58 protein-coding genes (2 of these 58 only partly in view) are annotated in these 55782 nt (G+C 66.5%); 24 read left to right on the top strand and 34 right to left on the bottom strand.

Annotated features, from left to right (window positions below; translation table 11 throughout):
- The 6 genes from eccA to I2456_RS27740 form a co-directional block, all read right to left on the bottom strand.
- A protein-coding gene (eccA, locus tag I2456_RS27765; RefSeq protein ID WP_085075809.1) for a type VII secretion AAA-ATPase EccA crosses the window boundary here: on the bottom strand, positions 1-1045 show its 5' portion. 677 nt of this gene lie to the left of the window's left edge; 1045 of the gene's 1722 nt are visible here — the first part of the coding sequence; the start codon lies at positions 1043-1045; the stop codon falls past the left edge of the window.
- A complete protein-coding gene (locus I2456_RS27760; RefSeq protein ID WP_082952395.1) occupies positions 1042-1590 on the bottom strand; it encodes a DUF2694 domain-containing protein in 549 nt (182 codons plus the stop codon). Before I2456_RS27760 ends, eccA begins: the two co-directional genes overlap by 4 nt.
- 44 nt (positions 1591-1634) lie before the next feature.
- Positions 1635-2480 carry an ESX secretion-associated protein EspG gene (locus tag I2456_RS27755; RefSeq protein ID WP_068034026.1) on the bottom strand — a complete coding sequence of 282 codons (846 nt, stop codon included), beginning with the start codon at positions 2478-2480 and terminating at the stop codon, positions 1635-1637.
- Between the two features lies 1 nt (position 2481).
- Entirely contained in the window at positions 2482-2793 is a 312-nt protein-coding gene (locus tag I2456_RS27750) for an ESX-1 secretion-associated protein (RefSeq protein ID WP_068034028.1), read from the bottom strand.
- A 68-nt stretch (positions 2794-2861) separates the two neighbouring features.
- Positions 2862-4118 carry an EspA/EspE family type VII secretion system effector gene (locus I2456_RS27745; RefSeq protein WP_085075810.1) on the bottom strand — a complete coding sequence of 419 codons (1257 nt, stop codon included), beginning with the start codon at positions 4116-4118 and terminating at the stop codon, positions 2862-2864.
- Positions 4119-4365: 247 nt separating this feature from the next.
- Positions 4366-5334, bottom strand: coding sequence for a helix-turn-helix domain-containing protein (locus tag I2456_RS27740; protein WP_241008035.1), 969 nt, complete (start codon positions 5332-5334; stop codon positions 4366-4368).
- 375 nt (positions 5335-5709) lie between these two features.
- On the opposite strand from I2456_RS27740, the gene I2456_RS27735 reads away from it, so the two are divergent.
- Positions 5710-6000, top strand: a complete 291-nt coding sequence (locus I2456_RS27735; protein ID WP_085075811.1) for a WhiB family transcriptional regulator — start codon at positions 5710-5712, stop codon at positions 5998-6000.
- A 137-nt stretch (positions 6001-6137) separates the two neighbouring features.
- Here I2456_RS27735 and I2456_RS27730 read toward each other — a convergent pair whose 3' ends face one another.
- Positions 6138-6590: a nitroreductase/quinone reductase family protein gene (locus I2456_RS27730; RefSeq protein WP_085075812.1), complete on the bottom strand. Its 453-nt coding sequence runs from the start codon at positions 6588-6590 to the stop codon at positions 6138-6140.
- 9 nt (positions 6591-6599) lie between these two features.
- On the bottom strand, positions 6600-7457 hold the full coding sequence (locus I2456_RS27725; protein WP_085075813.1) for an NAD(P)H-binding protein: 858 nt from the start codon (positions 7455-7457) through the stop codon (positions 6600-6602).
- A gap of 110 nt (positions 7458-7567) precedes the next feature.
- Here I2456_RS27725 and sigI point away from each other — a divergent pair, with 110 nt between their 5' ends.
- Positions 7568-8434, top strand: a complete 867-nt coding sequence (gene sigI, locus I2456_RS27720; protein ID WP_085075814.1) for an RNA polymerase sigma factor SigI — start codon at positions 7568-7570, stop codon at positions 8432-8434.
- Between the two features lie 30 nt (positions 8435-8464).
- Here the strand turns inward: sigI and I2456_RS27715 are convergent, their stop codons facing one another.
- Positions 8465-9412 (bottom strand): MinD/ParA family ATP-binding protein, encoded by a 948-nt coding sequence (locus I2456_RS27715; protein ID WP_085075815.1) that lies wholly within the window; start codon positions 9410-9412, stop codon positions 8465-8467.
- A 17-nt stretch (positions 9413-9429) separates the two neighbouring features.
- Here I2456_RS27715 and I2456_RS29060 point away from each other — a divergent pair, with 17 nt between their 5' ends.
- The 3 genes from I2456_RS29060 (at position 9430) to I2456_RS27705 (ending at position 16656) form a co-directional block, all read left to right on the top strand.
- Positions 9430-9783 (top strand): hypothetical protein, encoded by a 354-nt coding sequence (locus tag I2456_RS29060; protein ID WP_308203643.1) that lies wholly within the window; start codon positions 9430-9432, stop codon positions 9781-9783.
- Positions 9784-10613: 830 nt separating this feature from the next.
- A complete protein-coding gene (gltB, locus tag I2456_RS27710; protein ID WP_085074045.1) occupies positions 10614-15197 on the top strand; it encodes a glutamate synthase large subunit in 4584 nt (1527 codons plus the stop codon).
- Positions 15190-16656, top strand: a complete 1467-nt coding sequence (locus tag I2456_RS27705) for a glutamate synthase subunit beta (protein WP_068034042.1) — start codon at positions 15190-15192, stop codon at positions 16654-16656. Before gltB ends, I2456_RS27705 begins: the two co-directional genes overlap by 8 nt.
- A 341-nt stretch (positions 16657-16997) precedes the next feature.
- On the opposite strand, the gene I2456_RS27700 is transcribed toward I2456_RS27705, so the two are convergent.
- Positions 16998-17849, bottom strand: coding sequence for an LLM class F420-dependent oxidoreductase (locus I2456_RS27700; RefSeq protein ID WP_085074046.1), 852 nt, complete (start codon positions 17847-17849; stop codon positions 16998-17000).
- A 51-nt stretch (positions 17850-17900) separates the two neighbouring features.
- On the opposite strand from I2456_RS27700, the gene I2456_RS27695 reads away from it, so the two are divergent.
- Positions 17901-18332: a hypothetical protein gene (locus tag I2456_RS27695; RefSeq protein WP_085074047.1), complete on the top strand. Its 432-nt coding sequence runs from the start codon at positions 17901-17903 to the stop codon at positions 18330-18332.
- Positions 18332-19336, top strand: a complete 1005-nt coding sequence (locus I2456_RS27690; protein ID WP_085074048.1) for a PHP domain-containing protein — start codon at positions 18332-18334, stop codon at positions 19334-19336. The genes I2456_RS27695 and I2456_RS27690 overlap by 1 nt, the downstream gene beginning before the upstream one ends.
- Here I2456_RS27690 and dinB read toward each other — a convergent pair.
- The 11 genes from dinB to I2456_RS27635 form a co-directional block, all read right to left on the bottom strand.
- Positions 19325-20524: a DNA polymerase IV gene (gene dinB / locus I2456_RS27685; RefSeq protein ID WP_085074049.1), complete on the bottom strand. Its 1200-nt coding sequence runs from the start codon at positions 20522-20524 to the stop codon at positions 19325-19327. The genes I2456_RS27690 and dinB overlap by 12 nt on opposite strands.
- 41 nt (positions 20525-20565) lie before the next feature.
- A complete protein-coding gene (gene rraA / locus I2456_RS27680) occupies positions 20566-21051 on the bottom strand; it encodes a ribonuclease E activity regulator RraA (protein WP_085074050.1) in 486 nt (161 codons plus the stop codon).
- 5 nt (positions 21052-21056) lie between these two features.
- The gene (locus I2456_RS27675) at positions 21057-21515 is read right to left on the bottom strand and encodes an Rv3852 family protein (RefSeq protein ID WP_085074051.1); all 459 of its coding nucleotides are present in this window, start codon (positions 21513-21515) and stop codon (positions 21057-21059) included.
- A gap of 100 nt (positions 21516-21615) precedes the next feature.
- Positions 21616-22128: a copper resistance CopC family protein gene (locus tag I2456_RS27670; RefSeq protein ID WP_371869962.1), complete on the bottom strand. Its 513-nt coding sequence runs from the start codon at positions 22126-22128 to the stop codon at positions 21616-21618.
- Between the two features lie 5 nt (positions 22129-22133).
- The gene (locus I2456_RS27665; RefSeq protein ID WP_241007818.1) at positions 22134-22760 is read right to left on the bottom strand and encodes a YcnI family copper-binding membrane protein; all 627 of its coding nucleotides are present in this window, start codon (positions 22758-22760) and stop codon (positions 22134-22136) included.
- A 29-nt stretch (positions 22761-22789) separates the two neighbouring features.
- A complete protein-coding gene (locus I2456_RS27660; protein ID WP_068034059.1) occupies positions 22790-23446 on the bottom strand; it encodes a DUF6474 family protein in 657 nt (218 codons plus the stop codon).
- A 111-nt stretch (positions 23447-23557) separates the two neighbouring features.
- Positions 23558-23956 carry a secretion protein EspR gene (locus tag I2456_RS27655; RefSeq protein ID WP_068034520.1) on the bottom strand — a complete coding sequence of 133 codons (399 nt, stop codon included), beginning with the start codon at positions 23954-23956 and terminating at the stop codon, positions 23558-23560.
- A gap of 442 nt (positions 23957-24398) precedes the next feature.
- Complete coding sequence (locus I2456_RS27650; RefSeq protein ID WP_068158075.1) at positions 24399-25130, bottom strand: TMEM165/GDT1 family protein; 732 nt, start codon at positions 25128-25130, stop codon at positions 24399-24401.
- A 242-nt stretch (positions 25131-25372) separates the two neighbouring features.
- Positions 25373-25906: a peptidase gene (locus tag I2456_RS27645; RefSeq protein WP_068034063.1), complete on the bottom strand. Its 534-nt coding sequence runs from the start codon at positions 25904-25906 to the stop codon at positions 25373-25375.
- Between the two features lie 208 nt (positions 25907-26114).
- Complete coding sequence (locus I2456_RS27640) at positions 26115-26738, bottom strand: superoxide dismutase (protein ID WP_068034065.1); 624 nt, start codon at positions 26736-26738, stop codon at positions 26115-26117.
- Between the two features lie 159 nt (positions 26739-26897).
- Complete coding sequence (locus tag I2456_RS27635) at positions 26898-27050, bottom strand: hypothetical protein (protein ID WP_165605646.1); 153 nt, start codon at positions 27048-27050, stop codon at positions 26898-26900.
- 657 nt (positions 27051-27707) lie between these two features.
- Between I2456_RS27635 and I2456_RS27630 the strand changes: the two genes are divergently transcribed.
- A complete protein-coding gene (locus tag I2456_RS27630; protein WP_085074054.1) occupies positions 27708-28754 on the top strand; it encodes a DUF4328 domain-containing protein in 1047 nt (348 codons plus the stop codon).
- A 5-nt stretch (positions 28755-28759) separates the two neighbouring features.
- On the top strand, positions 28760-29584 hold the full coding sequence (locus I2456_RS27625; RefSeq protein ID WP_068034522.1) for a glycerophosphodiester phosphodiesterase: 825 nt from the start codon (positions 28760-28762) through the stop codon (positions 29582-29584).
- Positions 29585-29586: 2 nt separating this feature from the next.
- Here I2456_RS27625 and I2456_RS27620 read toward each other — a convergent pair whose 3' ends face one another.
- The 3 genes from I2456_RS27620 to I2456_RS27610 all read right to left on the bottom strand — a co-directional run bounded on the left by I2456_RS27620 (position 29587) and on the right by I2456_RS27610 (position 32304).
- On the bottom strand, positions 29587-30132 hold the full coding sequence (locus I2456_RS27620) for a ferritin (protein ID WP_068034070.1): 546 nt from the start codon (positions 30130-30132) through the stop codon (positions 29587-29589).
- Between the two features lie 126 nt (positions 30133-30258).
- Positions 30259-31458 (bottom strand): LCP family protein, encoded by a 1200-nt coding sequence (locus tag I2456_RS27615; protein ID WP_068158153.1) that lies wholly within the window; start codon positions 31456-31458, stop codon positions 30259-30261.
- A gap of 60 nt (positions 31459-31518) precedes the next feature.
- Positions 31519-32304 carry a DUF2470 domain-containing protein gene (locus I2456_RS27610; protein WP_276052313.1) on the bottom strand — a complete coding sequence of 262 codons (786 nt, stop codon included), beginning with the start codon at positions 32302-32304 and terminating at the stop codon, positions 31519-31521.
- 89 nt (positions 32305-32393) lie between these two features.
- Between I2456_RS27610 and pheA the strand changes: the two genes are divergently transcribed.
- Together pheA and I2456_RS27600 are read left to right on the top strand one after the other, a co-directional pair.
- On the top strand, positions 32394-33350 hold the full coding sequence (gene pheA / locus I2456_RS27605; RefSeq protein WP_085074055.1) for a prephenate dehydratase: 957 nt from the start codon (positions 32394-32396) through the stop codon (positions 33348-33350).
- Positions 33347-34036, top strand: a complete 690-nt coding sequence (locus I2456_RS27600) for a histidine phosphatase family protein (protein WP_068158087.1) — start codon at positions 33347-33349, stop codon at positions 34034-34036. The genes pheA and I2456_RS27600 overlap by 4 nt, the downstream gene beginning before the upstream one ends.
- Here I2456_RS27600 and I2456_RS27595 read toward each other — a convergent pair.
- The 3 genes from I2456_RS27595 to I2456_RS27585 all read right to left on the bottom strand — a co-directional run bounded on the left by I2456_RS27595 (position 34013) and on the right by I2456_RS27585 (position 36002).
- Positions 34013-34225 carry a hypothetical protein gene (locus I2456_RS27595; protein ID WP_068034076.1) on the bottom strand — a complete coding sequence of 71 codons (213 nt, stop codon included), beginning with the start codon at positions 34223-34225 and terminating at the stop codon, positions 34013-34015. The two genes, I2456_RS27600 and I2456_RS27595, sit on opposite strands and share 24 nt — an antisense overlap.
- A gap of 85 nt (positions 34226-34310) precedes the next feature.
- Positions 34311-34661, bottom strand: coding sequence for a metallopeptidase family protein (locus tag I2456_RS27590; protein ID WP_068034078.1), 351 nt, complete (start codon positions 34659-34661; stop codon positions 34311-34313).
- Positions 34662-34664: 3 nt separating this feature from the next.
- Positions 34665-36002 (bottom strand): septum formation family protein, encoded by a 1338-nt coding sequence (locus I2456_RS27585; RefSeq protein WP_139823141.1) that lies wholly within the window; start codon positions 36000-36002, stop codon positions 34665-34667.
- A gap of 118 nt (positions 36003-36120) precedes the next feature.
- Here I2456_RS27585 and serS point away from each other — a divergent pair, with 118 nt between their 5' ends.
- Complete coding sequence (gene serS / locus I2456_RS27580; RefSeq protein WP_085074057.1) at positions 36121-37380, top strand: serine--tRNA ligase; 1260 nt, start codon at positions 36121-36123, stop codon at positions 37378-37380.
- 7 nt (positions 37381-37387) lie between these two features.
- Here serS and I2456_RS27575 read toward each other — a convergent pair whose 3' ends face one another.
- Positions 37388-38131 (bottom strand): AraC family transcriptional regulator, encoded by a 744-nt coding sequence (locus I2456_RS27575; RefSeq protein WP_068034084.1) that lies wholly within the window; start codon positions 38129-38131, stop codon positions 37388-37390.
- A 55-nt stretch (positions 38132-38186) separates the two neighbouring features.
- Here I2456_RS27575 and I2456_RS27570 point away from each other — a divergent pair, with 55 nt between their 5' ends.
- Entirely contained in the window at positions 38187-38762 is a 576-nt protein-coding gene (locus I2456_RS27570; protein WP_068158105.1) for a class I SAM-dependent methyltransferase, read from the top strand.
- Here the strand turns inward: I2456_RS27570 and I2456_RS27565 are convergent.
- Entirely contained in the window at positions 38759-39241 is a 483-nt protein-coding gene (locus I2456_RS27565; RefSeq protein WP_085074058.1) for a DUF2834 domain-containing protein, read from the bottom strand. The genes I2456_RS27570 and I2456_RS27565 overlap by 4 nt on opposite strands.
- Positions 39242-39321: 80 nt before the next feature.
- Here I2456_RS27565 and I2456_RS27560 point away from each other — a divergent pair, with 80 nt between their 5' ends.
- Positions 39322-39948 (top strand): TetR/AcrR family transcriptional regulator, encoded by a 627-nt coding sequence (locus I2456_RS27560; protein ID WP_085074066.1) that lies wholly within the window; start codon positions 39322-39324, stop codon positions 39946-39948.
- A gap of 48 nt (positions 39949-39996) precedes the next feature.
- On the top strand, positions 39997-41553 hold the full coding sequence (locus tag I2456_RS27555; protein ID WP_068158165.1) for a phytoene desaturase family protein: 1557 nt from the start codon (positions 39997-39999) through the stop codon (positions 41551-41553).
- Between the two features lie 3 nt (positions 41554-41556).
- Here I2456_RS27555 and I2456_RS27550 read toward each other — a convergent pair whose 3' ends face one another.
- The 3 genes from I2456_RS27550 to I2456_RS27540 form a co-directional block, all read right to left on the bottom strand.
- Entirely contained in the window at positions 41557-41895 is a 339-nt protein-coding gene (locus I2456_RS27550; protein WP_068034092.1) for a hypothetical protein, read from the bottom strand.
- Positions 41892-43442, bottom strand: a complete 1551-nt coding sequence (locus I2456_RS27545; RefSeq protein WP_085074059.1) for an MBL fold metallo-hydrolase — start codon at positions 43440-43442, stop codon at positions 41892-41894. The genes I2456_RS27550 and I2456_RS27545 overlap by 4 nt, the downstream gene beginning before the upstream one ends.
- A gap of 61 nt (positions 43443-43503) precedes the next feature.
- Positions 43504-44241, bottom strand: coding sequence for a phosphotransferase (locus I2456_RS27540; protein ID WP_085074060.1), 738 nt, complete (start codon positions 44239-44241; stop codon positions 43504-43506).
- Between the two features lie 60 nt (positions 44242-44301).
- On the opposite strand from I2456_RS27540, the gene I2456_RS27535 reads away from it, so the two are divergent.
- The 9 genes from I2456_RS27535 to I2456_RS27495 all read left to right on the top strand — a co-directional run bounded on the left by I2456_RS27535 (position 44302) and on the right by I2456_RS27495 (position 52667).
- Entirely contained in the window at positions 44302-45078 is a 777-nt protein-coding gene (locus tag I2456_RS27535) for a lysophospholipid acyltransferase family protein (protein WP_068034095.1), read from the top strand.
- Between the two features lie 3 nt (positions 45079-45081).
- The gene (locus I2456_RS27530; RefSeq protein ID WP_085074061.1) at positions 45082-45849 is read left to right on the top strand and encodes a lysophospholipid acyltransferase family protein; all 768 of its coding nucleotides are present in this window, start codon (positions 45082-45084) and stop codon (positions 45847-45849) included.
- 4 nt (positions 45850-45853) lie between these two features.
- Positions 45854-46639, top strand: a complete 786-nt coding sequence (locus I2456_RS27525; RefSeq protein ID WP_068034099.1) for a lysophospholipid acyltransferase family protein — start codon at positions 45854-45856, stop codon at positions 46637-46639.
- A gap of 43 nt (positions 46640-46682) precedes the next feature.
- Positions 46683-47519 carry an HAD family hydrolase gene (locus I2456_RS27520; protein WP_139823142.1) on the top strand — a complete coding sequence of 279 codons (837 nt, stop codon included), beginning with the start codon at positions 46683-46685 and terminating at the stop codon, positions 47517-47519.
- Positions 47520-47638: 119 nt separating this feature from the next.
- Entirely contained in the window at positions 47639-48343 is a 705-nt protein-coding gene (locus I2456_RS27515) for a superantigen-like protein SSL4 (RefSeq protein ID WP_085074063.1), read from the top strand.
- Positions 48340-49506, top strand: a complete 1167-nt coding sequence (locus I2456_RS27510) for a glutathionylspermidine synthase family protein (protein WP_085074064.1) — start codon at positions 48340-48342, stop codon at positions 49504-49506. Before I2456_RS27515 ends, I2456_RS27510 begins: the two co-directional genes overlap by 4 nt.
- Before the next feature lie 22 nt (positions 49507-49528).
- The gene (locus tag I2456_RS27505; RefSeq protein ID WP_068034105.1) at positions 49529-49984 is read left to right on the top strand and encodes a DUF350 domain-containing protein; all 456 of its coding nucleotides are present in this window, start codon (positions 49529-49531) and stop codon (positions 49982-49984) included.
- Positions 49985-50024: 40 nt separating this feature from the next.
- Positions 50025-51350, top strand: a complete 1326-nt coding sequence (locus I2456_RS27500) for an HNH endonuclease signature motif containing protein (RefSeq protein WP_205880192.1) — start codon at positions 50025-50027, stop codon at positions 51348-51350.
- A 219-nt stretch (positions 51351-51569) separates the two neighbouring features.
- A complete protein-coding gene (locus I2456_RS27495) occupies positions 51570-52667 on the top strand; it encodes an IS110 family RNA-guided transposase (protein WP_085072901.1) in 1098 nt (365 codons plus the stop codon).
- A 171-nt stretch (positions 52668-52838) separates the two neighbouring features.
- Here the strand turns inward: I2456_RS27495 and I2456_RS27490 are convergent, their stop codons facing one another.
- Together I2456_RS27490 and I2456_RS28840 are read right to left on the bottom strand one after the other, a co-directional pair.
- The gene (locus I2456_RS27490; protein WP_241007817.1) at positions 52839-54401 is read right to left on the bottom strand and encodes a PE family protein; all 1563 of its coding nucleotides are present in this window, start codon (positions 54399-54401) and stop codon (positions 52839-52841) included.
- 85 nt (positions 54402-54486) lie between these two features.
- Positions 54487-55782: the 3' portion of a spermine/spermidine synthase domain-containing protein gene (locus I2456_RS28840; protein WP_241007816.1), read on the bottom strand. It continues 621 nt past the right edge of the window; 1296 of the gene's 1917 nt are visible here — the last part of the coding sequence; its start codon lies off the right edge, out of view — the gene reads right to left on this strand; its stop codon occupies positions 54487-54489.

Here is a 55782-nt window from a genome sequence, read left to right as displayed (position 1 = left end):
TCGCGACCACTCGCGCGATGGTTGTCTTACCGGTGCCAGGTGGCCCGGTGAAGATCATGTGCTTGCTGGGCTGCGCGACCTTCATCCCCTTGGCGGCGCGCACCCGGGCCAATAGCGTTGCCGCCCGGTATCTTTCGATCTGGTTCTTGACCCGGCTCAGCCCGATCTGCCGGTCGAGTTCGGCTTGCGCCTCGGCGAGCAGTTTTTCGCGACCGGAATTGTCCGTCACGACGCTGCCCGGGTCCCATGGATCCGAGCGAGAGGCGATCTGTTCGGCGGTCGTGGTCTTCAGCCGGTAAGACGGATCCTTGAGCGCCGCCGCCACTTCCGGACCGGGATGCGTTGTCTGCAACCACTCCAACAACGCGACCGCGGCGTCCTCGTTGCCTTGGCTGCGCCGGGCCATGGCCAGATACCAGGCGATGGCGCGTGCGCAGGCTTCACCGGCGGGGGAGTCGTTGGCTTCGGTGAGTCGGCGCTCGGCTTCGGTGAACAAGCCGAGGTTGGCCGCGGCCACCCCGTGTGCCACACCCGCGGCGCCGGTCAAGAATTTGTCCGGCCACTTCCCGGCGCCCTTGACTTCGTCGATGACCTCGGTCCACCGTTGCGCCGCCCCGTAGATCACGGCTTTGAGCCAGGACGCCAGATGCTCGGAGCCGCCGAGCGCGCCGGCCTCGATGGCTTCCAGCGCGTCGGCGTAGTTGCCTTGCGCCGCTTCGGAAGCCGCGAAGCCCATGGTGATCGCCAGCGGCGAGGTGACCGGGTAGGTGATGTCGCCGTAGAGGCCGCCGATGGGCACCCGGGCGTTGAGCGTGCTCATCGAGATCTGCACCGAACCGGACAGTTGCCCGAAGTTGCGGCGCGAGTACCAGGCGCGAAACAGCGTCACCCGATCGGTGTCACCGCACCGGATCCGGCCGACCCAGGCGTCACACGCCGACTCGTCGTAATCGGTGATCTCGGTGAACATGTCCAGAGACCGCGCCTCCGACAACGGCAGCATGCCGACGGCACTCTCGAACAGGCCGGCCAGGCGATCAGTCATTGATCACCGTTGTAGCGGGCCGTGTAATCAACGTCGTAACGACTAGCGAACACTTCGGCTTCGGCTGCGGCCGCCTCTTCGGGAGTGGGGAGATTGAGCGTCATACCGACGAACTCACGCAACAGGGCGCTTTCCTCGGTGCCTTCGCCCGCGGCCTCCTGCATGGTCTCGAGCATCAGGGTGTGCTGGGCCGCGCGGGCCTTCTGCCGGGCCAGGTCGGCGATCACGAAGATCTCTTCGGCGAGTCCCGATTCCGACATGGTCGATGCTTTGTCTGTCACGGTGACCTGCTGAATGATGCCGCCCATGAGCGCCGTCACCGATACCGAACCCTGGGGGTTGGTGACGGTGAACAGCTCGAAGTCGGGCTCTTCGTCCTTCTCGGTGAGCCCGTGTAGCGCTTCCAGTTCGGTTCCGGAGTCGTCGGCGCCGACCGGCGCGTACCCATCCAGCGCGTCGAGGGACGACTCCTGGGTGGTGGCCCCGCCGGAGAAATCCAGCGCGCCGAGATCGTCGGTGTCGTAATTGTTCCCGGGCAGGTCCACTATGGCGGTCCTTTCTTCAACTTGGTGCGGCAAGAGTTGCGGGGTCAGCCTCGCGCCGAGGCGTGGTCGAGGGCCGGATCCAACCAGGATCCCGACGGCAGCAGCTCGACCAGACTGTCCAAGGCCCGCTGCAGATTCTGTTGAGTGCCAGGCAAGAAGCTTCCGTAGAGTTCGCCGCCGACCTGGCGGGGCAGCGACACCAACCTGCCGTGTGCTGAGTCGAGAACGCCCGCGGCGGCCTTGGTGTGCGTCGTGGTGCCCCCGGGGTGCCGTTGGCTCGCCACGATCTCCACCCAGCTGCTGGGGTTGCTCACGATGTCGGTGTAAAGGCGCGCCATGGTAGGTGCGATGCCGTACCGGGTCAGTTGACCCGGGGTGGTGCAGTCAGCCAGTTCGCTGGCGACGCCGGTCAGCGGTTCGACGGGTGCCGGATCGGCCGACCCGAGAACCGTCGTCACCATGCCGGCCAGACCGATCTGCGGAGCAACCAGCTGCAGGACCAGCAGGTCGCCGTCGCGCGCGGCCACGACGTGGGTATCACCCTTGCGGCAGACCACGAATCGCACCATGGCACCACCCAGATCGCGGCGCCACCAGCGACCCTCCAACGTCCGGTCGGCCCTGCTGAGCGTGTCGACCATCGACGCCACCGCGGGGTGCGGTTGGCCGTGGTGGTCCAGCACACCTTGCTCGGTGAGGTCGCGCCGCACCTGATCCCACACGATGTCGCGCAGGTCCTCTTGCGGGATGTTGGGCCGAATCCCAAGTGCCACAGGGAAATCGACCAGGTGTAGCCGGTCGGCGATCACCAGCATTCCGTCGATGGTCACCTCGACGCCGACCACATCGTCGACGAGGCCCGCACGAGCAGTACCGAGCGGACCGGTCATGTCAGCCGAAGATCTTGTCGATGATGCCGGCCAGACCTTGGTCGGCGTTCAGGTAGGCGCTGGCGGCCGAGACCAGGTTGTTGGCCAACCCGCCGTTGACTGCCTGTAGTCCGGCAACGGTGCTGGTATGCGTCGTCTCGAACTCTTGCAGGGCTTCGTTGAAGTTCGATGTGAACGAACCGTGGGTGCTGGCGACCCGGGCGCTGACGCCGCCGATTTCACTGGTCACCTTCGGGAACATTCCGGAGACTTCCGTTTGGATGCCCGCCAGCACCTTCAGGAATGACGGTACGACGCCCAGTACTCCTGTCATGGGGTAAAACCCTCCTCTTCGTTTAACGTTTTACTCGCTATGGGCTTTGCTCGCTTGGCTTTCGCTGCTTAAAGGACAGTCCCCTCCGGCCGCCGTTGGCCGCCAGGTGTCCCGGCGTCGATGGGTGCGCGCTCGCCGTCGGTCGATCCGGCGGCGGCGCCCTCGTCGTCTTTCTTCTCATCGCTCACCAACGTGCCCTGCTGGCCGCCTTGCTGAGCTTGCGAGGAGATCATTTGTGCTTGCTGACCTGCCATGCTGCCCATCTGGCCGGGGCCGCCGCCCGCGGCGACGAGCTGCTGCAGCTGGCCCATCGTCGAGGTCAGCGAGCCCACGCTCGGCAGTTGGGCGAAGCCGAGCAACTCTCCGAAGCTCAGGCTGGGCAGACCGGCGAAGCCGCCCAAAAAGTCTGGCAACGCGGCCAATTCGGTCCAGGTGGGCAGCTTGCCCAAGTTGCCGACTCCCGGGATGAACTCACCGAGGCCCGGCAAGCCGGGGAACAGATTCGGGATGCTGGGCATCCCCGGCAGGCTGGGGAACCCGGGGATGACCCCGCCGAGTTCGGGCAGGTTGAGGTTGGGGAAGCCGGGGATGGACGGCCACTCGAAGTCGGGCAGCCCTGGAATCGGCAGCGGGAAGTCCGGGACGCCGACCTCCGGCGGCCACTTGAAGTCAGGCAGGCCGGGAATGTCGGGCAGCCCCGGAATCGGAATGTCAGGCAGCTGCGGCGGCCACAGGCCGGGAATGTCGGGGATGCCCGGCAGGGGAATGTTGGGCAGGCCCGGGAACTTCGGCAAGGTCGTGAACATCTCGAGCACCCTGCCGAACAGGCCCTTGAGGTTGGTGACGTTCATCAGCGTCATGATCGTCAGGTAGAGCAGTGCACCGCCGACGGTCGCCATCGCGATGCCGCACATGACCAGCGCCAATTCCCAGGACCACAGGTCGCCGAGCAGCGGAATCTTCTCGAGCACCTTGCAGGCCTTGTACACCCCGTCGATCATCTTCTTCATCGCGCGCAGCACGTCACGGGTGTTGGAAATGTATCTGGCCTGATTCGAGATCACATTGCCGGTCAGGTTGTCGATGTCACCCATGACCTGCGCGCGCAGTTGCTGAGCGATGTTCTGGTTCAAATAGGCGTCTGCCGCTTGGCCAATCCAATTCGTGCCCGGAATGGCCAGCCCCATCTTGTCGCTGATTTGCTTGAACAACGATGAGCCGGCGGCGAAGACGTCACCGTTGTCCGGGATAAAGCCCTCCCCGAGCAACAGCAACTGACCCCAGATGAAGTTACTCGTCGTCTTGCAGAGATCGCTTCCCGCCATTTACGTGATCCTCACACTCGCTGTTGCGTGCACGGTCTGTTTCGTGTGCACTTTTTGCATCGCACGATGAGCTTAACAGCGCGACGACCGGGGTAGATGCACCAATTTTCGTGCGGGAGAAACAATTTCGGGCACAGGCCGGCGCGGCTCGCACGCAAGAATTCCGGGGCCACCGAGCCGTGGTTCGGCCGTTCCCCGCGATATGGACCCGGGTGCATCCGTTCGAATAACGGCGCCCGGGCCAACCTCAATTGATTTGAATAATGAGCGATTCGATCGCCTCAGCGACCTCGCTGGGCAAAACTTCTTCAGCTTCGGCGCGGACGATCATCTCTTCGGCCACTCCGGCCGCTTGGGCGGTCTCGGCAGTGGAAAGATTCGCCCGTCGCCGTGCGGCATATAGACGTTGCGCCAGCGTGGCGCCCGGCGCCGTTGCGCCGAGCGTCATCAATTCGTCGTGATGGCGGCGCACCGCACTGAGCGCTTTGATCAATTCCGGGGTGATCCGGGAGATGCGCGTCGCTTGCACGGCGATGCCTTCCAGCTGACGCAGATCGGCCAGGATTGGCGCCGCCCGCTCGGTGAATTCCGGATCTTGCGGGGACGGCAGCGCCGCGATGGCCAGGCTGCAGGTGTCGACCGCCGCGGCGACGGCCTGTGCGATCAACGAAGCCGGGCCGTCAGCGGGCGGTGTTGGCGGGGCGGGGGGAGTTGGCGCCGAGGCCGGTGGGGCCGCCACGGATTCACCGTGGCGGATCCGAGCGATGGTGCCCGGTGGCCACTGCAGCACCTCTTCCAGCTTGGCCCGGGTGCGTTCGCGCGGCCAACTGCGCCCCTTCTCGAAAGCGATCAGCGCACCGGCGTTGATGATTCCGTCGGCGGCCAAACTGCGCTGGCTGATGTCGAGTTCGCGACGGCGAGCCGCGGCGGCCGCCCCGGCCCGCACCAACCCGGGGTCCGGCTCGTCCGATTCCTCGGCCGGCAGATTCGACGGACTGACGACTTCGAAGGTCAACGCTTCGCCTCCAGTGGGATCGTCGAACCGGACGATGGATTTGTCCTGCAGGGCGACCGGGCCGGTCACCATGTTCTCGCGCGGGCCGCCGACGAACATACCGCTGGGGCTGCGGTCAACGATCTGCTGCTCAGAGCGAACGGTCACGACACCGCGGGTGGGCACGGCCGGCAACAGGGCGCTCGTCTCGCGTCCCGTCATCGTCACCGTTGCGCCCTTTCCGATGTTGCGCCCTTGCTACGCTTTGCAGCTACGGTAGCCGCCGTCACCAGTCGAACGTCGCTCAACCGAACCTGGCTATCGCTACGGTTAGCTTACCTCGAAGTATCGCGAAGCGGAACGGTTTCTTGGCGCCAATCTGTAGCACCCGCCGCTTTGATCGAGATTCAACCGGCAGCGAGTACTCGTGGCCAGCACATTCGTGCAGGTAACGTGCTATTAGCGCGGACCGTCTAGCTAAGCCGTAGCACTGCAACGCCACAACTTCGCCTCGAACTGTTGCACTGCAACGGTTAGTGCTATACGCTCTGACGGCAGAGGGGACTGAACTGCAACGCTTCCAGGAGGAACGTAGAAATGACTGCAACAGCTTTGTACGAGGTCCCGCTTGGCGTGTGCACCCAGGACCCCGACCGTTGGACGACCACTCCGGACGCCGAGGCCAAGACGCTGTGCCGCGCTTGCCCGCGCCGGTGGATGTGCGCCCGCGACGCCGTCGAGTCTTCGAACGCCGAAGGGCTCTGGGCCGGCGTCGTCATTCCGGACTCGGGCCGGGCCCGGGCGCACGCACTGGGTCAGCTGCGGTCCCTCGCTGAGCGCAACGGTTTCCCGGTGCGCGCCAACCGGGTGTCCGCCAAGTCGGCATAACCTCTGCAACGGGCGAAGCGGCAACTATTTGGTGCGGTTGGTGGGCGCCAACCAGCGGTAAGGTAACTCGCATCTGACGAGGCGTCTGCGGATGCCACACCCAACCGTCGCGTCGAGGGGTCTGCGGTTGGGTGCAGTCAGTCGACCGGGTCGAACCGGAACACCGCGAGTTGACCGGCCAGCGCCTCGAACTCGTCGGGGCTGCCGTGACGGACCATGCCCGAGCGTTTGGCGAATGCCACGCCGACGGGCACCTTGACGGGAAACACCCGCAACACCGGCCTGGCTTGGGCGGCGGTCAACTCCACGATGCGGACCCGCTTCGACCGCCGCCCGCGCGACAGCGTGCCAACCCCGGCGGCCCGCGCGTTCGCCGCCCAATCGGCGCCGGGATACCCGGCGACGACATACAGACCGTCGTCGTAGGTGAACGGTGTCATCGGGGTACTGCGGAGTCGGCCGGACTTGCGGCCCGGCACGGTGAGCACCATCGCCGGACCGGTCGGGATACCCAGCTTCTGCACGGCCATCATCACCTTGTTCATCGGCTTGAGGTAACGCGGCGGCCGGGCTTCGGATACGGCGGACATGTTTGCTCCTCAGGAATTCGGGTTAGTGAAAAGGTCGCGATTTTGGGCGACCCATGATGCGAAGCTCTGTGCCGGTCGATCGAGGATCTTCTCCACGTCGTGAGTGACCAGTGGGGGCTGGTCGAGGGTCGCGGCGAGCATGGCCAGGTATGCGTCCCAGAACCCGGCGGGAAAGCCAGCCGTGACACCCATGCCGGCCAGCCGTTGTCGCGCCACGTCCGCGGGTATTTCTTGGTAGCGCAGCGGGCGACCGAGCACAGCACCGATGACATCGACCAACTCGGCATTGGTGAACACTTGCGGCCCGGTCAGTGGAATCTTCTGACCGACGAAGTCATCGGTCAACAACGTTCGCGCTGCGACCGCCGCGATGTCGCTTTCCACGATGGGCGCCTGCGCCGCGCCGGCGTACGGGCCGACCACCACGTCCCCGCTGCGGATCTGGGCCGACCACATGCCGACGAAGTTCGTGGCGAAGACCGTCGGCCGCAGACTGACCCACTGCAGCCCCGAGTCGATGGCGAGTTGCTCGACCTCTTCGTTGCGGTCGCCGCGAAAGCGCGACGGTTGACGGGCGAAGTCATCATCGGCGTTGATCGCCGACAGCGCAACGAGTTTGGTGACACCGGCGGTCACACATCGAGCTACCACGCCGGGAAGTTGTGGACCCAACGCCCGGGAGTTGAGGAACACTGCCGACGCGTCCTGCACCGCGTCGTCCACCGACTCGACGACTTCGACTCCGTCGGGAAAGTGGGCGGACTGCGGCCGGCGGGTCAGCGCCCGAACCTGCGAACCCGCGGCCGCGAGGAACGTGACCAGGGGGCGCCCGACATTGCCGGTTGCCCCGGTTACCACGACTGTCATGCGGATCTCCTTCCGTGAGAAACGTGCTCTGCTGGAAAGGACGGGCCCGCAGGTGAGAAAGTTACCGTCGCACGATGTAACTTTTCCTTCGCCCAGATCGTCGGAATGGCATGGACTCAGCGGCGTCAACCAGTGACCAGGTGGTGCAGGCCTGGCGCCAGCACCGGCCCTACCTGATCAACCTCGGGTATCAGATCCTCGGCGATGTCGGTAACGCCGAAGACGTTGCGCAGGAGGCGTTTCTGCGGCTGTCACGGGCCGACCTCGCCCAGATCGACGACATCCGCGGGTGGCTCACCGTCGTGACCAGCCGGCTCTGCCTGGATCAGGTGCGCTCCGCGCGGGCCCGCTATGAACAACTCGGCTCGACAGCCGCGGCGCAGCAGTCGGCCGAGTTGGACCCGGCCGAACGGATCACCCTCGACGACGAGGTTCGCACCGCGTTACTCGAGGTGCTACGCAGACTCAGTCCGGGTGAACGGGTGGCCTTCGTGCTGCACGATGTGTTCGGATTTCCGTTCGACAGCATCGCCGAAACGGTCGGTCGCCCGGTCGGCACCTGCCGCCAGTTGGCGCGCCGGGCTCGCTCGAAATTCGTTGCCGCGCAACCGAAGTTGAATGACGTCGCACCCACAGAACATCAGCTGGTCACCGAGATGTTCATCACCGCGTGCGCCAATGGCGACGTCGCCGCACTCGCGGCGGTGTTGGACCCGACGGTGTGGGGAGTGGGAACGGTCATCGCGGACCCCGCCCCGCCCCCGCAGATCAACCACGGACCGCACGAGGTGGCCACCAACCTGCTGCGCTACCTCGGGCCAGGGGTCACGCTGGTGACCGCGCCGGCCGGACAACCGGTTCTGCTGGCCTTCGCCGAACGGCGCCTTTTCGCCGTCATCGTGTTGACCATCCGCGACCGCCGGGTGAGCAAGATCGAGGCGACGGCCGACCCGTCGGCGCGGATGGGATCCGTCTAGGCCGCAGGGACTGCGCTGCCGCCGGTGCCGTCATCCACCTTTGCGGGCGGCATCCGGTTGCGCTCGAGCCGAGAAGTAGCCGACGATCGTCGCCGCGACCTGTAGGAACTTCAGCCGCGTGGCCGGCGCCATCTCCTGCGTTACGTCGATGACACCACCGGGCCGCAGGTGCGGATCGAACGGCACTTCGACCACAGGCTGGCCGTGGTCGACGAATTCGCGAGCCAGTAACGACCGGGTGCGCTTGTCCGCGTGGCCGTCGGAATCGTTGAGCACCACGATGCTGCGTTGCAGCAAGCCGGTCAGCTTGTGGTCGGAGAGCCACTCCATGGTTTTGGCGGCCGCCGAGGCACCGTCGGCCCACGGCGAGGAGACCACGATCAACGCATCGAGGTCCCGCAGCACCTCCTGGGTGACGGCCGCGTCCATCGTGGACCCGCAGTCGATGACCGAGATGGAGAAGTGCCGGTCCAGTCGCAAAGCGGCTTCCCGGTAGATCGCCGAATCGAGCACCCGGCGCGGACCGAATGCCGGCTCGCCGCCCAGCACATACAGGCCGACGGCGTTGCGCCCGACGCGTGAAGTCATGTCGGCGAACGATTGCAGGTTCTTGTCGGCGGTCAGTTCCCAGAACGAACCGGTGGTGCGCGGGTCGATGCGGCTGCTGAGCCGCCCGAACGCGGTATCGGCGTCGATGGCGACGACGCGGTCCTGCTGGCGCAGCTCGGCCAGGATGGAGCCGACGCTGGCGGCGACCGAGGTCTTGCCGACGCCGCCCTTGCCCAGCACGCCGACCTTGTGGGTGCCGTGCAACGGGATCCGGATCGCGGCCTCGAACTCCGCGGCTTCACGTTCGGCGGGTGACGGCCCGAGCTTGACCAGGCCGAGGGTGGCCACCCGCATGAACTTGCGCCATCCGCGCTCGTCGCGTTGCGTCCGCGCACGAGCCTGCAACAGCGCCGGGTCGACCCAGGGCATCTGCGGCTGCTTCGGGGGTGGCAGCCCGGGCCGGTCTGCCTGCGGGTGCGGCGCGGGAGGTGGCGGCCCGGGCGGCTGAGGCGGGGGCGGCGGGTGCGCGGCGCCAGGGGTCTGCGGCCGGGGTGGTGGTGCCTGCCCCGGCGGCGGCGGTGGTGCCTGCGGCTGGGGCGGTGGTGGCGGTGCCTGCGGCGGGCTGGGTGGTGGTGGCGGCGGGGGTGCCGGCACGTGCTGGGTCGGCGCTTCGGTTGCTGGTGCGTCGGGCGCGGACTGCGCCGGCGGTTCTCGGTGCGCCGGGGCCGGGGCAGGCCGCGGCGGCGCCGGGGTCGGTGGCGCTGCTGGCGGACGCGTGGGCGGCGCCGGCGGACGGCTGACCTGTGGTGGCGGCGCGGGCGGTCGCGGTGGAGCCGATCGTGCGTCAGCGGGCCGCGCCGCGGGCGGCGGGACGGCAGGGGCCTCGGGCCGGTCGGGCTGTACCCGGTCGCGCAGGAATTCTTCGCGCTCGTTCATGAGCTCCTCAGCAGACGCGGGCCCATCGGTGATGAACCCCACGGTTATCCGTCAAAGCCGGACGATGACGACATATCCCTCCAGTATTGGGCACCCACCCACCAGGTCGGCAGTGGTGGACGCCAGCGAACCTGGCACTCAGCGTCGCGCAAACTCGTCGCGCACCGTGCCGCGGCCGCCGGACATGGTGCCCGGCCCGGGGCGGAACTGGCCACAAGCAGCGCTGCCACGCTTTCTCTGATTCCTTGGTGCTGATGTGACAAGCCGGGGAAGTCGGGTGGCGGCGTCCGGGCCGCCCCGGACTGGCGCAGAGCAAACTTCGCCAATGGATTGGCGCGGTCGCTGGGTGGTGCCATGTTAACCGTGCAGAACGGGGCAGTCCCGGCGTTGTAGCGCACACCACACGGCCGTCGAAGATCGGTTACAGCGAATTTACGCCCGTGCCAGTAGGCAAGCTACTATTGAAGAAGTTGGCATGTCAGGCGGTATCTGTCATATCGTTTTACGACTTGTCGAAATCAGGTCCAGGGCCACCGTTCAGCGCTGCACGGACGACACCCTGACCGACAAAATCTCCGCTTGCGGACAGCCTATCGACAAGGCGGAAGGGGTCAAGCCCGCAACCTCCGGGTGCAGCCCCAATTCGGATCGGCATATGAGGCCCGCAGGAAATCTGCTGAAGGGTTAGGTGGGAATGACGCCCAAGCGCGTCGGGCTGTACAACCCCGCATTCGAACACGATGCGTGCGGGGTGGCCATGGTCGTGGATATGCACGGCCGGCGAAGCCGCGACATCGTGGACAAGGCGATCACCGCGCTGCTCAACCTGGAACATCGCGGTGCTCAGGGCGCCGAACCGCGCAGCGGTGACGGTGCGGGCATCCTGATTCAGGTCCCCGACCAATTCCTGCGGGAGGTCGTCGATTTCGAGTTGCCCGCCCCGGGCAGCTACGCCACGGGTATCGCCTTCCTGCCGCAGTCGTCCAAGGACGCCGCCGCGGCGTGCGCGGCCGTCGAGAAGATCGCCGAATCCGAAGGGCTGCAGGTACTGGGCTGGCGGCACGTGCCGACCGACGATTCGTCGCTGGGCGCGTTGTCCCGCGACGCCATGCCCACCTTCCGCCAGGTGTTCATGGCGGGCGCCTCCGGCATGAGCCTGGAGCGCCGCGCCTACATCGTGCGCAAGCGCGCCGAACACGAACTCGGCACCAAGGGCCCCGGTCAGGACGGACCCGGCCGCGAGACGGTGTACTTCCCGAGCCTGTCCGGGCAGACCTTCGTCTACAAGGGCATGCTGACCACCCCGCAGCTCAAGGCTTTCTACCTGGACCTGCAAGACGACCGGCTGACCAGCGCGCTGGGCATCGTGCACTCGCGGTTCTCCACCAACACCTTCCCGTCGTGGCCGCTGGCGCATCCGTTCCGGCGCATCGCCCACAACGGCGAGATCAACACCGTCACCGGCAACGAGAACTGGATGCGGGCACGTGAAGCGTTGATCAAGACCGACGTGTTCGGGTCGACGGACGACGTGGAGAAGCTGTTCCCGATCTGCACTCCGGGCGCGTCGGATACCGCGCGGTTCGACGAGGTCGTCGAATTGCTTCACCTCGGTGGCCGCAGCCTGGCCCACGCGGTGCTGATGATGATCCCCGAGGCGTGGGAACGCAATGAATCGATGGACCCCGCCCGGCGCGCGTTCTACCAGTACCACGCTTCTTTGATGGAGCCCTGGGACGGACCGGCGTCGATCACGTTCACCGACGGCACCATCGTCGGCGCTGTGCTGGACCGCAACGGCTTACGGCCGTCGCGGATCTGGGTCACCGAAGACGGCTTGGTGGTGATGGCGTCCGAAGCCGGCGTGCTGGACCTCGACCCGTCCACGGTGGTCAAGCGGATGCGGCTGCAGCCCGGCCGGATGTTTCTGGTGGACACCACCCAGGGCCGCATCGTCGCCGACGAGGAGATCAAGGCGGAACTGGCTGCCGAGCACCCCTACCAGGAGTGGCTCGACAAGGGCTTGGTGCCGATCGAGAAACTGCCCGAAAGCAAGCAAGTCCGGATGTCGCACGACCGACTTGTCATGCGGCAGTTGGCCTTTGGCTACACCTACGAAGAGCTCAACCTGCTGGTTGCGCCGATGGCCCGCACCGGCGCCGAGCCGATCGGCTCGATGGGCACCGACACCCCCGTCGCGGTGCTGTCGCGGCGTCCCCGGATGCTCTTCGACTACTTCCAGCAGTTGTTCGCTCAGGTGACCAACCCGCCGCTGGACGCCATCCGGGAAGAGGTGGTGACCAGCTTGCAGGGCACCACCGGTGGTGAGCGCGACCTGCTCACCCCGACGGAGGAATCCTGTCACCAGATCGTGCTGCAGCAGCCGATCCTGAGTAACTACGAGCTGGCCAAGCTGATCAACCTCGACCCTGACGACGAGGTCAACGGGCGCCCGCATGGCATGTGCTCCAAGGTCATTCACTGTCTCTACCCGGTCGCCGAAGGCGGCACCGGGTTGGCCGAGGCGCTGACCGATATTCGTGCGCAGGCCTCGGCGGCCATTGCCGACGGCGCGCGGCTGATCATCCTGTCCGACCGCGACTCCAACGAGCAACTGGCGCCCATCCCGTCGTTGCTTGCCGTCGCGGCGGTGCACCACCACCTGGTGCGCGACCGGACCCGCACCCATGTCGGGCTGGTGGTCGAATCCGGTGACGCCCGCGAGGTGCACCACATGGCGATGCTGGTCGGCTGCGGAGCCGCCGCGGTCAACCCGTACCTGGCCTTCGAGTCCATCGAGGACATGCTCGACCGGGGCGTCTTCGACGGCGTGGACCGCGAGACCGCGCTGAAGAATTACGTCAAAGCCGCCGGCAAGGGCGTGCTGAAAGTCATGTCCAAGATGGGCATTTCGACGCTGGCCTCCTACACCGGCGCGCAGCTGTTCCAGGCGGTCGGCGTGTCCGAGGAGGTGCTCGACGAGTACTTCACCGGCATGAGCTGCCCGGTCGGCGGCATCACACTGGACGACATCGCCGCCGACGTCGCTACCCGCCACAAGTTGGCCTACCTGGAGCGGCCCGACGAGCGTGCGCACCGCGAACTCGAGGTGGGCGGTGAGTACCAGTGGCGCCGCGAGGGCGAGTACCACTTGTTCAACCCCGAGACGGTGTTCAAGCTGCAGCACTCCACCCGCACCGGGCAGTACAAGATCTTCAAGGACTACACCCGTCTGATCGACGACCAGAGCGAGCGGATGGCCTCGCTGCGCGGATTGCTGAAATTCCGTGCCGGCGTACGCCCCCCGGTTCCGCTGGACGAGGTCGAACCGGCCAGCGAGATCGTCAAGCGCTTCTCGACGGGGGCGATGAGCTACGGCTCGATCTCCGCCGAAGCCCACGAAACACTCGCCATCGCCATGAACCGGCTGGGCGGCCGCTCCAACAGCGGTGAAGGCGGCGAGGACGTCAAACGCTTCGAACGCGACCCCAACGGGGACTGGCGCCGCAGCGCGATCAAGCAGGTGGCCTCGGCCCGGTTCGGCGTCACCTCGCACTACCTGACCAACTGCACCGACATCCAGATCAAGATGGCCCAAGGGGCGAAACCCGGTGAGGGCGGCCAGCTTCCGGGGCACAAGGTGTACCCGTGGGTGGCCGAGGTCCGGCACTCCACGCCCGGGGTGGGGCTGATCTCGCCGCCGCCGCACCACGACATCTACTCCATCGAGGACCTGGCTCAGCTGATCCACGACCTGAAGAACGCCAACCCGTCCGCGCGGGTGCACGTCAAGCTGGTCTCGGAGAACGGCGTCGGCACCGTCGCAGCGGGCGTGTCGAAGGCACACGCCGATGTCGTCCTGATCTCCGGACACGACGGCGGCACCGGCGCGACGCCGCTGACGTCGATGAAGCACGCCGGCGCGCCCTGGGAGCTGGGACTGGCCGAGACGCAGCAGACGTTGCTGCTCAACGGTTTACGCGACCGGATCGTGGTCCAGGTGGACGGCCAGCTCAAGACCGGCCGCGACGTGATGATCGGAGCCTTGCTCGGTGCCGAGGAGTTCGGCTTCTCCACCGCGCCGCTGGTGGTGTCGGGCTGCATCATGATGCGGGTCTGCCACCTCGACACCTGCCCGGTGGGCGTGGCCACCCAGAACCCGGTGCTGCGCGAGCGATTCGCCGGCAAGCCCGAGTTCGTGGAGAACTTCTTCATGTTCATCGCCGAAGAGGTCCGCGAGTACATGGCGCAGTTGGGTTTCCGTACCTTCAACGAAGCCGTCGGGCAGGTCGGTGCACTGGACACCACGCTGGCCCGCGCGCACTGGAAGGCCCACCGGCTGGACCTGACACCGGTTCTGCACGAGCCGGAGTCGGCGTTCATGAACCAGGACCTGTATTGCAGCTCGCGTCAGGACCACGGTCTGGACAAGGCGCTCGACCAGCAGCTGATCGTCATGAGCAGGGAGGCGCTGGATTCGCAGAAACCGGTCCGCTTCTCGACCACCATCAGCAACGTCAACCGCACGGTCGGCACCATGCTGGGCCACGAGGTCACCAAAGCCTATGGGGGCCAAGGCCTGCCGGACGGCACCATCGACATCACGTTCGACGGATCGGCCGGCAACAGCTTCGGCGCCTTCGTGCCCAAAGGCATCACCTTGCGGATCTACGGTGACGCCAACGACTACGTCGGCAAGGGCCTGTCGGGCGGACGCATCGTGGTGCGGCCGTCGGACAATGCACCGACTGACTACGTGGCCGAAGACAACATCATCGGCGGCAACGTCATCCTGTTCGGCGCCACCAGCGGAGAGGTTTACCTGCGCGGTGTCGTCGGTGAACGCTTCGCCGTCCGCAACTCCGGCGCGCATGCGGTGGTCGAGGGCGTGGGTGACCACGGCTGCGAGTACATGACCGGCGGCCGGGTGGTCATCCTCGGCAGCACCGGCCGCAACTTCGCCGCCGGCATGTCGGGTGGGGTGGCCTACGTATACGACCCGGACGGCGCACTGCCCGCCAACCTCAATCCCGAAATGGTCGAGCTGGAGAGCATCGACGAAGACGACGTCGACTTCCTGCACGGCATCATTCAGGCCCACGTCGACGCTACCGATTCGGCTGTGGGACAGCGGATCCTGGCTGACTGGGCCGCGCAACACCGGCACTTTGCCAAGGTGATGCCGCGCGACTACAAGCGGGTGCTGCAGGCCATCGCCGAAGCCGAACGCGACGGTGTAGATGTGGACAAAGCGATCATGGCGGCATCACATGGCTGATCCGAGCGGCTTCCTGAAATACACCCACCGGGAGTTGCCGTCGCGTCGGCCGGTGCCGTTGCGACTGCGCGACTGGAACGAGGTCTACGAGGACTTCAGCGAAGGGGCGGTGCGCGAGCAGGCCACCCGTTGCATGGATTGCGGTATTCCGTTCTGCCACAACGGCTGTCCGCTGGGCAACTTGATCCCGGAGTGGAACGACCTGGTGCGCAACGGTCGGTGGCGCGATGCGATCGAACGGCTGCACGCCACCAACAACTTCCCTGACTTCACCGGGCGGTTGTGTCCGGCGCCGTGCGAGCCGGCGTGCGTGCTGGGCATCAACCAAGATCCCGTGACGATCAAGCAGATCGAGCTCGAGATCATCGACCGCGCCTTCGAGGAAGGCTTCGTCAAGCCGCTGCCGCCCGAGGAGTTGACCGGGAAGAAGGTCGCCATCGTGGGTTCGGGCCCGGCCGGGCTGGCCGCGGCGCAGCAGCTCACCCGCGCCGGTCACCACGTGACCGTCTTCGAGCGCGACGACCGCATCGGTGGCCTACTGCGGTACGGCATTCCCGAGTTCAAGATGGAAAAGCGGGTCCTGGACCGGCGGTTGGAGCAGATGCGGGCCGAAGGCACCGAGTTCCGCACGGGCGTCAACGTCGGGGTGGACATCACCGTCGAACAGTTGCGCGCCGACTTCGACGCGGTGGTGCTGGCCGGCGGTGCGACCGCCGCCCGCGACCTCCCGGTCCCCGGGCGGGATCTGGACGGCATCCACCAGGCGATGGAGTACCTGCCCTGGGCCAACCGGGTCCAGGAAGGCGATGACGTGCTGGGGCCCGACGGCGAGCCGCCGATCACCGCCCGCGGCAAGAAGGTCATCATCATCGGCGGTGGTGACACCGGCGCTGACTGCCTCGGTACCGCGCACCGCCAGGGCGCGGCAAGCATCCACCAGTTCGAGATCATGCCCCGCCCGCCCGAGACCCGCGCGGCGTCCACCCCCTGGCCGACCTACCCGCTGATGTACCGGGTGTCGTCGGCACACGAAGAGGGCGGCGAGCGCGTCTTCTCGGTCAACACCGAGGAGTTCCTCGGCCAGGACGGCCGCGTCTGCGCCCTCAAGGCGCACGAAGTGCGCATGCAAGACGGCAAGTTCGTCAAGGTCGAAGGATCGGACTTCGAACTGGAGGCCGACTTGGTTTTGCTGGCGATGGGATTCGTCGGACCGGAGAAGCCCGGGCTGCTGACCGACCTCGAAGTGAAGCTGACCGAGCGCGGCAACGTGGCTCGCGGCGACGACTTCGACACCTCGGTTCCCGGCGTTTTCGTTGCCGGCGACATGGGTCGCGGCCAGTCGTTGATCGTTTGGGCGATTGCTGAAGGCAGGGCCGCGGCCCAGGGTGTGGACCGGTACCTGATGGGGGTCAGCGCACTCCCGGCGCCGATCAAGCCCACCGCCGCTCCGCTCCAGTAGTCACAGCAGCCACACCAGAAACACGCGGTGTTTCGCTCGGCGCGTCGGCTCGTGTTTGCCGGAACCCAGGTGTCTAATAGTCGCTTGTGGGTTGAGTCACATAGTGGGCATGTGTCATAACCCGGCTGAGATGTTCGATCGCAGGGAGTGTCACTGTGCGTACCAACCCATTACCCCGGTCACGGATGGGCCGAATCGCCTGGTCATGGTTCCGCCACCCAGTGAAGAGTCACGAATTTCCCGCCAGACATGAGCGTCTGGTCACCGCCGAAGATCTGCTCCGCTTCGCGGTGTGACTACGCCAAACTTTTAGTCACACGCGCGAAGGAGGTTTGCTGCGGCTAGGAGGCGAGCAAGCCGGAATCCCGGATCGCCTCGGCAAGCGGTTCCAGCACCTTGGGGTCGTGGGGCGGCGTGATGTAGACGATCCCCAAGTCGAGTCCTTCGGCCGCCAGCCCGGCCGCCTGCTCGATGACTTGGCCGAAGTTGCGGTCGTTGTCCAGCCGGAGATGAGCCGACAACATGATCTCTTTCGGGTCGCGCCCGATATCGGCGCAGTGGGAGGCCAGGACGTCGCGCTTGCGGGCGAACTCTTCGGGCGTGCCGCCGACGAAATTCCAGTGCTGGGCGTAGCGCGCGGTGATCCGTAGCGTGCGCTTTTCTCCGTTACCGCCGATACAGATGGGCGGGTGCGGCCGCTGTGGTCCCTTCGGCTCGTTGCGCGCGTCCTTGAGCTGATAGAACTTGCCGTCGAACGTGGTGGTCTCCTTGCTGAGCAGGCTGGTGATCACCTCGCACGCCTCCTCGAACCGGTCGAAGCGCTCCTTGATGGTGCCCAATTCGATGCCGTAGGCGCCCGACTCCTCCTCGTTCCAGCCGGCGCCGATGCCCAGTTCCAGCCGTCCGTTGGAGATGACGTCCAGGGCGGCGGCCATGTTGGCCAATACCGCGGGATGGCGGTAGTGGATGCCGGTGACGAGCGTGCCCAGCCGGAGCCGGGTGGTCGCCTGGGCCAGCGCGGTCAGTGTCGTCCAGCCCTCCAGGCAGGGGCCGGCGGAGTCGCTGAAGATGGGATAGAAGTGATCGAAGGTCCACCCGGATTCGAAGACGTCGATGTCGTCGGCCGCGGTCCAGACGGCCAGCATGTCCGCCCAGGTGGTGTCTTGGGGTGAGGTCTTGAAAGCGAATCGCATGACATCGACCGTAGGCCAGTTTCCTGTGGCCGAACTAGACTCGAGCGAACGATGAGCTGTGCCCTGGGAATCGACACCAAGATCACGCTGCTGGCGACCGGACTGATCTTTCTGCTGGCGCTGGTTCTCGGGGTCTGGAAGTACCGGCAGATCATGACCACCGCCGAGCATCGCGCCCATCCGTACGTCGACATCGCCCACCGGGCCGCGCTGCTGTACGCCTTCGCCACCCTGCTGACGGCGGCGTTCGTGGAACTGAGTGCGTGGCCAACGTGGGTCAACCTCACCGCCGCGATGGTGGTGGTCTTCTTCTTCGTCGCCGCCATCGGCAGCTACATTCTGCACGGCGCGCGCCGGGACACCGAGAACCAATTCGACCCTCCCCCGCCGGGCACCGGGCTGGCGATGTGGTCGCTCATCCTCGGCGAGATCGGCGGCTTCGGAGTCGTTTTCGCCGGCTTCATCGACGGGCAGTTCCTCTGATGGACCCGGTGATCGCGCTGCGCCAGATCGCCTATTACCGGGACCGCAAGAGGGATGATCCCCGTCGCGTCATGGCCTATCGCAACGCCGCCGACATCATCGAAAAGCTCGACGAGGCCACCCGGGAACGGCACGGGCAGGCCAACAGCTGGCAGACGCTGCCGGGCATCGGCCCGAAAACGGCCAAGGTGATCGACCAGGCGTGGTCCGGGCGGGAGCCCGACCTACTCGTCGAATTGCGTTCTGCCGCGCAAGATCTGGGCGGCGGAGATCTCCGCGCCGCGCTGCGCGGCGACCTGCATCTGCATTCGAACTGGTCGGACGGATCGGCGCCCATCGAGGAGATGATGGCGACCGCGGCGGCTCTGGGGCATGAGTACTGCGCGCTGACCGACCACTCGCCGCGGCTGACCATCGCCAACGGGCTCTCACCCGAACGCCTGCGCAAACAGCTCGACGTGATCGACGAACTGCGCGAGCAGTTCGCCCCGATGCGCATCCTGACCGGGATCGAGGTCGACATCCTTGATGACGGCAGCCTGGATCAGGAGCCCGAGTTGCTGGAGCGGCTGGACATCGTGGTGGCCAGCGTGCACTCCAAGCTGTCGATGGACGCCGCGGCGATGACGCGCCGCATGGTGCGCGCGGTGTCCAACGAACACACCAATGTGCTGGGCCACTGCACCGGCCGGCTGGTTGCGGGCAACCGCGGGATTCGGCCCGAGTCGAAATTCGACGCCGAGGCGGTATTCACCGCGTGTCGCGACCACGGCACCGCGGTCGAGATCAACTCGCGCCCGGAGCGACGAGATCCGCCCACCCGCCTGTTGCACCTGGCGCGCGACCTCGGCTGTGTGTTCAGCATCGACACCGACGCGCACGCGCCCGGCCAGTTGGACTTCCTGGGTTATGGCGCGCAGCGGGCGCTGGACGCGGAGATCGACGCCGAGCGCATCGTGAACACCTGGCCCGTGGAAGAGCTGCTGGACTGGTCAGTCCGGTAGGTGTGGCATCTCCAAACCCGGGTCGCGCCCGACCAATACCGCGCGGGTGACCGCGGCCTTGCCGTAGCGATGCCGGATCCGGTCCACCGCCGCGTCGATCGCCGGGGATTCCCCGTCGAACGGGAGCATCAGCTGCTGGGCGCCGCTGCGGTCGATGCCCGAAACCGCGAATCCGACCAGAGTCAAACCGCGCTGCGCGATGTCGGGCTGGGCGGCGGCGAGTAGTCGGCGCGCCGCGGCGAGGATGGGCTGCGTCGCGGAGGTGGCCTGCGGCAGCGTGTGCGAGCGGGTCGCGCGGGTGAAGTCGTCGAACCGCAACCGCAACACCACGGTGCGGCCGGTGCGACCGGCCGCGCGCATCCGGGTGGTGATGCGGTCGATTAGCGTGATCACCACCGCGTCGAGTTCGGCCGGTGACATGGTGTTGCCGCGGCGCCCGAGCGCGCGCTGGGCGCCCACCGAGCGCCGACGCACCCCGGTGACGACCCGGCGCCGATCGATGTTGCGGGACAGGGCATACAGTTGGCGGCCCATGGCACCGCCGACCATGGACGCTAGCGTCGATTCGCCGAGTTCGGCGACGTCGGCAACCGTCCGCACGCCATGGGCTTGCAGCTTCTCGGCGGTCTTGGCGCCCACCCCCCACAACCGGCGCACCGGCAGCGGATGCAGGAAGGCCAGTTCCTGGTCGGGTGGGACCAGCAGCAGCCCGTCGGGTTTGGCTTCCTGGCTGGCCACTTTGGCCAGGAACTTGGTGCGGGCCACGCCGACGGTGATCGGCAATCCCACCAGCTCGCGCACCTCGGCGCGCAATTGTGCCGCGATCTGCACCGGTGTGCCCGACACCCGGCGTAAGCCGCTGACATCGAGAAACGCCTCGTCCACCGAGACCGGCTCGACGAGTGGGGTGCAGTGCCGGAACACCTCGAAGACGGCATCACTGGCGCGCGAGTAAGCGCTCATCCGCGGCGGCACCACGACCGCGTGCGGACACAGCCGCAGAGCCTGGGCGCCGCCCATCGCGGTTCGCACGCCGTACGCCTTGGCCTCGTAGCTGGCCGCCAGCACGACGCCGCCCCCGACGATCACCGGCCGGCCCCGCAACGTCGGGTCATCCCGTTGCTCGACGGAGGCGTAGAACGAGTCCAGATCCGCGTGCAGGATGGACGCCTCGCACCGCACGAACATATGTTCGCATAGCGGGCTGACACGCCGCAGCGTGCGGGTTGCTAGCTGCCGGAACTGACGACCACGATGCCGTCGTCGTCGCTGTAGGCAATGTCGCCCGAGGCGAAGGTGACGCCGCCCAAGGTCAGTTCCACGTCGCGTTCACCGGCGCCGGTCTTGGTGCTCTTGCGGGGATTGGTCCCCAGCGCCTTGATACCGATGTCGATGCCGCGTAGCGCGGCGGCGTCGCGCACCGCTCCGTTGACGACGAGCCCGGCCCAGCCGTTGGAGCGGGCCAGTTCGGCGATGACATCCCCGACCAGGGCGGTGTGCAGCGAGCCGTCGCCGTCGATCACCAGCACACCGCCATCGCCCGGCTCGGAGAGCACCGACTTGAGCAGTGCGTTGTCTTGGAAACACCGCACCGTGGTGACGGGGCCGGCGAACTCGGTATGACCGCCGAATTGGCGGAACTGGAGATCACAGCTGCGTACATCGGGCCCGATGTCGTCGACCAGATCGGCGGTGGCCCGGAAGGACACGGTCATGCTGCTCAGCCGCGGCGCAGCTGCCGCACCAGCAGGATGGCCAGCAGGCTCAGTGCGAGCGCAACCACCAGTGGCACCGGCGACTGCAGCGCGGACGACGGCGACGCGTCCCGGGGCAGGGGATCGTTGGCGTGGTCAACTGTTGACTTGGCTTGAGCGGCAGCATCTTTGGCGGCAGCGGCCAATTGACCGTTGGTCTCGGCGCGATGCTGCACGCCGAGGATCTCGTCGGCCAGCGTCGGCGGCGCCGACTCGGAGGTTTCGGCGGGCGCGTTGTCAGCCGGCGCCTGCTCAACAGGTACTTTCTCGGGCGCTTTCTTGGCGGGGGCCTTCTTGGCGGGCGCTTTCTTCGCGGGGGCCTTCTTGGCGGGCGCTTTGGCGGCCTTCTTGGCGGGTTGCTTCTTGGCTGGCGGTGTCGGGGTCACGTCCGATTCGCCCTCGGGTCGATCTTGCGGGTCTGCCATGCGGCCGCTCCTTTGAGCTGTGTCGTCGCTGAATGAGTCCATGAATGCTTGGGTCCCATCATGCCAGGACGGGTTACCGCCGCCGGGGCGGCAGAGGCACCTACCGACGCCGCCGCGCGGACCAGAAGGCGACGACGGCCACCGACACCACCGCTCCCACCGCGAATGGCCACGCCGGTAGATCACTGTCGTCCTGGGGAGGGGATGCCGACGGACCCGGCGTGCCGGTGCCGGGCACGCTCAGCCGGAATGACCAGGACCCGGGGACCACGTGCCCGTCGGCCGAGGTGACTCGGTAGTTCACGGTGTACGTGCCGACTGGCCCGAGGGGCCGCACACCGACGCTGACGACGGCGCCCTGCACGCTCGGGTCACCCGTCGACCACAGGTTTTCGTCTGGGCCGACGACGGTCATGGCCGCGAACGCCGTCTGGAGTCGCTCGTTGAAGGTGGCGCTCACGGTGGCCGGCCCCGATGCCACGACGGCGTTGTCGGCCGGGTCCGTCGCCACCCGGGTCGCGTGGGCGCTGGCCACCCCGGCCGCCAGCGTTGCGCTCACGGTGAGGCCGGCCAACAACACGCCCAACCAAACGAGCGGCGCCAGCCGTCGCAGCCCGTTCATGTGCGCCTCCGCAGCGTGAGACCGATACCCATGGCACCGATTATCAAGGCCGTTCCACCCAGCCAGCGCGCGGTGTTGTCGGCGCGCGGATGCCGCGGATCGGTCGAGGCGACAACCCGATCCGCCGGCGGCTGTGACGCTGGCGCCGCCGCACCCGCCGTGAGGGTGAGCAGCGGTGCGGGATGTTCGGGTTCCGCGCCGCCCGGCAGCGGCGGCTGGTCCCACTTGACGACCAGCCCATCGGAGTAGGTCTGAGTGGTGGGGAAGCTGACCGTGGCGGCATCGGGCAGCCGTAAGGAGATGCGGAACAGCCCGAATTGATCGGGCGGTACACCACCGTTGGGCGCGGCGGTCCAGGTCACCGAGCGAACACCGCCCGACGCGATGTCGCGGTCGAGCGTGGCGGTCCACCCGGGCACGGCTTCGGCGCGGGCCGAGCCGACAATGGGCAACGCAACGGTGAGCGCGGTGGTGGCGGCGCTGGTCGCGGACTCGTTGGGCACCTGAAAGGTGACGACCGCCATGGCCCCACGCACGGCCTGGTCACTGCTGGCGCGCACATGTGCCCACACCGGCGACGCCAGGGCAACCGAGCCGAGCCACAACACGGCGGCCACGCTCATCACACGCACGGGCATAGCGGCGACGTGCGTCAGCTCAACCCAAGCCGAGCCATCAGGTCTGCTTCGATCCCGTCGAGCTGCGCGGAGATGGCCGTGTGCGCGGTGCGGCGACGCGCCGCAGGCATGTTCTCGGCGGCCGTGACGGCGGCGGACAGATCGCTGAGCCGTTCGGATATGGCTGAGGCGAATTGCTTGGTCTCCGCGTCTTTGGGCTTCTTGTCCTGCACCATCCGCAGGGATTGCTCCGCGCCGGCGATGCGGGCCGACAACCTTGCGCCGTGGCCGGAGAACTGCCCGATCTGGGCCAGGGGGATGCCGAGTTGGTCGGCGCGCCGCTGATCGATCAGCCCCCGCGCCGCGATGGCCGCGCGGTAGATCACGGGCGTCAGAATCGGCGCCAGCAGCCGGGACACGGTCAGTACCCGGCGAATTCGCGTAGGGGAGAACACTTTTCCCTCGCGGGCTGCCTTGAGTTGGGTCTCGGCAACCCGCAATGCCGCCCGATCGCTGTCGCGCTGAGCTTTGAGCTGCGCCTTGAGCGCCTTGTCGGCGGCCCGCTGGGCGGCTTTGAAGCGGCGCGCTTCGTTCCTGGCGAGTAGCTTGGCCTCCAGCTTGGCGCGAGTCTTGATCGCACGGACCTCGGCGCGACGGGTCGCACGGCTCTTTCGCTTGCGAAACAGGGCCATCCCCGGACGCCTCCCGGTATCTCGTGAACAATCGCGGTGCGTGTGAACGCTGGGCCAACCCTAATCGGAGTCAGCCGTCCGCAACGTGTCAGGTCCGGGTGACGGCTGGAGCTAGGCGTCGAGCCGCTCGGCTTGGCGCAACTCCTCGATCCGCTCGACGATCTGCTGCTGAGCGTCCTGGGACAGCCCTTGGGCGCGCTCGGCGATACGGCGCACCCCGTCCTGACGGGTGGCGGCGAGCCACTGCAGTTCCTTGTCGAGCTTCTCGTAGTACTCGTCGTCCGTGAAGTACGCCGGCTTGATGCGGAAGAAATTCGCCAGCGCCGCCATGGTCGCGGAGGACGGGTTCGTGCGGTTGCCTGAACGTAGCTGCGACAGGTACGGAGCCGACATCGTGATGCCCTCTGCCTTGAGCGCGGCAATCACCTCTGCGGAGGTGTGGGGTCCACGACCGGGGGGATACACCGTGTCGAACAGGCGGTTCAAGCGCGCAGCGAACGTCGTGCTCATCGATATGACCTCCACCGGAGTGAAAGAAGCGGAACAGTTAGCAAAAGCTATTTGCTGATCATGGTAGCGAGAAACTCTTGGCACAACCACTTGCAAACCTCACGATAGCGGGTACGGACGATGGGGCCGGCCATTGCAGCAGCCCCCGCCGAGCATCCAAGTGATTTGGCGAAGTGTCCATACATCGAGCGAATTTCACAGGTTATCCGCAGAATTCCGCGCGAGAGGCGGCGCAGCGACGCGGCCGACCCGGCATCGGCCAAGGCGCCGCGCGGGCCTATTAACGCGCGTTCAGCGGACTCTCGGCAACCGGCATCCCGCAGAAAACCTGCCAAAAGTATCTTTGCTGTCCGGCTCCGGTCGGGCAGTTTGAGGCGGCCGCCGAAGGACCCGGAGACCACTGCCGGTCACCGACGGGAAGCATTCAGAATCAGGCGGGCGTCTATCCGGCGCCGTCGCGCACCGGTCCGGTAACGTCCTGCGGCCCGGCAACCGCCGGCGCCGTCGCACGTCGCCGCCGCAGGGTTTGCGCCAATCTTGCCGAGCCAACCCCGACGACAGCCGCCAGCGCCACGCCTGCCGTCACCGCGATGGCCACCGAACGCCAGCCCAGCGCGCTGTCGAAGAGGATCCACAGACCGAAAAGGAGGAACAGCAGGCTGGCCAGAATGTGCAGCACACCATCGGGCAGGCGTCGGTGCAGGAACAAGCCCGCGACGATGGCCAATCCGTCGGCCAGGATCATGCCGAGCGTCGACCCGACCCACACGCCGACCCAGTCGTGGTTACTGGCCAAGGTCAGCGTCGCCAGCGTCGTTTTGTCGCTCATCTCGGCCAGCACGAACGACGACACAACGGTCAGCAGGGCGAAGCGCGGCTCGCCACCGGCCGACAACTTGTCCTCGCCGTGGCTGCCCTCTCGCCACGCCCAGATGGCGAAAAGCAGGAACGCGATGGCGGACGCGAAGGCCATCGGCCGCGACGGCAGGGTGGCGCCGAGAAAGTGACCGATCGTCACGGACACGCCATGCACCGTGCAGGAGGCGATGGCGACACCCGCCAGCACGACCCACCACCGATACCGCAGGGCGTAGGTCATCGTGATCAGCTGAGATCTGTCGCCGAGTTCGGCGAGGAATACCACGCCCAGACTGAGCAGTGTTGCGGCGAGCATTGCAGGCGACCTTTCGACGCGCGGGCAGTGTCTGTCTAAGTCGATCGAGACACTGCACATCGGTCGAAGGTCTCGCCCACCGTCCTTTCGAACGGTTCGCCGGCCGGGCTTTCGCCAGTATGTCGACGCGACGATTCGGGGCTACTCCCCTTCGCTAACGCATCCCAGGCTAGCGGGCACCATTGATCTTTGCCAGGACGGCGACGAAGTTCGGGTACCCGTATTAATTCCTTTGAATTGGCTTATGCCGCAAGCAGCATTGCCAGAATGGCGGTGTCGGGATGGCTGATCGGGTCAACACCGACGCGGCTCACCATCGACGTAATGGTGCCGTCGGCTTCGGCTTCCACCCATGCCGCCCGGTGTTCCAGTCCCAGATAGGGCAGACCGGGCAGGAGCACGCATCCGGAGGCGGCGCCGGTGCACTCGGGCAGGGACGGTGTGGTCTCCGAGGGCGGGTGCAACATCAACAGCGCCGGCGGTTGGTGCTCGGCGAAATAGCCTGGCTGTATTGCTGATTCACCGAAGACGGTGCCCTCGGCCAATACCAGGCCGACGGTGCCTGGCTCGGGTTCGTCGGGCAGTTCCTCCCGGGCGCCGAACACCGTTGTGGTCGAGAGCAACCCGGGCAACGAGGCGACCCGTACCGCGACCATCAGTAGTTGCGCCCATTCCTTCGTCGAGTCCGGCCAACGGCCGGAGATGACAAACCCTTTCAGGGCACCACGAGAATGAAAGGGAGCAACCCCTATCGGCTGACCCGATCCTGCGTCCATCTGGCCCCTCCGCGACGCCTCCGCCCGAATTAACCACGCTGGTAGTTCGCTAATGGTATCTCGAATGATCAAGCATGCGCGGGGTTTACGCGCGGTGCAACTCGACACGGCTATGCCCGGGTGGGGCAGAAATGCCGGGACGGCCGCGCTAAAAGCCAAGGGCGCCGCGCAAACTCGCGCGACGCCCTGGGCAGGGGTGGTGTCGAGGTCAGCCGAAAATAAGGCCTGCGGTTTTGGTGGTCGCCGCCTCGTAGCGCGACTGGACGTCGGCCCAGTTGACCACGTTCCAGAACGCCTTGACGTAGTCGGCCTTGACGTTCTTGTACTGCAAGTAGAAGGCGTGTTCCCACATGTCGACCTGCAGCAGCGGGATGATGCCCAACGGAATGTTGCCCTGCTGGTCGTAGAGCTGGAACGTCAGCAGCTTGCCGCCCAGGGTGTCGTAGGCCAAGACCGCCCAACCCGAGCCCTGCAAGCCGTTGGCGGCCGCGCTGAACTGGGCACGGAACTTGTCGAACGATCCGAACGCGTCATCGATGGCGGCGGCGAGTTCGCCGACCGGCTTGTCGCCTCCATTGGGAGACAGATTCTTCCACCAGATGGAGTGGTTGACGTGACCGCCGAGGTGGAAAGCGAGGTTCTTTTCGTTGAGGAAGATCGCGGAGTGGTCGTCCTTGGCGCGCGCCTCTTCGAGCTTGGCGAGCGCGTCGTTCACGCCCTTGACATAGGTGGCGTGGTGCTTGCTGTGGTGGACCTCGTTGATCTGACCGGAAATGTGCGGTTCCAGGGCTCCGTAGTCCCAGTCCAAGTCGGGCAAGGTGTATTCAGCCACGGCATTCCTTCCTTGAGTGATCGTTAGTGCTCGTCGTGTGACGCGTCAGTCGCAGGTTCCGCCGCGCGGACGCCTAGCGTAATCAACCCTGCTGCAAGACCGCGCGCGCCGCAAGGAAGAGCCCCGGGGACCCGGACAGGGTCACCGCGGTCGACGAGTTCACGACAACGCGATAAGCGCGAGAATGGCGAGCAACGCCAAAGCGATCAGGCCGGCACGTAAAGCGGCGACGACATAGGCATGGTTCCAGACGGGCGAGCCGGAGTACGACTTCGACGGTGTTGATCCGGGACCAAACGAATGTGTGGCCATCCACTGCCTTTCACCTGCAGCCACCCCGCAAGTGAGGTGGGTCACAACAAGTATTGCGTCGCAGATCATAGCGCTAAGTGGACGGCTGGGGAAAGTGGCCGGCGACGGGGCGATTGGAGCATGCCGCTCACGCCGGACCCCCGCACGCGGAGAAAGTTTCCAAATCGGGTGTTTAAGTTTGTTGGCGTTTGGGTACTAGCATTGAGCGCTGCGAAAGATTTCGCTCAAGTGAATGCTGGGCTGTCGAAAGATGGCCGCCACCGGCGCGGGTTATCCACAATCGTTTTCCGATTTTGGCCGATAGAGGCCGGGATGCGCATGCCGTAATCACCCCTGTCTTTGTGGATAAACTTGTGGAAACTGTGGATAGCTATTAGTAGCTGAGCGTTGCGGCGCTCGCCGCGCGACGATCTGGTTAACCCCCGCTCCTCCTCGGCCCGCGTGCCGCGGCCCGCATCGTCGCAGACTGGGTTTGATTGCCCTGCTCCTCCTCGGCCCGCGTGCCGCGGCCCGCATCGTCGCAGACTCGGTTTGATTGCCCTGCTCCTCCTCGGCCCGCGTGCCGCGGCCCGCATCGTCGCAGACTCGGTTTGATTGCCCCGCTCCTCCTCGGCCCGCGTGCCGCGGGCCGCATCGTCGCAGGGCTAGTCTGGTGCCGTGATCCAGGTGTGCTCCCAGTGCGGCACCCGGTGGAACGTCCGGGACCGACAGCGGCAGTGGTGCCCCCGTTGCCGCGGGGCGCTGATGGCACCGCTCACCGACATGCCGCCTGCCGACCCCCGTTGGCGCACACCCACCGCACCGCAGATGCCTGCGGCGCCCACCATGCAACGCACCGCCCCGCGGCTGCCACCCGGATTCCGCTGGATCGCCGTCCGTCCGGGCGCCGCACCGCCCCCACGGCGCGGCCGGCGCGTGCGTGGCCCGACTCCCCGCTACGCCGTCATTCCACGCTGGGGTCTCGTCGACCGCGTCGAGCAGGCCGCGCCTGCCCCGGATGCCGCTGCCAAAGCCGCGCCGTCGATACCCAAGGTGCGCACCGCGCTGTTCGCCAGCCTGCTTGTGCTTTGCCTCGCGGCATTGGTGTTCGTCGTGCGCTACATCCTGCTCATCATCAACCGCAACACCCTGCTCAACTCATGGGTAGCCGGCGGCATCACCTGGCTTGGCGTGGCGGTCAGCGTGGCCGCGCTGGCGGCGGTGGGCACCAGCGCCGTGCTGTTGATCCGATGGCTCATCGCCCGCCGCACGGCCGCGTTCGGGCATCACGATCTGCCCGACCATCGCTCGCACCGTTCGTTGTGGGCGGGCTGCCTGGTGCCGTTGGTCAACCTGTTCTGGGCGCCGGTCTACGTCATCGAGCTGGCGCTCGTCGAAGACCACTACGAACGCGTGCGCAGACCGATCCTGGTCTGGTGGATCCTGTGGGTTGTCAGTTACCTGATCTCGCTGTTCGCCATCGGCACCAGCTGGGTCTCCGACGCCCAGGGCATCGCCAACAACACCGTCATGATGGTCCTGGCATACCTGTGTGCGGCGGCCACCCTGGCCGCTGCGGCGCGGGTCTTCGAGGAATTCGAGCGCAAACCCGTCGAGCGGCCCGCGCATCGTTGGCTGTTCGTCGAGCCGGACTCCGCGGAGCGGCCGAACTCATCCGCATCCGCCGGTGCAGTTGAGTTAGAGGGTCGGGAACCGGCAGCATAGTGGGCATGGTCTGGGCCGACGAGGTGCTCACCGCTCATCCGTTTGTGGTCGCCCATCGCGGCGCGTCGCACTCGCTGCCCGAGCACACGCTCGCCGCCTACGACCTCGCCCTCAAAGAAGGCGCCGACGGGGTGGAATGCGACGTGCGCCTGACCCGCGACGGGCACCTGGTCTGTGTGCACGACCGGCGCCTGGACCGTACGTCCACCGGCGCCGGCCTGGTCAGCACGATGACCCTGGCCGAACTCAAGGCGTTGGAGTACGGCGCCTGGCACAACAGCTGGCGCCCGGACGGTGCCCACGGCAACACCAGCCTGCTCACGTTGGATGCGCTGGTGTCGCTGGTCCTGGACTGGAACCGGCCGGTGAAGATGTTCATCGAGACCAAGCACCCGGTGCGGTACGGGTCGCTGGTGGAAAGCAAGCTGCTGGCCCTGCTGCACCGCTTCGGCATCGCGGCTCCGGCCTCCGCGGATCGCTCGCGGGCGGTGGTGATGTCCTTCTCCGCCGCCGCGGTCTGGCGAATCCGGCGGGCCGCGCCGCTGCTGCCGACGGTGCTGCTGGGCCGGACCGGCCGCTATTTGACGAGCAGCGCGGCCACCGCCGTCGGCGCCACCGCCGTCGGCCCGTCGCTAGCGGCGTTGAAGGAATATCCGCAACTCGTCGACCGCTCCGCCGCCCAGGGCCGCGCGGTGTATTGCTGGAACGTCGACGAGTACGAAGACATCGACTTCTGCCGCGAGGCCGGGGTGGCGTGGATCGCTACTCACCACCCCGCCCGGACCAAGGCATGGCTGCAAAGACAGCGAGCCAACGAAAGCAGCGGCTAGCGCTAGAGGCGGCCACCCGCCGCATGCGGAGCGTCCGACGGTGACGGCGCCCGGCCCACCTCGCGCGCGACGAAGTTCTCCAGCTCGAAAAGATTGGCTCCCGCGCGCTCGGCGACCCGTACCAGCGTCGACATCAGCGCAACCTCTTCGACCTGCTCCTTGAGGAACCACTGCATGAACTGCTCCCCGAGGTAGTCGCCTTCGTCACGGGCCACGGCGGCAAGCCGACTGACTTGGTCGGTGACCGCCCGCTCCTGATCGAGCGCGAGCGCCAACGCCTCGCGAGGCCGGTCGAACTGGTTGCGGACTCCGTCGACGCCGGGGATCTCCACGCGCAGGTCACGGTCCAGCAGATGCTGCACCAGCATCATCGCGTGATTGCGCTCTTCGACCGCCTGGCTGTAGAAGTGCTTCGCCAGTTGCGGCAGGTCCGCGCCGTCGAAGTAAACGGCAATTGCCACATATTGTTGGGCGGCCGTGAATTCGTTGAAGATTTGTTCTTGCATTAATGCGTGGAATTTCGTCTTGTGTCCGTCGTAATCGGTCATACGGCAACATTATCGCAGGTAGATGGGGGTGACAACGAAGGCGATACTTAGTGAGGACACCATATCCAAAGGCAGGATTGCCTTAGTAAAGTGAGGCTAAATAAACTGCGGCCGCATTTCGCCGAATTACGGTTGCTCGTTGATCAGGCTGGTCGGCACCGCGGCGTCGGAGGCCAGCGCGTCGAACAACGCCCGGGCCGCGTCGTGGTTCCACACCACTACCGAGCCGACGGCACTGTCGCTGAAGTCACCGATCGGCACGGTCATCGAGGTCGTCGACCCGTTCAACGCCCAAGCCAGGCGAGCGAGGTCCCAGACGTGATCACCCCGGTCGACGGTCAGGGCGCCGGCCGCCGCGCGCGGCACGGTGTACCAGCGCCACGGGTTGAGGTAGACGGCCGGGCTTGCGGCCCGGTGCAGCAACGCCGACATGAATTGTCGTTGGTTGATCATTCGATCGAGGTCGGCCCGCGGGGTCGCCCGCGTCCGGACATAGCCCAGCGCGCTGCGGCCGTCGAGATGCTGGCAGCCGGCGGGCAGGTTGATGCCGGCCAGCGGATCGCTGATGGGTTCGGCCGGGCACACCCGCACTCCGCCCAGCGCGTCGACCAGTACGGCGAACCCGCCGAATCCCACCTCGGCGTAGTGGTCAAGTCGCAAGCCGGTGGCCTGCTCGACGGTCTGTGCGAGTAACGACGCTCCGCCCAGCACGAACGCGGCGTTGATCTTGTCCCGGCCATGACCGGGTATCGGCACATACGAGTCCCGGGGTATCGACACCACCGTGGTCGGTGTGCTCGAGGTGAACCCGGGCAGGTGCACGAGCAGGATGGTGTCGGTACGTCCGGTTCCGACGTCGCCGCCGGTGGCCAGTTCCTCTTGTTGCTGCGCGGTGAGGTCTTGGCGACTGTCCGATCCCACCAGCAGCCAGTTGGTGCCGCTGCCGGCCGTGGGGCGATCCGAGTAGTCGAGCAGGACTGCTTGGCGGGGCACCGCGGTGTCGAACCAGATCGCTCCGCCGACGATGACGGTGCCCATCAGCAGCAGGCCGATCAGCAGAACCGATACCAGCCGCCGGCCCCAGCGGCGTTTCGTGCGAGCGCGACCGGGGCGGGGTGGTGGAGCCACCGGGCGTGGCGGTGGGGGCATTTGGCGCGGCGGCGACACCACCGGCGGTGGCGCCGGTGCCATGGGGCGCGGCGGTACCACCTGCCGCGGTGGGCCGGGTGGGGCGCCGTCGCGGCGAATGATTTGCGAGGGCTCCCGACGGACGGGACGCGGCGGCACCGGACCTCGCGGTCCGGGACCTGGTCGCTCGCCGTTCACCTGCACAACGTACGTGGCTGGCGCACCGACCGCCGCCAACCTCCCGGCGCGTGTGCGTAGCTAACGTCGGGCGCGCAACCCGTTGACGAACGGGCAACCCATCAGCACGCGAATCGCTTGCCTCAGGCCGGTCATATCGTCGACCGGTTTGTGGAAGGGCAGTCGGATGTCCCGGTCACCGTCGCTGCCCTCGACGCGGAAGCGCATGCCGTATCGGTCCAGTCCCAGCGGCCGCACCTGCCCCCGCCGCAGCGCGGCCGGAAGGCGGGATACCAGCCGTGCCACTACGTCGTCGTGGGCAGTGGAGAGGTGCCACAGCAACGTCGACTCGATCTCGCAGAACGGGTCGGGCCGCGCCGCGAGGAGATCTTCGACGCTGACCGGCTCCGCGCCCGTGGCATCGGTGACGACCACGGAGTCGATGTCGAGCCGCAGCAGGGTGTATCGGGTGTCGTCTTCGGCGGCCGGCTTCGACCGGGGGGTTTGCACCTGCAGCAGCGCCGGATTCGGGTGCTCTGTGGCGATCAGATCGAGCATCTTGGTCACCGCGCCGGGGAGAATGTGGTGGATCCGGCCCCGGACCCACACCAGCGAACGGACCGGTTCGCGCACCGGCAGCGGCGCATAGTCGGTCAGCTCCAGCAACGCCTGCGAGCAGCACAGCACGTCCTCACCGCGCTCAACCGGAACCGCCACCGCGAAAGACCCGTCGTAGAGCAGGTGGTGTACGGCGGTGGCGGCCGGATCCTTACCCTCGACCGCCAACAGCGCACCACCGGCGCGCACACAGGCGCTGCGAATGCGTTCGGCTGTGGTGGGTGTCGGGTGTGTGACCGGTAGCACCATCATCTCCTCGGCTTAGGTAAGCCTAAGTTAACTTACAACCCATGACGCCGCAAGAGTGGTAGCGCCCGGCAGGCCGTTAGGGTTGAAGCGTGGCCCGCATCGCGTATCTCGGTCCGGAAGGCACCTTCACCGAAGCGGCGCTGCTCCAAATCACCGGTGCCGGACTGGTGCCGTCCCACGGGCCCGAGAGCCTGCAGCGGTTGCCCGTGGAGAGCACTCCGGCCGCGCTGGACGCCGTGCGCGATGGCGGCGCCGACTACGCCTGCGTGCCCATCGAGAACTCCATCGACGGGTCGCTGGCGCCGACGTTGGACAGTCTGGCCATCGGCTCGCCGCTGCAAGTGTTTGCCGAGACCACCTTGGACGTGGCATTCAGCATCGTGGTTCGGGCCGGGATCAGCGGCGCCGAGGTGCGAACTGTGGCGGCGTTCCCGGTGGCGGCCGCGCAGGTGCGCCAGTGGCTCAACGCGCAGTTGCCCGGCGTCGAGTTGCGCCCGGCGTACTCCAACGCCGACGCTGCCCGGCAGGTCGCCGACGGCCAGGTGGACGCGGCGGTGACCTCACCGCTGGCCGCCTCCCACTGGGGCTTGGCCACGTTGGCTGAAGGCGTCGTCGACGAGTCCAACGCGCGTACCCGCTTCGTTCTCATCGGCCCGCCAGGCCCACCCCCCGCGCGTACCGGAGCCGACCGCACCTCGGTGGTGTTGCGCATCGACAACGTGCCCGGCGCGTTGTTGCTGGCGCTCACCGAGTTCGGCATGCGCGGCATCGACCTCACCCGCATCGAATCACGGCCCACCCGAACGGGCTTGGGGACCTACATGTTCTTCGTCGACTGTGTCGGGCACATCGACGATGACGCCGTCGCCGAGGCACTCAAGGCGCTGCACCGGCGTTGTGCTGATGTGCGGTACCTGGGTTCCTGGCCGGCCAGCCAACCCAGCGGCGTGCCACCGCCGAACTCCGATGAGGCCTCGCGATGGTTGGCTCGGCTGCGGGAGGGAAAGCCCGATCCGGGCAGCGGCACGGGGGAGACGGCGCAATGAGTGGTCGGTTGGTGCTGGTTCGGCACGGCCAGTCCTATGCGAACGTCGAGCGCAGGCTGGACACCCGCCCTCCCGGGGCGGCGCTGACCCCGTTGGGTCGCGATCAGGCGCGGGCGTTCGCGCTGGGCGGTAACGCCCGGCCGACCTTGCTGGCGCATTCCATCGCCACCCGAGCCGTCGAGACGGCCGGGGTGATCGCCGCCGAACTGGACTTGTCTCCGCTGCGGTTGGACGGCATCCACGAGGTTCAGGTCGGGAAGTTGGAGAACCGCAGCGACGACGATGCGATCGCCGAGTTCAACGCCATCTATGACCGCTGGCACCACGGTGAGCTGGACGTGGCTCTGCCCGGCGGGGAGACCGGCAACGACGTCCTGGACCGGTATCTGCCGGTATTGACGGAATTGCGGATGCGCTACCTGGACGACGACGCGTGGGATGGTGACATCGTCGTGGTCAGCCACGGGGCGGCCATTCGCTTGGCATCCGCCGTTATGGCCGGGGTCGACGGCGGGTTCGTCTTGGACAATCACCTCGAGAACGCCGAATCGGTGGTGCTGACACCGGTCACCGACGGGCGGTGGAGCTGTGTGCGCTGGGGTGCGCGTACGCCGCCGTTCTATCCCGAACCGGGCGCGACGCCGGTGAGCGACGCCGTGGCGTCAAGCACCGACCCGATGGGTTGACCGCACCACCGTCACCGACTCGGCACAGCTACAGCCGATCGCGTCGCAGTCGATGACGAAGGTGTGGGTGAACAGCTCCGGGGCGGTGCAATCCGGCTCGGTGCATTCCGGCCGGCTCATGCTGTGGCGAATGATGGTGCCGTGGCAGTGTTCGAGGCCGTCACGGCAGTCGCGGCAGACTGCGCTCATAAGCCGTTCATAGCACTCGGCGGCGACAAATGGTCGATGCCGCGCCCGGCTGGGGCTCGGTTCCGGGCCAGGTCTCAGCCGATGATCAGGCCCAACCCAATTCGTCGAGCCGGTCGTCATCGATACCGAAGTGATGGGCGATCTCGTGGATCACGGTGATCGCCACCTGCTCGACCACCTCCTCCTCGGATTCGCAGACGTCCAGTAAGGCTGCGCGGAAGATCGTGATCGCGTCGGGCAGCGTGCCGGCGTAGTCAGAGTCACGCTCGGTCAGGGCCACCCCCTCGTAGAGTCCGAGCAGGTCGTCGTCTTCGGGGTGTCGGTCGGCGACCAGCACCACGACGTTGTCCATGGCCGCCGCCAGTTCCGGCGGGATGAGATCAAGTGCGTCGGACACCAAGTCGTCGAACCGCTGCGGGTCCATCCGCACCGGCACGGATTAGCCCGCCGGCGGCGGCTCGGCCGGAGCCGGACCCTGTGGTTCGGGCGCTACCGGGGGCGCCCCACCCTCGACCGGCGGGGGCGCGGCCGGGGCCTGGGGAGCGGGCGCTTGGCTCGACGGTGAGGACGGCGCCTGCGACGGCGGCGCCGCCGGCTGCTGGCCGGGGAGGTGCTGATTTCCCGGCGGGATGGTGGGCACCTGCTGCTGCTGCGTCGGCGCGGAGGGCGCCGCGCTGGGTAATTGCACGGGAACCGGCGGGAGGTTGAGCCGCTCCTGCGGGATGTCGGGCGGCGCCAGCGGGGGTTGACCGTTGATCAGCAGCGGCCCCTTGGCGCTGTTGAGCAGGGTGGCCCAGCCGCCGTTGCCCAGCGTGGCGCCGATGCTGCACGCCACCTCGCGGCTACCCGCCGACCAACTGGCCAGCGACACCGTCGGGTAGATCAACGTCAGCGTCGTCGTGCGCAGCTTGATCGGCGCCAGATACGCATCGGTCATCTTGGTGCAGGTGTCTTTGATGAACCCGTCCTGGTCGGGCTCGGCGGGCAGCGCGCCGGGGAACTTCTCGGACAGGTTCACGGTTCCGGTGACTTCCATCGCGTGCGGCGCGGCGCAGTCGACCGGAACGTCGACGGGCTGATTGGTGGCCGGGTCGATGCCCAGGCAGGTGCCGGCCGGCCACACCTTGGACTGGTCGATGTCGGCGACCTTGCCCTTGAACGCGACCTGCTGGTTGTTGGGTCCGGGAAGCTGCAGACCGCACAGCATGCGCCGGTCGCCGGCCTGGCGCCAGGCGCGGTCACCGGACCACAGCATGCTGACGGTGAACTTGCTGTTGGGATCGAACTTGGGACCCAGGTAGCGCTGCACGGCGGGCTCGCACTGTTCCTGGCTGATCTGCTGGATCCGGGCCGGGGACGGGGGGCTGGCGTTGGGGCCATATTCCGAACCGGGGAACGTCCGCATGTCGATCGATGCGGCGACTTCGAACCGGTGGTCGTCGGCGCAGTTGACGATGGAGGCCGATTCCGGCGTGCCATCGGGCCAGTTCAGGCAGCTGCCGCTGGTGGCCCGGTTGAAGGCCGCGTTCGTCTTGCTGTTGGTGCTGGGTACCGGGTTGTTGTCCATGTAGCCGGTCAGCCGGCCGCCGGTGGCGACCTCGGGGATCGCCGTGACGACCCCGGCGATCAGCAGCCCGCCCAACGCGGTGAGCAGCAACGCACGCCTGGTCGCGGTCGCCTGCAGGCCGCGCGGCCAGCGAAATCCGGCCGCCGGCTCGTCCACAGGGGAGACCGGATCGGCGACAGGTAGCGGTTCCTGCTCGGGCGCGTCCAACATCGGCTCCATTCTGACAGGGCCGACAAGGGGGTGTGAAAAATGTTGCAGATGTGAGATCGCGGCCCCTGTTGGCCCTCTGACGCCAGCCCGGGGAACCGCCGAAAGTAATCTTGCGGCCGTGATCGACCTGAAGCTCCTCCGGGACGACCCCGACGCCGTGCGCCGCTCGCAACTGAGCCGCGGTGAGGATCCGGCACTGGTGGATGCGCTGCTGACGGCCGATGCCGCGCGCCGGGCCGCGATATCGACCGCGGACAACCTGCGCGCCGAACAGAAGACCGCCAGCAAGAGCGTGGGCAAGGCATCGGCAGAGGAACGACCGGCGCTGCTGCAGCGGGCTAAAGAACTCGCCGAACAGGTCAAAGCCGCCGAAGCAGAGCAGGCCCAGTCCGAGTCGGCGTTCACTGCCGCGCACATGGCAATCTCGAACGTCGTCCTGGACGGGGTACCAGCCGGCGGAGAAGACGATTACGCCGTGCTGGACGTGGTGGGTGAGCCCGCAACGCTGGACAACCCGAAGGACCACCTGGAACTCGGGGAGTCACTCGGCCTGATCGACATGCAGCGCGGGGCGAAGGTGTCCGGTTCGCGGTTTTACTTCCTGACCGGTCGCGGTGCACTGCTGCAGCTGGGGCTGCTGCAGCTGGCCTTGGGAGTCGCCGTCGACAACGGGTTCATCCCGATGATCCCGCCGGTGCTGGTGCGTCCGGAGGTGATGGCCGGCACCGGTTTCCTGGGTGCCCACGCCGACGAGGTGTACCGGGTGGAGGCCGATGATCTGTACCTGGTCGGCACGTCGGAGGTGCCGTTGGCCGGTTACCACTCCGGCGAGATCCTGGATCTGTCCGGCGGACCGCTGCGCTACGCGGGATGGTCATCGTGCTTCCGGCGGGAGGCTGGCAGCTACGGCAAGGACACCCGCGGCATCATCCGGGTGCACCAGTTCGACAAGATGGAAGGCTTCGTCTACTGCACCCCCGACCAGGCCGAAGTCGAACATGAGCGGCTGCTGGGCTGGCAGCGCGAGATGCTGGCACGCATCGAGGTGCCCTACCGGGTCATCGACGTCGCCGCGGGTGATCTGGGCTCCTCTGCCGCGCGCAAGTTCGACTGCGAGGCGTGGGTTCCGACGCAGCAGGCTTACCGGGAACTGACGTCGACGTCGAACTGCACCACCTTCCAGGCGCGGCGGCTGGGCACCCGCTACCGCGATGCCAACGGCAAGCCGCGGACCGCGGCCACCCTGAACGGAACGCTGGGCACCACCCGGTGGCTGGTTGCGATCCTGGAGAACCACCAGCAGCCCGACGGCAGCGTCCGGGTTCCGCAGGCGTTGGTGCCGTTCGTCGGCACGGAGTTGCTCGAGCCGGTGGGCTGACGCCGCGTCACTTGCGCGCCTGACCCGGGGTGTGCCCGAAGGCCCGGCGGTAGGTGTCGATGAAGGCGCTCGGCGTGGCCCAGCCACAGCGGGCGGCCACCGAGGTGACGTCATGGTGCTCAGCGAGCAGCGCCAGCGCCTGCTGCAGCCGTAACTGAGTGCGCCACTGCGGATACGTCATGGCCAGCTCATCGCTGAACAAGCGAGACAGCGTGCGCTGGCTGACGCCGATGCGGTCGCCGAGTTGCCGCAACGTCAGCGGCTCGGCCAGGTTGTCGGCGATCAACGCGCACGCCTGGCGCAACCGGCTGTCGACCGGTGTGGGCACCCAGAGCGGCTCGCGGATGGCCGTCTTCAGCAACTGGTCGTGCAGCACCGCCAACATCCGGTGGTGCTCGTCGGTGTCGGTGGCGGTGTCGGCTTGCGAGCAAGCGATGAGCAGTTCGCGCACCAACGGGCTGACCACCAGCACGGTCGGAGCGGCCGGCCCGCCGCGATACCGGTCCGGGTCAAGCGCGACGCCATGGAACTGGGTGTGTCCGTGGAACTGGTGTTCATGCCAGCAACCCGCCGGTATCCAGATGGCCCGGTTGGCCGGTGTGATCCAGCTGCCCGCCGGCGTGGTGACCGAGACCGCGCCCGTCGACGGGTAGACGACCTGATGCAACGGATGGCGGTGCCGCTCGATCCGCGCGCCCGGTGGCAGTGACAGCGACGAGGTCACCAGGCCGCGATGGCCGATTTCTGACATATATAGGCAGATTATCGGAAGTCTGCAGGGATGGTGTCGGCATAGCGTCGTCGGTATGGCGATGAACTTGCTTCACCGGATGCGTTGCAGCTCAGCAGGCTGGGAGAAAGCGGTGGCCGACCAGTTGTTGCCGTGGGCGTTGAGCGGGGTGGACCTCGGCCGCGAGACGTTGGAGATCGGACCCGGCTATGGCGCGACGCTGCGGGCGCTGCTCGAGCGGCCCACCTCGCTGACCGCCGTGGAGGTCGACGGCTCGATGGCCGCACGGTTGACCCGACGCTATGGGGACCGGGCGCGTGTCATTCATGGTGACGGCACCGAAACGGGTCTGCCCAGTGATCACTTCACTTCGGTGGTGTGCTTCACGATGCTGCACCACATTCCCACCGCCGTGTTACAGGACCGGCTGTTCGCCGAGGCGTTCCGCGTGCTGCAACCCGGAGGCGCGTTCGCCGGCAGCGACGGTGTGCCCTCGCTGCCCTTCCGGCTGATCCATATCGCCGACACCTACAACCCGATCGCGCCGGACGAACTGCCCGGGCGGCTGGGAGCGGCCGGCTTCACCGACATCCGCGTCGACGTCGCCGGCGGTCGGCAGCGGTGGCGTGCCAGCAAACCCATTGCTGCCTAGGCGTCGACCGTCTGTCGCGGTTGGGCGTGCCGGTGCTGTCGCTCGATGGTGGCGAAGTAGAAGGCGAACGCGAACGCGAAGCTGGTGAACAAGCTCGCGACAAAGTACAACCAGGGCCGGCGCAACCCGCGCCGATAGCCGTCGACGATCGAAAACAGCGGCAACAGAATGACATTGGCGATCGTGTAATCCTGGCTCGCCGAACCGGCGGCCGGATTGGTGAACATCAGCCTGATGTAGTCGGCCCAGCTACCGGGGCCCCAGATCGGATTGGTGGACCCGTGCGCGTACTCGCGGACGAAGCGGATGTTGAAGTACCAGCCCAGCGCGACCGACGCGATGCCGACGACGTAGTAGACCAACTCCAGCGGCGAGAACCAGGCTTGGCCGTCCGGTCGGGCGAACACCTTCGCGTTGGACGCCACAATCCAACTCACCACAGCGATACCGAGCACTGCATGGACGAGAAGCGAAACCATGGGCGAAGTCTCATCCCGGTCTTAAGTTTTGTCAATATTGACACAACCTGCGCGACGGCGGTTTGGGGTACCTTCAAGCCATGGTCCGGCCGGCGCAGACGGTGCGCAGCGAACGCACCCGGGAGGCGCTGCGCCAGGCGGCGCTGGTGCGGTTCCTGGCCCAAGGGGTGGAAGACACATCGGCCGAACAGATCGCCTCCGACGCCGGAGTGTCACTGCGCACCTTCTATCGCCACTTCAGTTCCAAGCACGATCTGTTGTTTGCCGATTACACCGGACTCAACTGGTTTCGCGCCGCGCTGGATGCCCGACCGGCCGATGAACCGATCATCGATTCGGTGCAGTCGGCGATCTTCGCCTTCCCGTACGACGTTGAGGCCGTGGCCAAAATCGCCACCCTGCGCGGTGGCGAGCTGGACCCGGGCCGGATCGTCCGGCACATCCGCGAGGTCCAGGCCGACTTCGCCGACGCGATCCAGGAGCAGCTGCAACGACGTAGCTGCGCGGCGCAGTCAGCACCGGACACGCGGCTGCACTTCACGGTGACCGCACGTTGCATCGCCGCGGCGGTGTTCGGAGCGATGGAAGCCTGGATGCTCGGCAGTGACCGGTCCCTGGGCGAATTGGCGCGGGTGTGTCACGTGGCGCTGGAATCGTTGCGCGGGGGCATCTCCGACACCTGGACCAGCGGCCCAGTTTCGTCATAATTGACAAAACTTTTCCTGCATGCCAGCCTCCAAGGCTGGGAGGTCAACATGTCTGATTTCGATGCCGTGGTGATCGGCGCAGGACATAACGGGCTGGCCGCGGCGCTGCTGCTGCAGCGGGCGGGCCTGCGGACAGTGTGCTTGGAATCCAAGCGCTATGCCGGCGGAATGGCTTCTACCGTCGAGCTTTTCGACGGCTATCACTTCGAGATCGCCGGCTCGGTGCAATTCCCGACCGCCCCGGTGGTCCGGCAGGAGCTCGGTCTGGACACCCTGCCCACGATCGACCTGGACGTGATGTCGGTGGCGTTACGGGGTGTGGGCGATGATCCGATGGTCCAGTACAGCGACCCGATCAAACTGTTCACCCACCTCAACGAGGTGCACGGCGCTGACGCGGTCAACGGCATGGCGGGGCTCATGGCCTGGGCGCAGGCGCCGACCCGGGCCCTGGGCCGATTCGAGGCCGGCGCACCGCCCAAGACGCTCGATGAGATGTACGCCTGCGCGACAAACGAATTCGAGCGCTCGGCCATCACCGAAATGCTGTTCGGTTCGGTCACCGACGTCCTGGACCGCTATCTGCCCGACCGGGAGAAGCACGGCGCGTTGCGCGGATCCATGACCGTACTGGCGGTCAACACTCTGTACCGCGGGCCGGCCACCCCGGGCAGTGCGGCAGCGCTCGCGTTCGGGCTCGGCGTCCCCGACGGGGACACCATGCAGATGAAGAAGTTGCGCGGTGGTATCGGCGCGCTGACCGCACACTTGGCCGACGCCCTGGTCAGCGGCGGTGGGGAGATTCGGTTGCGCACCAAGGTGACCGAGATCCTCGTCGAGGCCGGCAAGGTCAACGGGGTACGCACCGAGGCCGGGGAGACCTTGACCGCTCCCATCGTCATCTCCGCGATCGCGCCTGACGCGACCCTCAACGACCTGATCGACCCCGCGGCGCTGCCCGGCGACGTCCGGGAGCGCTACGCGCGCATCGACCACCGCGGCAGCTACCTGCAGATGCACTTCGCGCTCGAGGAGGCGCCCGCCTTCACTGCGCCGTACGAATCACTGAACGACCCGAGTATGCAGGCATCGATCGGGATCTTCTGCACGCCCGAAGAAGTCCAGCAGCAGTGGGAAGACTGCCGTCGGGGTATCGTGCCGGCCGACCCGACCGTCGTGTTGCAGATTCCCTCGCAGAACGATCCCGGCCTCGCGCCCGCGGGTAAGCACGCCGCCTCGGCGTTCGCGCTGTGGTTCCCGATCGAAGGCAACGCCGACTACGGGCAGGCGAAGATCGATATGGGGCAGCGAGTGATCGACAAGATCACCCGACTGGCACCGAATTTCGCCGGCAGCATCATCCGGCACACCACCTTCACGCCCAAGCACATGGGTGTCATGTTCGGCGCTCCCGGCGGTGACTACTGCCACGGTCTGTTCCACTCGGACCAGATCGGACCCAACCGGCCCGGCCCGAAAGGCTTTCTCGGCCAACCCCTTCCGATCGAAGGTCTCTACCTGGGCAGCGCCGGCTGCCATGGCGGCCCAGGCATCACGTTCATTCCCGGATACAACGCCGGCCGGGCGGCGCTGGCGCACGCGTGAACGCTAGCGCCGCTGGCTGAGCAGTTCGTCGAGCAGCGCGACGAAGTCGTCCGGTCGCGCCGGCGTGCAGGCCGGCTGCGGACGCGCCCCGGGCACCTCGAAGGTGATGATCGTCGACTTGAACGGCCGGTACAGATCCAGGGGCAGCCAGCGCCGCAAATCCGGGCGGCCCCAGATGTTGAACCGGCCCGTGAACCAGCCCAGCGGTTCGGCCTTATAACCGCGGATCTGGTCCAGAGGAATGACCATGGCAGTGCCGGATGGAAAGTGGTAGCGGCACAGGTTGACCGCGAAGCGGTCCAACTGAACGACGCCGTCGTCGTAGGTTTGCGGCGCCCTCACGCCCGGTTGCTCCGGAGCTCATGTCCGCGCGTGGTGAGGCAGCGCCCGTCTTCCAAGCGCCATTGCCAGCCATGCAGATTGCAGGTCAAGGTATCGCCTTCGACCACACCGAATTTCGACAAGTCCGCTTTCAGGTGTGGGCAGCGACGCTGAATCTCCCACCCGTCCAAGGTGATGGTCGCGGCGTCGTCGTGTGTTTCGGCGAACCAACCGTCGGCGTAGGCGATGCGTTCGTCGCTCAGGCACTTGAAGAAGGTGTACAGGTATTCGTTGTAGCCGCCGACTCGCCAGGCCTTGAATCGGGTGGACAAGAATATGGTGTTGACCCAGTCGGGTTCGTCGTCGCGCAACACGGTTCGTACCAGCTCGGGTGCGATCTCGAATCCGTAGCGCACCTTCTCGTCGGGAATTCGTTCGCGCACAGCCCGTTTCGGAAAGTCAAGGATGACGCTTTCTGGTCCGATGACCAATTCGACCGGGTAGCCGATGCCGTCGCAGATCTCGTTGCTCTGCAACATGATCGGTTCGAACAATGCGCGCAGCGGCTCCAGCAGCGGTTCACCGGTAGCCGGTGCCCAGCCGGCCTTCTCCGCCGCCAGCACCGGTGCCATGCGCTCGGCGTAGTCGGCGATGTAGGCGGCCTTGCCGGTAGTGAAGATGGCTTCGACCTGGTCCTCGGGCATGGGGTGGTCCAGCGAGTTCAGCGTCGACCCGGTGAAATCGGCGGTCGACCCGGGGATGAGCAACAGGCCGCGGTCGTGCCCGTGCGCGCGCATCTGAGCCAGGAACACCATCTGGTCGGGAAAGATGTTGGCCGGATCGTTGCAGTCGTCGTTGAGATGGCGCAATTGCGGGTCTAGGAAGCACGGCGGACCCGCCGAGGGCACCACCCAGGTGGCCCCGACTTGGCCGATGTATTGCCGGGCGCGGTCCATCTGTCGCTGCCGCTTCTGGGTGGCGAATGACGTCTTGGCGCGTTCGGGCATGTCGTAGACCATCGGGTACCAGATCGCCCCGGAGTACTGCAGCAGGTGCACGTCGATGTGTCCGAAGTCGGCGGCCAACACGTCCAGCTCGACGGGCCGCGCGTCGTTCATGTTGAACACCGTCGTCGTGCCGTCGGAGACCACCAGCGCCGAGTCACCGATCGGCCCGTCGGCCGGGGCGCGCAGCGCGATGATCATGATCTCGAGATCGCCTTTTGGCCCGCTCAGCTCGTGCTTAACCGAATCGGTGGTCTCGTAGAAGCGGTGGAAACCCAGCTTCTCCAACTCGACTCGCAGATCGGGCACCGGAAAGTCCGGGAGCAGGACGACAGCGTCCTTGTTGACGTGCGCCGCCAGATGCTTGGCGTCGAAGTGGTCCTTGTGCAGATGCGAGACGTAGAGGTAATCGCAGTCACCCAGTGCGTCCCAATCCAGGGTGCTGTTGTCCGGGAAGGGGAACCAGGAGGCGAAGTACGCCGGGTTGACCCAGGGGTCGCACAGAATGCTGCCCGCCTGGGTCTGAATCAGAAAGCCGGCGTGGCCGACGCTGGTGACCTGCACAAATACCTTTCTCAGGACCGCTTCTGCTCCCGCTTGTGCAGCGCGAAGCACAGCTCCGAGCTTAGCTCGGGTGCGCATCCTCGGCGTCCCATAGCCGACGGTAGTAGTCCAGGCGCGTCGGGTCTGGGCGCGCTCCGTAGGCGGCGAAGAATTCAGTTTCCCATTGTCGCCCCGGGTAGTTCCACTGCAGGGACAACGTTGCTATGGCGAGGTCGGACCACCGGTCGGCCACCCCCAACGAGCCGAAGTCCACGTGGCCGCAGCAGTTGCCGTCGGAGTCGATGAGCGTGTTCGGTGCGCAGGCGTCGCCATGGCAGACCACTAACCGATCAACCGGCGGCGGGTGGCCCAGCCGCGCCCGCGCCGTCGGCGTCAGGTGCGCAAGCCGGCTGCCCGCCGACCAGTCGAACGGGCAGGACTGCACCGGCAAGCTGTCGTGCAGTGTGCGCAAACCCGCGCCGATCGCGCGTACCGCCGCACGGGGTGCGGTCAGCCAGCGCGGGTGTACCGCGGACAGGCCAGGCAGCCCGCGGGTGCGCAACCACGCCCAGCCATCGTCGACGCCGACACCCAGGACATCCGGAACCGCCGCATACGCCGTCGCCCAGCGCAACCGGCGCGCTTCGTCGGCGAAGTCGGTGGCCGCCGCCGCGGGGGCCACTTTGACGAACTCGGCACCGGAGTCCACCCGGTAGGTGACGCCGCCGAGTTCGTTGACCCACACCGCGCGCACCGGCCGGGCACCAGCAAGCCGGCGGACCACCGCGGGGGTCGGAGGCGGCGAGGACGGGAAGGACAAACCACTCCTCTCTTCACCACTTCAGGCGGCTGACAGGTAAGAGCACTAGGCTGAACAGCTGTGGAACCGGTATACGCGACTGTCATTCAGCTTGCTCGCCTGATCTTTCGCATCCAGGGGCTGAAGATCACCGTCACCGGGGTGGAGAACCTTCCTGCCAGCGGCGGCGGTGTCATCGCGATCAACCACACCGGGTACCTCGACTTCACCCTTGCCGGTTTGCCCAGCTACCGGCAGGGGCTGGGCCGCAAGGTGCGGTTCATGGCCAAGCAAGAGGTCTTCGACCACAAGGTCACCGGCCCGATCATGCGCAGCCTGCGTCACATTCCGGTGGACCGGGAAGACGGCGCTGCCTCCTACACCGCCGCGGTCGAGATGCTCAAAGCCGGTGAGTTCGTCGGCGTATATCCCGAGGCCACCATCAGCCGCAGCTTCGAGATCAAAGAGTTCAAGTCCGGCGCGGCCCGGATGGCGGTCGAGGCTCAGGTGCCGATCATCCCCCACATCATCTGGGGTGCGCAGCGGATCTGGACCAAGGGCCACCCGAAGAAGCTGTTCCGGCCCAAGGTGCCGATCGTGATTGTGGTCGGCGAGCCGATCGAGCCGACGCTGCCGGTACCGGAGTTGAGCGCCTTGTTGCATTCGCGCATGCAGCATCTGCTGGAGCGTGCGCAAGAGCAGTACGGACCGCATCCGGCGGGTGAGTTCTGGGTGCCACACCGGCTCGGCGGCGGCGCTCCTTCGCTAGCCGAGGCTGCCCGCATGGACGCCGAGGATTCCGCCGCGCGAGCGGCACGCCGCGACGAGCGAGCACATCCCGCGGGCGCCCCGGAGTGACCCGTGGAGCCGACCTATCGCACCCTCGAGATCCTGGCCAAGCTGCTGGTCTGGGCCACCGGAACTCGGATCACTTTCGGCGGGACGGAAAACATTCCCGCTGAGGGTGGGGCGGTGGTGGCGATCAACCACACCAGCTATGTCGATTGGTTGCCGGCCGCGCTGGCCATACGACGTGGAAATCGCCGGATCCGCTTCATGATCAAGGCCGAGATGCAGCGGGTGAAGATCGTGAACTTCCTGATCAAGCGGACCCGCACCATCCCCGTCGACCGGGACGCCGGAGCCGCCGCCTATGCGGTCGCCGTGCAGCGGCTCCGCGAAGGGGAGTTGGTCGGGGTCTACCCGGAGGCCACCATCAGCCGCAGCTTCGAGCTCAAGGAGTTCAAGACGGGTGCGGCGCGCATGGCCGGGGAAGCCGACGTCCCGATCGTGCCGCTGATCGTCTGGGGAGCTCAACGCATCTGGACCAAGGGCCAGCCCCGCCATGTTGGTCGGGCCAAGGTGCCGGTCGCGGTGCAAGTCGGCCCGCCGTTACGGGCCGCCCAGGACATCGGGGCGACCAACCAGGTGCTCCGCGAGTCGATGACCTCGCTACTGCACCAGATCCAACAGCATTACCCGCATCCCGCGGGCGAGTACTGGGTGCCGCGCCGGCTTGGCGGCGGCGCCCCGACTGTGGCGCAAGCGGCTCGGATGGACGCGGAGGAGGCGGCGGCCAGGGCCGCGCACCATATCCCGCGCGAGTCGCGGCAAAGAAGGAGAAACTGAAGACATGGCCGAGCCATTTTTTCGAATGATGGAGTTCCTCGTTCCGTCCGTCGTCGCACTCAACGGGAACAAGATCACCTACCGCGGCCTGGAGAACATCCCTGCGCGCGGCGGCGCCCTGATCGCGCTCAACCACACCAGCTATGTGGACTGGATTCCGGCATCGCTGGCCGCCCTGGAACGCAAACGGCGGCTGCGCTTCATGATCAAGGCCGAGATGCAGGACGTGAAGGCGGTCAACTACGTCATCAAGCACACCCAGCTGATCCCGGTGGACCGCACCACGGGGTCGGAAGCCTTCGGGGTTGCGGTGCAGCGCTTGCGCGAGGGTGAGTTGGTCGGACTGCATCCGGAGGCGACGATCAGCCGCAGCTACGAGCTTCGGGAATTCAAGACGGGCGCCGCCCGGATGGCGTTGGAGGCGCAGGTGCCACTCATCCCCATGATTGTCTGGGGGGCGCACCGCATTTGGCCGAAGGACCATCCAAAGCAGTTGTGGCGCACCAAGATTCCGATTTCGGTGGCGATCGGAACACCACTGCGGCCAGAGGGCGACGCCCAGCACCTCAATGCTGTGCTGCGCCAGTCGATGAAGGCGATGCTCTACCAGGTGCAAGAGGAGTACCCACACCCGCAGGGGGCGTACTGGGTTCCGCGGCGCCTCGGTGGCAGTGCGCCGACGCCGGACGAGTCCAGGGAGTTTCGCATCGCCGAACTGGCCGAGCGGATGCAGAAGCGAGGATATGACGGCGTGACCTCGCCGCGGCCCGATGGAAGCGAACGGCGCTGACGACTTTCTGTAACTGCCGAAGCGCATCGTCTTGACCGATCCGATCCCGACGCCGGCCTCGTCGTCTCGCCGGCCGGCGCTCATTGCCACCGACGTCGACGGCACGCTGCTGGATGAAGCCGAGAAGGTGACACCGCGCACCCGTGCTGCGGTGCGGGCTGCGGTCGCCGACGGTACCCAGTTCATCCTGGCTACCGGGCGCCCGCCGCGCTGGATCCGCCCGGTTGTCGACGCCCTCGGGTTCGCGCCGATGGCCGTGTGTGCCAACGGCGCGGTTATCTACGATCCCGCGCAGGACCGGGTGGTGTCCGCGCGGATGCTGTCGGTGGAGACGCTGGCGGCACTGGCGGAGTTGACGGCGCGGGTTCTTCCTGGTGCCGGCCTGGCGGTGGAGCGAATCGGCGAGCGTGCGCACGACGCGGCGACTCCGCAGTTCGTCAGCTCACCGGGATACGAGCACGCCTGGCTCAACCCGGACAACACCGAGGTCTCCATCGAGGACCTGTTGAGCACGCCGGCGATCAAGCTGCTGATCCGCCAGTCCGGGGCCGCCAGTGGAGACATGGCGGCCGAACTGGCCAAACACCTCAACGGTGAAGGCGACATCACCTACTCGACCAACAACGGTCTGGTGGAGATAGTCCCGCGGGGCATCAGCAAGGCCACCGGCGTGCGGCAACTGGCCGAACCGCTCGGGATCACCGATGCCGGCGTGATCGCCTTCGGCGATATGCCCAACGATGTGCCGATGCTCACGCACGCCGGTTTAGGCGTGGCGATGGGCAACGCGCATCCGGAGGCGGTGGCGGCAGCCAACGAGGTGACCGCCCCCAACACCGACGACGGTGTGGCCCGCGTGCTGGAACGCTGGTGGTCCTAACGTCTTTTGGCGACGATGTGGGAGACTGCCCGCGTGCGCGCGTTTCGGCCCATGGATAGTCGCCGTCGTATAGCTGGTGTCGCCGCGCGCGGTGACCTGACCGGACCGGAGGACGAGTAGTGGGGTCCGAGGACAATCCGCCGGAGAGCGGCCCGCCGGAGGACGACTCGGCAAAGGAGCGGCCCGAAGGCACGCCGTCGGTGCCTCCCGAGGACGAAGCCAAATCGGGCAAACCGGAGCCGTCCAAACCAGAGCCGTCCGAACCGGAGAAAGCCACGCCGGACAACCCCACCAAGCGTCGGATGTCGGGCAGCGTCAAGTATCAGGACGCCGCGTCGACGCGGCCCAAACCGCCAACGCCGGCCGAGCTGCGGGCGCGCCAGAAGTACGAAGACAAGCAACGGGAGCTCGAGGAAGCCCGGCTCGCCGCCGAGGAGAAGCGGCGCCATCAAAAGCGGGTCCTGATGGGTGCGGCGGCGGCCGTCGGGGTGGTGGGTGTCGTCGCGGGGCTTGGCTATTGGTTGCTGACCCCGCACAACACCGTCGCCCAGTGTGTGCGCGACGATCCCAATGGCCAGCCGGTCATCGTCCCGGACAGCTACTGCACCGGCCACACCCCCGGGCTCAACGGGTTCTTCTTCTTCGGCGGGCACCAGTACCGCTACTACTACGGCAGCTCCGGCTCGATCGGTTCCCGCCCGATCGGCGGCACCACCGTCGCTCCCAAAAGCGGAAGCATCACCACGAAGTCGGGTAGCACGATCTCGCGCGGCGGCCTGGGCGGTAGCGGCGGCAAGGGCAGCGGCGGGAGCAGCGGGTCGTGAAGCGCGGCAGATCTGAGCCGCGACCGAATTGGCGGTCCATTGTCGAATCGCAAGGACTGGTCTACGGGACACCGGCTCGCGATGCGCGCGGCGGGGCTCGACCGTATTGGGACGAGTCGGTCTATTACGAGTTCGCGATGGACGAGATCCTGGCTTTGGAAGCCGATGTCGAGCTGCTGCATTCGATGTGCCTGAACGCCGTTGAGCAAGTGGTTCTGATGGAGCGCTACGCGGATTTCGGTCTGCCGGAATGGACTTGGCCGCACGTCGCCGAATCCTGGCGCCGCTCCGATCCACATGTGTACGGCCGCTTCGACTTACGCTATGACGGGCGGCGGCCGGCGGTGCTGCTGGAGTACAACGCCGATACGCCCACCACCTTGCTCGAGGCGGCGATCCTGCAGTGGTATTGGCTCAAGGACAAATTCCCTGAAGACGACCAATGGAACTCGCTGCACGAACAGCTGGTGGACCGTTGGTCGAAGGTGCGGGATATGTTGCCCAGCAACAAACTTCACTTCACCTGGTCAGGCATCGAAGCGACGGGCGAAGACCAGATCACGACGACCTACATGCAAGAGACCGCAGCCGAAGCCGGTTTCGAGACCGTCGGATTGGTGATCGAGGACGTCGGGTGGGATTCCGCCCTGGAACGGTTCGTCGATCTGGAAGAGTCCGAGATGCACGCCATCTTCAAGCTGCACCCGTGGGAATGGGTGCTCGATGACCGGTTCGGTAAGCATGTGGTGTCCAGCCTGCCGCAGACGATGTGGATCGAACCGCTGTGGAAGACACTGCTTTCCAACAAGGCGATCCTGGCCGTGTTGTGGGAGATGTATCCCGGGCATCCAAACCTGTTGCCCGCGTACATCGATGACCCGCACGAGCTCACTGAGTATGTGCGTAAGCCCAAATTGGGCCGGGAAGGCGCGAACGTCACCGTCGTCGGCGCCGGGATGGAGACCGCAACGGGCGGGGTCTACGGCGAAGAGGGCTTTGTCTACCAATTGCTGGACCCGTTGCCGGAATTCGACGACATGCGCCCCGCCTTGGGCGCGTGGATCGTCGGAGATTCGTCCGCCGGCTTAGGTATTCGTGAGACGGCCGGACTGATCACCGATGACGGCGCAGCCTTTGTTCCACACCGAATCCCTCTGAAATGAAGCGACTGAACGGAGTTCATCGATGACGACAACCATTGTGGCGCTGCATTCGGACTACTGGGGCTGGCTGGGTCGCGGGGTGGGCGCGGTTGTCCTGTACGCGATCCTGGGATTGGTGCTGATGATGGTCGGGTTTTACGCCATTGACCTGACCACGCCGGGACCGCTGCGCAAAATGGTGAACGCCGGTAAGCCCAACGCCATCATCGTGGCCGCCGCGGGCATGGTCAGCATGGCGCTGATCGTGGTGCTGGCGATCTACTCGTCGTCGGGGAAGCTGGGGGAGGGCCTGCTGGCATCGGCGGTCTTCGGACTGGTCGGTATCGCCGCGCAAGTGGTGATGATGCGCATTGCGACGGTAGCTATCGGACTCGACATGCACCAGTTGTTCGATTCCGACGAGTACAACTATGAGTCGTTGATGGTGGCCGCGGCGCAGTTCGCGCTCGGGATTGTGGTGGCTGTCGCGATTCTGTAGGGGCGCGGGCGTTGTCGGTGGGGCGACGTATCATTCGAACATGCGTTCGGATCGGGAGAGTGTTGTCGGGGTGCTTGACCGGCTCGATGCTGTCACCGACGACCTGCTAAGCCTGTCGTGTGCGGAGTTGACGGTTCCGGAGTTGATGCGGGTGGTGCTGCGCTTGGAGCGGGTCGCGCGCCGGCTGCCCGCAGCGCAGCACGCGGTGCTCAATCTGCTTGCCGAACAAGCCGATCCAGCCCAGCTGGGCGGCAGACTGCCCTCGGTGTTGGCCAACAGACTGCACCTGACCCGAGCCGGGGCCAACCGGCGCCTGGCCGAGGCCGCTGACCTTGGCGAGCGCCACACCCTGACCGGACAAACCCTGGCGCCTTATCTCAGCGCCACCGCCGAAGCCCAACGTGACGGCCGAATCGGTGACGGTCACGTGCGGGTCATCCGGGATTTCGTCAAGCACCTGCCGGCCCATGTGGATGTGGAGACGCAGGAGAAGGCCGAAGAACATCTGGCGCGGTTGGCCGGTCAGTACCGGCCAGACCAGTTGGCCAAACTCGCCGAACGCCTGATGGACTGCCTGCACCCGGACGGGGACTACACCGACGACGACCGCGCGCGCCGCCGCGGAGTCACGCTGGGTAAGCAAGACGTCGATGGCATGTCGCGGCTGAGCGGCTATCTGACTCCCGAAGCCCGCGCCACCCTAGAAGCGGTACTGGCGAAGCTGGCCGCACCGGGCATGTGCAACCCCGACGACCAGACCCCGTGTGTGGCGGGGGCGCCGTCGGAAGACGCGATCCGGCACGACGTGCGCTCGGCCGCTCAACGTAACCACGACGGGATGCTGGCGGCGTGTCGGGCGCTGCTGTGCAGCGGTGAGCTGGGCCAGCACAACGGCCTACCGGCGTCCATTGTGGTCACCACCACCCTGCGGGAGTTAGAGGCAGCGGCCGGCACAGGCTTGACCGGCGGGGGCACCCTGCTGCCCATGTCCGAGGTGATCCGGCTGTCCCGCCACGCCCACCACTACCTGGCCATCTTCGACCACGGCAACGCCCTAGCGCTGTATCACACCAAACGCCTAGCCTCCCCCGCCCAACGCATCGTGCTGTACGCCAAAGACCGCGGCTGCACCGCCCCCGGCTGCGACGTCACCGGCTACTACTGCGAAGTCCACCACGTCATCCCCTACGCGCAATCCCGCACCACCGACATCAACCAACTCACCCTGGCCTGCGGCGGCCACCACCCCCTGGCCGAACAGGGCTACACCACCCGCACCAACACCCAAGGCGACACCGAATGGATCCCCCCACCACACCTGGACCACGGGCAACCCCGCACCAACACCTACCACCAACTTGTCTAATGCGTGCAGGGAATCAGGTCTGCAGCCATGATTCCTAGGTGATGACCGGTCAAGGCTCGACCTTCCACTGTCGCCTGCTGGCTGACTCCGGGGTGGCTTGCCGGCCGGTCACCACCGCCTCAGGCAAGGAGTGGCTGAAGAGAGGCCTGCGTAGCCGAAAGTTGGTGTGCCCTCCTTGCTTCCAAATTGAGTTCATGAAGAAGGGTTGGTGCTCTTTCGGTGACGACAAATACTCACCTCCGCCGGGTAGTGATTGCCGTTGATCCTCACAAGGGGTCATGGACCGCTGCCGCTGTCGATGCCGCTTTGGTTCCTTTGGCCACCATTCGCGTCCCAGTTAGCCGCGATGGTTACCGGACGCTGCGGCGTTTTGCTCGTCGATGGCCCCACGCAGACTGGGCTATCGAAGGAGCCCCTGGTCTCGGGGCGCCGCTGACCACGCGGCTGCACGCAGAGGGCATCGAGGTCCTTGACGTGCCAGCCAAGCTCGCTGCACGGGTCCGGCTGCTGTCGAGCGGCCACGGCCGCAAAAATGACAATGCCGACGCACTATCAGTGGGTATCGCGGCGCTCACATCGCACGCGCTCAACAGCGCCCAGAACACCGCGGAGACCACGGCACTGCGTGCGATCGTCGAGCATCGCGATGACCTGGTCAAGGTTCGCACTCAGACCATCAACCGACTCCACGTCGTACTGACAAAGCTGGTTCTCGCCGGCGCCGGGCGCAACCTGACCGCAGACCAGGCTGCTGGACTCCTGCGCGCTGCTCGACCTCGCCACCCCGCCTCGAAAGCGTTGCGTAACCTGGCGCTCGATCTGATCAGCGAGGTGCGTCAGCTCGATCGCCGGATCACCAAAGCCACCAATGACATTGATGGCGCAGTCACCGCCACCGGCACCAACCTGACTCAACTAGCAGGCATCGGAGCCCTCACCGCAGGCAAAATCCTCGCGCGGGTTGGAGACATTACCCGTTTCCGCTCGGCGGCCGCCTTCGCCAGCTACACCGGCACCGCTCCCATCGAAGCCTCCTCCGGCGATGTGGTCCGCCACCGGCTATCCCGGGCAGGCGACCGCCAGCTCAACTACTGCCTGCACGTCATGGCGTTGACCCAGATCCGGCGCCCATCCCCAGGCAAGACCTACTACCTGCGCAAACGTTCGGAAGGAAAAAGCCGCAAAGAAGCCATGCGCTGCCTCAAACGGCGCCTATCTGACGTTGTCTACCGCCAATTACAGCGCGAAGCTCCCAGATTCAGGGCTGACCCGGCGGGACACATGGGGGCGGCTCAGAAGTCCCGCGCGGCCGGCTAAAACCCCAACACCGACGCTTCGGACTAAGTCACTCAACCGGGCCAGCTAACAACCACCATATAACCGAACCACCACACCATTGACACAGAGAGGCGCCACCCCGAGAACGTGCTCACGGAGGAGGATCCCTAGCGCCGCAGAACTATTCGTTGCTCGGCGACGCCTACCCCGCTACGCGGCCGGGGTGATCGCGTGGGCCAGCTGTTGCGGGATGTAGTTGACCAGCAGCGGGATCAATCCGGAGAACGGCGTGCCGAAGATGGGTACGTCGAAGTCGGTAGCGAGCGTTGGAATCCCAAGAACAGGGAAACTAGGCACGTGCACCGTCGCGGTGACCGGATGGGGTGGGACGAGGAGCCCGTCAAACGGCAGATGCAGGTCAATCGATATCGACGGTGGGCCGATAGGAAGATTGTTCGGCAACACGATGCTTTGGGTGACCAGCGTTTGGGCGTTGAGGAAGCCGTCCAACGTCGCCGCCGGGGCGTCGATGAATGCGCCGAGCGCCCCGAGAAGGTTGCCGCTCGCCAAGGCCTGTTCAATATTGGTCGCGCTGAGCGCCAGCGCTCCCAGCGCCGAGAACGGCGCTCCCGCCGATGCGTAGGCGGCGACCAAGGGTAATCCGAAGAAGGCGCTGAGGCTGCCGCCCGCCAGGTTGGTCAGCGGTAGCGCCAGAGTGGCCGAAATGCTGGGATTGGTAAGGGTATTCAGCACGTTGGTGAAGTTCTGCGCGATCTGGCGCGGGATGGACGGCGGCATGAGGCTCGTCAGGAACTGAGCCTCTTGTCCCGGGAGGTTCATGATCGTGAACAGATCACCCAGCGGGCCGAGCAAGCGGGGATTCACTGTGGCAGTGATCGTGGCAAAACCCGCCGTGCCGAACGTCACGTTGCCCGGGTCGAACCCGGTGACCAGCAGGTTGGCGTAGGCCCGCGCCACGTCAACGACCGCGCCGTAATAGTTACCCGTCAGGAGCGTCCCGAAGGCCTGCTGCAGGCCCGCACCAAACGCGGGCAGGCCGGGCAGCAGGGTCGCGATCCCGTCGCTGACCGCGTTGGCGAAGGCCTGGGCAAAGCCGATTTGTGTGGTGATGAATTGCTGTGCGTAGAAGGCTGCCGGGAAGTTGGCCAGAGTCTGGATGTTCGCCTGGATGGTCGCCGGCAGGTTAGCCAACAGCAGCGGCGCGTTCTGGAAAGTACTGGCGAAACCCGTGGCGATCTGCTGCCCGTAGCCCAGCTGATTGGCCAGGAACTGGCGCAGGAACGGGAACGGGTCAGCGCCCCAGGCATTGCCGAGTGCCTGCAGGTTGGTCACCGTGTTGACGATCAACCGCTGGTACGCGCCTGGGATCAGGATGTCGGCGGCAGCAGCGGCCGGCGAGGCCGCCACGCCAGACAGCAGTGTTTGAGCGGGTGCGTTCACCGCACTCATGACGTTTTGTTGGGCGTTGGCGATCTCGGTAGCCACATACGCCGCCGCCGAACCGTTCAACAGCCTGACGAACTCGCTATGGAACGCCGCCGCCTGCGCATTGACCGCTTGAAATTCTTCGCCGAAGCTGCCGAATACCTGAGCGATCGCCAGCGAGACCTCGTCGGCGGCCGCCGCGGCGACACCGGTGGTGCCTCTTGCTGCCGCCGCGGTCGCCTGCCCCAGATTGGAGCCGAGACCGGCCAGGTTCTCGGCCGCGGCCGTAACCAGCTGCGGTGTGGTGGCCAAGAATGACACGGCCATCTCCCGTCATATTCGAAAATTTGTCAGGGCAATTCGAGCCTACTGTGACGGGGGCCACATCCGCCGGAAATCCCGCTACTCGGCGTCAAAGTCCCCGTACCGACCGGGGCGCAACCGTGCCACCGACCAACGCCGCGGCGTCAAGCGTGTGCGGACGATAGGGCAGCGTCGGTAACCGGGCTGACATGACCGACACCGGGTCCAGCACCCGACGCCCCGACAGCCCCGACAGAAAAGCCCACTCGTGCTCGTCACTGCCGAAATACACCACGTCGTCGAAGGTCTGTTGGAACCGCCGCCACGACCAGCGCAATGACTCGTTGCGCCACAGCGTCGGGCAGCCGGCCTGGCCGACCACCACACCGCCGATGTCGCGGCACTTGTGCAAGAACTCGGTGTCGTAGAGGCGGTTGTGCTGGCTCGGCTCGACCCGCTCGTCGGGCAGGTCGACCACCACGATGTCGTAGGGCTCAGCGCACCGGTCGACGAAATCCCAGCCGTCGCAGTAGTGCACACGCACCGGCCCTGCTCCGTTTTCCGCGGCCCGCAGTTCGGCCGGCGTGTAACCGTAGGGCAGATGCTCCGCACACAACCGCACGGCCTCGCGGTCGATGTCGACGTGGTCGACGCGCGTCGCACCGGCGGCCACCGCGATCTGGCTCACCACACCTTCACCGGAGCCGATCACGAGCACCCGCTCGATCTTGTCCGCCAACAGCAACGCGGGTACCAGCAATGCCTCGTGGTAGACCAGCTGGCTGAACTCGGTGCTCTGGCGCTCATCGTCACTGAACAGCGCGATGCCTTGCTCGGTGCGGCCGATCACCAGATGCTGGTAGTCGGTGCGCACGTCGCAGATGACCTCGCTGAGCCGCCAGGTGCGGGTCAGCCCGGGCGCCAGTGGCTCGACGATGTCCATGCCGACCGGCCCGCCGACGAAATGCGTTGGTAGCGGCGGGATCCCATTAAAACCGACCGATGCATAGCTGGCCGTGTAGGCACCCGCATCCTCGATCCGAACCGCGTCACCCGGGCGCAGCGTGACCGGCAACGGATACCGTTGATACAGCACGTCGTCGCCGTCACACGTCGGTCCGGCGACCACGGCGTCGGCCAGCGCGTCGTCGGCGCGGGCGGTCCGCAACCGGTAGCGGATGTACTCGTTCTCCGTTTCCGCCAGACCGCCATAGCGCCCGATGTCCAGATACACCCAGCGCCGGCCATCGGTGCCGGGGCGGACTGCGACGACTTCGCTGAAGATGGTGCCCGCTGCGCCCACGATCGCCCGGCCCGGCTCGATGACCACGCTCGGGGGATCCGCGCCGAAATGCCGCCCGATCGCGGCCATGATCGTGGCTGCGATGACCTCGAGTTCCGGCCC

The sequence above is a fragment of the Mycobacterium kubicae genome (assembly GCF_015689175.1).
In the GTDB taxonomy this organism is placed as follows: Bacteria; Actinomycetota; Actinomycetes; order Mycobacteriales; family Mycobacteriaceae; genus Mycobacterium; species Mycobacterium kubicae.
The sequence above is the reverse complement of the archived record's forward strand: the minus strand, read 5'-3'. Positions and strand labels throughout refer to the sequence as shown.

What these genes read in the sequence shown, in the direction of transcription:
- I2456_RS27755 (WP_068034026.1), bottom strand. Translation starts at nt 2,480, where the DNA reads ATGACCGGTCCGCTCGGTACTGCTCGTGCGGGCCTCGTCGACGATGTG.
- I2456_RS27750 (WP_068034028.1), bottom strand. Translation starts at nt 2,793, where the DNA reads ATGACAGGAGTACTGGGCGTCGTACCGTCATTCCTGAAGGTGCTGGCG.
- I2456_RS27745 (WP_085075810.1), bottom strand. Translation starts at nt 4,118, where the DNA reads ATGGCGGGAAGCGATCTCTGCAAGACGACGAGTAACTTCATCTGGGGT.
- I2456_RS27740 (WP_241008035.1), bottom strand. Translation starts at nt 5,334, where the DNA reads ATGACGGGACGCGAGACGAGCGCCCTGTTGCCGGCCGTGCCCACCCGC.
- I2456_RS27735 (WP_085075811.1), top strand. Translation starts at nt 5,710, where the DNA reads ATGACTGCAACAGCTTTGTACGAGGTCCCGCTTGGCGTGTGCACCCAG.
- I2456_RS27730 (WP_085075812.1), bottom strand. Translation starts at nt 6,590, where the DNA reads ATGTCCGCCGTATCCGAAGCCCGGCCGCCGCGTTACCTCAAGCCGATG.
- I2456_RS27725 (WP_085075813.1), bottom strand. Translation starts at nt 7,457, where the DNA reads ATGACAGTCGTGGTAACCGGGGCAACCGGCAATGTCGGGCGCCCCCTG.
- sigI (WP_085075814.1), top strand. Translation starts at nt 7,568, where the DNA reads ATGGACTCAGCGGCGTCAACCAGTGACCAGGTGGTGCAGGCCTGGCGC.
- I2456_RS27715 (WP_085075815.1), bottom strand. Translation starts at nt 9,412, where the DNA reads ATGCCCTGGGTCGACCCGGCGCTGTTGCAGGCTCGTGCGCGGACGCAA.
- gltB (WP_085074045.1), top strand. Translation starts at nt 10,614, where the DNA reads ATGACGCCCAAGCGCGTCGGGCTGTACAACCCCGCATTCGAACACGAT.
- I2456_RS27705 (WP_068034042.1), top strand. Translation starts at nt 15,190, where the DNA reads ATGGCTGATCCGAGCGGCTTCCTGAAATACACCCACCGGGAGTTGCCG.
- I2456_RS27700 (WP_085074046.1), bottom strand. Translation starts at nt 17,849, where the DNA reads ATGCGATTCGCTTTCAAGACCTCACCCCAAGACACCACCTGGGCGGAC.
- I2456_RS27695 (WP_085074047.1), top strand. Translation starts at nt 17,901, where the DNA reads ATGAGCTGTGCCCTGGGAATCGACACCAAGATCACGCTGCTGGCGACC.
- I2456_RS27690 (WP_085074048.1), top strand. Translation starts at nt 18,332, where the DNA reads ATGGACCCGGTGATCGCGCTGCGCCAGATCGCCTATTACCGGGACCGC.
- dinB (WP_085074049.1), bottom strand. Translation starts at nt 20,524, where the DNA reads ATGTTCGTGCGGTGCGAGGCGTCCATCCTGCACGCGGATCTGGACTCG.
- rraA (WP_085074050.1), bottom strand. Translation starts at nt 21,051, where the DNA reads ATGACCGTGTCCTTCCGGGCCACCGCCGATCTGGTCGACGACATCGGG.
- I2456_RS27675 (WP_085074051.1), bottom strand. Translation starts at nt 21,515, where the DNA reads ATGGCAGACCCGCAAGATCGACCCGAGGGCGAATCGGACGTGACCCCG.
- I2456_RS27665 (WP_241007818.1), bottom strand. Translation starts at nt 22,760, where the DNA reads ATGAGCGTGGCCGCCGTGTTGTGGCTCGGCTCGGTTGCCCTGGCGTCG.
- I2456_RS27660 (WP_068034059.1), bottom strand. Translation starts at nt 23,446, where the DNA reads ATGGCCCTGTTTCGCAAGCGAAAGAGCCGTGCGACCCGTCGCGCCGAG.
- I2456_RS27655 (WP_068034520.1), bottom strand. Translation starts at nt 23,956, where the DNA reads ATGAGCACGACGTTCGCTGCGCGCTTGAACCGCCTGTTCGACACGGTG.
- I2456_RS27650 (WP_068158075.1), bottom strand. Translation starts at nt 25,130, where the DNA reads ATGCTCGCCGCAACACTGCTCAGTCTGGGCGTGGTATTCCTCGCCGAA.
- I2456_RS27645 (WP_068034063.1), bottom strand. Translation starts at nt 25,906, where the DNA reads ATGGACGCAGGATCGGGTCAGCCGATAGGGGTTGCTCCCTTTCATTCT.
- I2456_RS27635 (WP_165605646.1), bottom strand. Translation starts at nt 27,050, where the DNA reads ATGGCCACACATTCGTTTGGTCCCGGATCAACACCGTCGAAGTCGTAC.
- I2456_RS27625 (WP_068034522.1), top strand. Translation starts at nt 28,760, where the DNA reads ATGGTCTGGGCCGACGAGGTGCTCACCGCTCATCCGTTTGTGGTCGCC.
- I2456_RS27620 (WP_068034070.1), bottom strand. Translation starts at nt 30,132, where the DNA reads ATGACCGATTACGACGGACACAAGACGAAATTCCACGCATTAATGCAA.
- I2456_RS27610 (WP_276052313.1), bottom strand. Translation starts at nt 32,304, where the DNA reads ATGGTGCTACCGGTCACACACCCGACACCCACCACAGCCGAACGCATT.
- I2456_RS27600 (WP_068158087.1), top strand. Translation starts at nt 33,347, where the DNA reads ATGAGTGGTCGGTTGGTGCTGGTTCGGCACGGCCAGTCCTATGCGAAC.
- I2456_RS27595 (WP_068034076.1), bottom strand. Translation starts at nt 34,225, where the DNA reads ATGAGCGCAGTCTGCCGCGACTGCCGTGACGGCCTCGAACACTGCCAC.
- I2456_RS27585 (WP_139823141.1), bottom strand. Translation starts at nt 36,002, where the DNA reads ATGTTGGACGCGCCCGAGCAGGAACCGCTACCTGTCGCCGATCCGGTC.
- I2456_RS27575 (WP_068034084.1), bottom strand. Translation starts at nt 38,131, where the DNA reads ATGTCAGAAATCGGCCATCGCGGCCTGGTGACCTCGTCGCTGTCACTG.
- I2456_RS27570 (WP_068158105.1), top strand. Translation starts at nt 38,187, where the DNA reads ATGGCGATGAACTTGCTTCACCGGATGCGTTGCAGCTCAGCAGGCTGG.
- I2456_RS27565 (WP_085074058.1), bottom strand. Translation starts at nt 39,241, where the DNA reads ATGGTTTCGCTTCTCGTCCATGCAGTGCTCGGTATCGCTGTGGTGAGT.
- I2456_RS27560 (WP_085074066.1), top strand. Translation starts at nt 39,322, where the DNA reads ATGGTCCGGCCGGCGCAGACGGTGCGCAGCGAACGCACCCGGGAGGCG.
- I2456_RS27555 (WP_068158165.1), top strand. Translation starts at nt 39,997, where the DNA reads ATGTCTGATTTCGATGCCGTGGTGATCGGCGCAGGACATAACGGGCTG.
- I2456_RS27525 (WP_068034099.1), top strand. Translation starts at nt 45,854, where the DNA reads ATGGCCGAGCCATTTTTTCGAATGATGGAGTTCCTCGTTCCGTCCGTC.
- I2456_RS27505 (WP_068034105.1), top strand. Translation starts at nt 49,529, where the DNA reads ATGACGACAACCATTGTGGCGCTGCATTCGGACTACTGGGGCTGGCTG.
- I2456_RS27500 (WP_205880192.1), top strand. Translation starts at nt 50,025, where the DNA reads ATGCGTTCGGATCGGGAGAGTGTTGTCGGGGTGCTTGACCGGCTCGAT.
- I2456_RS27490 (WP_241007817.1), bottom strand. Translation starts at nt 54,401, where the DNA reads ATGGCCGTGTCATTCTTGGCCACCACACCGCAGCTGGTTACGGCCGCG.